Consider the following 57,671-nt stretch of genomic DNA (forward strand, 5'->3'; position numbering starts at 1 on the left):
ACCGCCCGGCGAGTGTCACCTCTGCCGCCACCCCGGGTCGCGGGGGTGTCCCGGGTACCATCGGACCCGACCGGCACAGCGGGGGGACCACCGCGAACCACTGAGGGGGTAGATCGATGCCTGACACGCAACCGACACTGTCGGTGGTCGTCCCGGCATTCAACGAAGCCCGGTCGATCGGCCGATGCCTCGACAAGCTTCTCGCCCAGTCGACGCCGATCGAGGAGATCATCGTCGTCGACAACAACTCGACCGACGAGACGTTCGCCATCGCATCGGCGTACAGCCGGGACCACCCCACCGTCCAGGTGCTCGTCGAACCGCGGCAGGGCGTGCAGCACACCCGCGACCTCGGTGTCGGTACGGCCACCGGAGAACTGGTCGCCCGTATCGACGCCGACACCTACGCCGAGCCCCGCTGGGCCGCCAACATCGTCGACTTCTTCGCGGTGGCCCCCGATGACATCGCCGGCGGCTACGGGATGTCGACGATGCACGACATGCCGCTGCAGCGTCCGTTCACGGCGATGCAGGCGCGTGTGACCAGGCGTGTGGGCAAAGCGCTGGCCCAGGGACAGGTGACCGTGGTCGGCGAGGCGATCGGCGCGAACTGCGTCATGCGCTCCGAGGTGTGGCGACAGGTCGCCGGGAAGACCAGTCCCCGCGACGACATCATGGAAGACGCCGACCTGTCGCTGACGATCCGGGACGCCGGGTGGCGCATCGCCCTCATCCCCGGCATGGACGCGCAGACCTCCGGACGTCGGCTGTACTCGAGCCCGCGCAGCTATTGGAAGTACACCGCCTACAGCCCGCGCACCTACGCGATGCACGGTCGCCGGCGTGCGATGGTGCTCGCGTCGATCGGCATCCAGTTCGCTCGGGTCGCGCAGATCGGGCTGTGGATTCCGTTGTTGTGGTGGGATCCGACCGCGAAGAAGTTCGGTCTGGTCCCCCGGGGCCTGCGCCGCACCGATCGGGAACTCCCGTCGGGGCATCGCTCCGACTCCACGCCGCAGCGCTGAACGTCGTCGGCCGCCACGTGGCGGCCGACGGGTGCGTGTGGTTCCCGGTTCAACCGGTCCACAGTGTGCGATTCTTCGTCTGGACGACCCGACCACCGGGCGGGTCGGGCGACGCGTCCTCGGAGGTCGGCGATGAAGCAGCTACGCGCGCGTGACTCGGCGTATGTGTTCCTCGGCGGATCGCGCGGGGTGTCCTCACGCGTGCTCTCGTGCTGGGTTCTCGCACACGACGACGGTGGCGCGGCGGACCTGCCCGTCGACGCGGTCGTCGACACCATCTGTCGCCGGTTGAGCGTCGACGAACGTTTCACCAGCAGGCTGGTGCGGGTCCCCGGCGACCTCGGGCACCCGTTCTGGATGCACGACCCCACCATCGACATCGCCGACCAGATCGTCGTCGACGATCGCCCGGGTCTCCGCTGGCACGACGCACAGGAGACACTCGCCGACATCGCGGCCACCCCGTTCGACACCGACCGCCCGCTGTGGTCGATGCACCTGATCACCAACGTCGCCGGCCTCCCCTCCCAGCCCGGACTCGCGACCATCCTGTGCGTCTCGTTCCACCACGCGGCCTTCGACGGGATGTCGTGGGAGAAGACGATGCACCGACTTCTCGCCGACACCCCGTCCGCTCCCCCGGAGCACGTCGTCATCGGCCCGCGTGAGGCGTCCACCGCGCGGATCGTCGCGGCGCAGGTCCGGCGGGCACCACGGGAATGGGCGACGTTCCTCGGCAACCTCGGGCGCATGGCGCGCGAGGCGCGCCGGATCGCCCGGGCGCGCCGTCCCGAGCAGTTGCAGTACGAGCGGCACGGCGCGCCGCAAACCCGGTTCAACACCGGCGTGCAGGGCAGGCGGTGGACCGACTACCTCGAGTTCCCGCTGACCGATCTGCAGGCCGTGCGCGATCGGGTCCCCGGTGCGACGGTCAACGACGCGCTGCTGTCGATCATCGGCCGCACGGCGCATCTGTACCTGAGCGAACACGGCGAGGACCCCGACGGCTCACTCGTCGCCCTCGTACCGATGTCGACCCGCGGCGCGCGGGCCGACGACAACGCCAACCAATTCGTGCCCCTGGCAATCGAATTGCACTCCGGGGTGCCCGACATCGACACCCGCCTCGGACTGATCGCGACCAGTTCGTCCGTCGAGAAGTCACGGGCCACGAAGGTCACCCGCAGCGAGTTCTGGAAGGCCGTGAACTCGGCGCCCGCCCTCGCCCTGCGTCTGGTGGCCCAGATCGAACGCATCCCGCGGCCGGGCGGGGCCACGAAGCGGCCGAGCGTGAACACGGTGGTGTCCAACGTCATCAACCACACCCCGGTCAGCTCCATGATGGGCGTGCCGACCGCATCGGGGTTCGCCTACTCGCCGCTGGGCGGCGACTCGACCCTGTCGCACTGCGTCGTCACGGGGTTGGGCAAGGTCATGATCGTGGTGACCTCGGATCAGACCGTCATGCCCGACATGCCGCGATACATGCAGTTGCTGCAGGAGTCGGTCGACGCGCACCAGGCGCTGATCCGGTTGTCCGACGCCGAGTGATCAGGCGGTCGCGTCCAGCGACGCGATCACCTTGGTCTCGGTGATCCACACGGCCAATTCGCCGGGCACCCCGTTGCGTGCACCGAACTCCTCGGCCCGGTCGGCCCCCATGTACCGGGCCCCGGCCGCGGTCGCTATCCGGCGGACGTCGTCGGGGTCTTCACTGACCTCCACCCGTCCCTGCACCTGAACGAAGGCGTACGGGGGTTCCGGGAGGTCGATGCACATGACCACCCGCGGATCGCGCGCCAGCGCACGACCTTTGGCGGTCGTCGCCCCGGTGTTGAACGCGATGCGGTCGCCGTCGAGGACGAACCACACCGGCGCGACCAGGGGGCGGCCGTCGGACGCGGTGTAACCCAGGTGGCCGGTCTTGGTGCCCTCGGTCAGGAAGGCACGCACCTGCGGATCGGACAGCTCACTCATCGTCGGTCACTCCGGTCTCTCGGGGACGGGTTCGGGTCCAGCGTAGTTGCCCACATCAGAGCCGCCCCGCCGACAACCGCGCGGCGATCACCGACGCCGCCATCATCAGGGTGGCGTGGGGCCCGCTCGATCCGGAGCTGGGCAGGATCGATCCGTCGATCACGCGCACGCCGTCGAGACCGGTCACGGCCCCGTTCCAATCGGTGATCCCACCCATCGGCATCGACCCCCAGGCGTGTTGCGAGGTCAGGACGACGTCGTCCACCGTCACGCTGTCGGCGTCGAGGAGCCCCGCGAACCGTCGGCCGGCGAGCATCTCCACCAGTCGATCGGCCCACGATCGCACCAGCGTGATGTCGTCGGGGGCGACGACGCCGAGGTCCACCTGCTGGGCCCCCGCCGCGTCGATGGTGAGCGATCCCGATGCGCGCGGCGCCATCAGCGCGATGCCGATCGCCGCCCCCGTCGGTTCGACGCCCTCGATGTAGCGGGCGAAATCATCGTTGTAGCAGCGGATCTCCAGTCCGTCCTCGGTGTGCAGCACGGTCGGCAGCAGCGGCAACTGCGCCCCGGCATCACCCCGGGGGCGATACCGGATGAGGAGTTCGCGGTGTTCGCCGATCCGCCGCGTCGCCGCCGCCCCCGTCGACCGCGCGATCAGCGCCGCCGACGCCAGGGTGCCCGCGCAGAGGATGGTCTCGTCGGCCGCCACCGTCTCGCCGGTGTCGAGCAGCACCCCGCGGACCAGGGATCCGTCGACGCGCAGACGGTCCGCCCGCGCCCCCGTGCGAACCGTGAGGTTCGACCGTCCTCGCGCCGGCCACAGGTAGGCACGGTCGGCGGGCACCCGCTGCGACCCGCGTGAATTCGATCGCACCCGGTTGACACCCACACGGGGCGTGACGGAGTCGATCTGCTCGTAACCGTCGTCTTTCCAATGCTTTTCGAACGCCGCAGCGATCGGGGTCAGTTCGTCGTCGGTGAACTCGCGCACCGACATGGCACCGCCACCGTCGGCACCACCGTCGATGTCGGTGTACGCCGCAGCGATGGTGTCGAGGTCCCACGAGTCACGATCCCATCCCGCGAAATCGTCGTCGTGCCAGCGCATGAAGTACCCGCCGTTGACCGCCGAGGAGCCGCCCGGGCCGCGCCCCCGGGGCAGGGCCTGGCCACCGACCGCCCGATGGTGGGTCACGCGGCGTGAGGCCGGGCCGACGGGCAGCATCGTCAGATCCAGATCCGCATCGTCGGCCGCCGTCGCCCCCTCCTCGAGGAGGATCACCTCGACGGTGTCGTCCCGGGTCAGCCGCTCGGCCACCACACATCCGCAGCTACCCGCGCCGACCACGACGATCCGACGGGTCGCGGTCACTCCGGTGGTCGCCGGCCCGCCGCCGAGGACGGCAGCTGATGGGATCCCCAGCGTCCGATCACCGGGCGCAGCGCACCGAGGTTGCGGCCGGTGACCGCGCCCTGCCACAGCCCGGTGCCGTAGGCGAGGTCGTCGAGCCTCTTGATGGCCACGAACCGTGTGACACCCAGTCGGACAGGCGCATCGGGGTTGAGCATCTCCGAGCGCATCCATTCGACGACACCCTCGGCCAACGCCACCGCCAGCAGGACCGATCGGAAACGACGTGACACCAGGGCCAGCAGGATCGACAGCGGCCAGTAGTGCCGGCACAGCGCCGATGCCATCTGTAGGAATCCGAACCCCACCGATTGTGCGGTGAGCCGCGCGGCGACGCGGGGTGCGTCGGGGATGTGGGCGATGCGTTGGTGGAGTCGGTGCGCGATGAACCCGATCATCGCGACCATCAACCCGAAGCCCCACCGCGAACGGGTGAGGGCGGCGACCATCGCGATCATCATCGGGGTGTTCATCACCATGGGCGACGCCAACGTCTGGTGCCGATCGGTGAGCAGTGCGGCACCGGTGCCGTAGTACCGACGCCGATCGAGACCTGCGCGCAACGCCACGCGGTGGTCGTGCTCGGCCAGCGCGACGGGGTCGTACCGGATGACCCACCCATCCGAGCGCAGACGCCAACACAGATCGACGTCCTCGGCCACCCGAAGCGACTCGTCGAAGCCGTCGAATGCGCTGCGGCGCATGATCATCGCGGCACTCGGAACGTAGCCGATCCGAGTTCCCGGTGCGACGGGACCTTCACGGCGGCCCATGTCGAGCGAGGAGTGCAGGGCCTCGTAGCGGGCCATCGGGCCGCCGTCCGGTCGCATCGCGGTGATCCGTGGTGCGACCAGCGCGACCTGCTCGTCGGAGAAATGGCCGAGGAGTTTGGGCAGCCAGTCCGACCCCGGCGTGACGTCGGAGTCGAGGAAGGCCACGAAGTCGGTCTGCACCCGGGCGGCACCCAGGTTGCGGGCCGCGGCGGGCCCCGCGCTGATCTCGGTACGGATCACCTCGGCACCATCGGCGGTCACCGGTACCTGGGAACCGTCGTCGACGACGATCACACGCACGCCGTGTAGTGCGGACACCAGCCGGTCGATCCCGGTCTGGTTGTCGCGCACCGGGATCACCACCGTCACATCGGATTCGGTCGGTCCGAACATCGGACGCGGGTGCGCGACGCCGGCGTCGAGCAGCGTCCGCGCCAGAGACGCGGTCGCCGGGCTGCTCACGCAGATCCGCCCGTCGGGGTCGATCATCTTCGTCGCCGCCGCGGACAGCGAGAGCACACGCAGCGGTGAACCACCCACGATGTGTCGTCCGCCGGGGACCACGGTCGCGCGCAGGTCGATCTGCACCTGAAAACCGTTGGGAAGTGCCTGTTTCGGCGTCACCGACTGCTTCTCGTCGGCGTCCGGGGTGGTCTCGTCGACCGACGGTGTGGTGTTCGGCGTCATCGGATCATGCCGTTCGCGTCGGGGGCCCATCGGTTCACCGCGTCGACCAGCCGCACGGTCAGATCGTCGAACAGCTCGCGACCCCGATCGGCCGTCGCGGTCACCGGATCGCCGAGGACACCGGTCGCGCTCACGGCACGCACACCACCGGATCGCATGGCACCCATCAACTCCCCCAGCGGTGCGGTGTTGCCCGAGGAGACCCGTTCGGACCGGACGAGCTGAGGCGAGAGATGCAGCAGCAGAGAGGTTTCCGTCTCACCGGCGTGGGCATCGGCGCCCGCGACACCACACGGGAACCACGTCACGTCGCGCCCCTCGTGGCGCAGAAGGGTCACGGCCGACGACAGGGTGGCCACGTTGCCTCCGTGTCCGTTGACGAACACCACACGCCGGGCCCAGAGGCAGGCACTGCGGCCGAACTCGACGAGAAGGATCCGTAGCGCCTCGTGACCGATCGACAGGGTCCCCGGGAAGCTCTGGTGTTCGCCGCTCGCCCCGTAGTTGAGGGCGGGCGCCACCAGCGCGTGGTCGCCGACGTTGTCCGCCGCACCCTCCGCGACCGCGGTGGCGATGCGGACGTCGGTGTCGAGCGGGAGATGGGGTCCGTGCTGTTCGACCGACCCGAGCGGTACGACCAGAGTGCACCCGCGTTCGTCCAGCTCGGGCCACGTCTGCGCACCGAGCCCACCGGGGCAGGTCATTCGGACAATGGTAGACACCCCGGCCGGATCTGAACACCGGAAGCACGTAATGGATTTCGAGACGTCGGCGTGTCGCGAGGTCAGATGTCGGCGCGGGGCGCGCCCCACCCCACACATGAACCCGCATTCAGTTATGCGATGCTGAGGTTCCGTGCGGCCGCCTGGTGCGGACGCGTTCCCCACTGTCGACGACGAGGTGTGCGATGAGCGAGAGCAACCGTCCCCAGAATGGCCCGCTGAGCAGCGTGCGAGTGATCGAGTTCGCCGGGATCGGCCCAGGACCGCACGCCGCCATGTTGCTCGCCGACCTCGGCGCCGACGTGATCCGCGTGCAGCGCGCGGGCACGCTGCCCACACCGGGCCGCAATGCCGATCAGCTGCTGCGTGGGCGGTCCGCGGTCGTCGAGGCGAACCTGAAGTCGCCCGAGGACAAGGCGGCCGTCCTGCGTCTGATCGAGAAGGCCGATGTGATCGTCGAGGGTTTCCGTCCCGGGGTGATGGAACGGCTGGGTCTCGGACCCGACGATCTGCACGCCGTCAACGAGGGACTGATCTACGGGCGGATGACCGGGTGGGGCCAGGAAGGCCCGTTGGCCGATCGCGCCGGCCACGACATCAACTACATCTCCCTCACCGGTCTCCTGCACGCCGTCGGCCGCGCAGAGGAACGTCCGACCCCGCCGCTCAACCTTGTCGGTGACTTCGGCGGAGGGTCGATGTTCCTCGTCCTCGGTGTCCTCGCGGCGGTCATCGAGCGGCAGCAGTCGGGCAAGGGTCAGGTCGTCGACGCCGCGATGGTCGACGGCGCTTCGGTTCTGGGACAGATGATGTGGGCCTTCCGGGGCACCGGCCTGTGGCAGGACCAGCGCGGCGTCAACCTGCTCGACACCGGTGCGCCCTACTACGAGGTGTACGAGACCTCCGACGGCAAGTACATGGCCGCGGGCGCCATCGAGCCGCAGTTCTACGCCGAGATGATCAAGGGTCTGGGGCTGGCGGACGCGGATCTGCCCGACCAGAACGACATCGCGCGCTGGCCCGAGCTCAAGGCACGGTTCACCGAGACGTTCGCGTCGAGGACACGCGACGAGTGGGCCGCGATCTTCGACGGCACCGACGCGTGCACGACCCCGGTGCTCACCTTCGCCGAGGCCCCCGAACACCCGCACATGGCGGCTCGGCAGAACCTCACCGAGATCGACTCGGTCATGCAAGCCGCTCCGGCGCCGCGCTTCTCGCGCACCAGCACCGAAGAGCCCGCAGGACCGGTCCGCACCGCAACCGACCCCTCGACCATCTGGACCGACTGAGCCCGACCGCTCGCCTGAAGGACCCAATCCGCCGACCGGGTCCGTGCTGACGGACTACTCAGACTTTCGTGCTGCCCTGGTCCATCGAGAACTGTGATGCCGTGACCGTGCGGGCGGCGTCGGAGCACAGGAACATCACCATGGCCGTCACCTCGTCGCGGGTGCTGAAGAACGGGTCGTTGAGGATCGGCGCGAAGTGCGGCTTGTACTTCTCGATGGTGAACGCGTGCTGGGCGGAGGTGTCCTCGAACGCCATGGGTGTGTCGACGGCGTACGGGTGGATGGTGTTGACCCGGATCTTGTACTCGCCAACCTCTTTGGCGACCGTCTGAGCCATCCCGGTGAGGGCGTACTTCGACGCCGTGTACGACGCCTGCAGCGGCATGGCCTTGAGACCCGCCGACGAGCTGACCACGACGATCGACCCACCTCGCCCGCCCGCGATCATCGACGGCAGGACGGCGCGCAATGTCTTCCACGTACCGACGACGTTCACGTCGAGCACGTCGGTGAACTGAGCCTCGGTCAACTCCCAGGACTGGCCCCAGGTGAGGATGCCGGCGTTGGCGATGACGTGGTCGATGCCCCCGAACTGCTCCACGCCGTCGGCGACGAGCTGCTCCTGGAAGGCCAGATCACGCGTGTCGCCCTGTCGCGCAAGGATCTTGCCGCCGACACCCTCGACCTCGCGGATCGTCTCGGCGAGGTCGTCGGCGGTCGCGTGCGGGTAGGTGGTGTGGTCGGCGACCGGCCCGGCGATGTCGAGACCGATGATCGCCGCACCCTCCTCGGCGAACCGGATGGCGTGGTTGCGACCCTGCCCACGGGCGAGCCCGGTGATGTAGACGACCTTGCCGTCGAACTGTCCCATGGCATCAAGTTACACCAAACTGGAACGTGTTCTAGTAAATCCTCCGGCAGTCCATCCGGGGTCAGGCCGTCTGCTCGCCGAACCGTCTCTCGAAGCCGTCGGGGATGATGATGTCGTCGCGAGAGAGTTCGTGGATGCTTTTGCGGCCCAGCCCCATCAGGGCGGAGTCGATGCCGCCGCGCAGGATGTCGAGGACGTTCTCGACGCCGGCCTGTCCGTTGGCCGCGAGACCCCAGAGGTAGGCGCGGCCGATCATGACGGCGTCGGCGCCCAACGCGAGTGCTTTGACGACGTCGCTGCCGCGGCGGATGCCGCCGTCGAGCAGAACTTGCATGTCGGTGCCGACGGCGTCGGCGATCGGCCCCAGCATCCGGATCGTCGCCGGGGTGCCGTCGAGGTTGTTACCACCGTGGTTCGACACCGACAACGCGGTGGCGCCGATGTCCCGGGCACGTTTGGCGTCGTCGAGCCGCGTGATGCCCTTGACCATGAACGGTCCTCCCCACTTCTCCCGCAACCACGCGAGGTCCTCCCACGACGGCGGTGAGGTCTGCATCCACTGGCCGTAGGCACCGAAGAACGTCGGGCCGAGCTCGCCGGGCTCGGCGAGGTTCGGCGCTGTCAGATCGGGGATGATGGGCTTGCCCTTGTTGAACCAGTCCCAGGCGTACTTCGGGCGCATCGCGATCTCGGGCGCAAGCTTCAGCAGCGCCTTGAGATCGACCTTCTCCGGGATCTCCGGTGAACCCCAATCGCGACCCATCGAGAACGACCAGTCAGTCGTCACGATGAGTCCCTTCGCACCCGCGGCCCGGGCCCGCTCGGCACGGGCCAGAATCTCCTCGCGCGAGTTGAGCCAGTAGATCTGGAAGAACGTCTGCGGGTTCGCGGCCGCGACATCCTCGACCGGCTTGGACGCAAAGCTGCTCAACCCCATGGCCGTTCCGCGTGCCGCGGAAGCACGGGCGACCGCGACCTCACCGTCCTTGTCGACGGCCTGGACCCCGGTCGGGGAGATGATCACCGGCATGGAGATGTCCTGGCCCATGATCGATGTCGACAGCTCCCGCTCGGCGTGTGCACCCACGACGTGCGGTGCGAAGCCGATCTCACCGAACGCCTCGACGTTGTCGGTGATGGTGATGCCCTTCTCGCTGCCGGCGACAAGTGCGGAGTACACCGAGCGCGGCAGTCGCTTCTGCGCTCGACGCTGAGCCTCGAGGACAGTCTCGAACCAGGGATTGGCCATGGGAGTTCAACTACTTTCGGTGAGGAGAGATCAGAGGGCGGCGAACCCTGCGAGGGGGTTCTCGTCGCAGTCACGACTCGGCGGTCGAGTCATCAATGTCAGGGGCACGCCGCGGGAGTGGTCCTTGTTGGCCGTGGGCGTCGAGCGTTCGCCGGCAAGCAAAGCTTCGCCGAAACCCTGCACGCATTCGGGGTCGGGGCCGTCGAGGGGCAGTCCGGTGAAGAACTTCGCGGCCATGCAGCCACCGCGGCAGGCATCGAAGTGCGCACACTTGGTGCACGCGCCCGCGTTCTGCGGCTCACGGAGCTCGAGGAAAAGCTCCGACTGCTGCCAGATGGTCTGAAAACCACCGTCGGACAGGATGTTCCCGGCGAGGAAGTTCTCGTGGATCGCGAACGGGCACGCATACACGTCACCGATCGGATCAATCAGGCACACGACACGGCCGGCACCACACAGGTTCAGCCCCGCGAGGCCCGAGCCCGGTGAGCCGTCGCTGTAGGCGGCGAGGTGGAAGAACGAGTCGCCGGTGAGCACCTTGTCGCCACGCTTCACGAGCCAGTCGTAGAGCTCACGCTGCTGGGACGGCAACGGGTGCAGGTCATCCCAGACATCCGCGCCGCGGCCCGAGGGTCGCATCCGCGTGATGCGCAGCGTGGCACCGTACCGGTCGGCGAGATCTTTGAACTCGTCGAGCTGGGATACGTTGTGCCGGGTGACGACCACGGAGATCTTGGCGTCGGCGAAGCCGGCCTCGTGCAGGTTCTCCAACGCGCGGATTGCCATGTCGTAGGAGCCGGGCCCACGTACGGCGTCGTTGACCTCCGCGGTGGCACCGTCAAGGGAGATCTGCACATCCACGTAGTCCGATGCCGCCAACCGCTGCGCCACGGCCTTGTCGATCTTCAACCCGTTGGTGGAGAACTTCACCCCCACCTGGTGGCTCGTGGCGTAGTCGACCAGCTCCCAGAAGTCCGGGCGCACCGTCGGCTCGCCACCACCGATGTTGACGTAGAACACCTGCATCCGCTGCAACTCATCGATGATCGCCTTGCACTGCGCGGTGTCGAGCTCGCGCGGGTCACGCTTACCCGACGACGACAGGCAGTGCACACACGACAGATTGCAGGCGTACGTCAACTCCCACGTCAAACAGATCGGGGCATCGAGCCCCTTCTCGAACTGATCGACGAGGCGACCGACTGGAGCGGAGGCGGGACGGTCGAGCGTGGTGGTCATGCGGACTCCCGGGGCGTGGTGGCCGGCACGATCGTCGCGGACTGGGCGAGCGAGGTGAGGGCCTGGAGGTACAGGGGACGATCGGCGTCGGCGATCGGAGATGCGGCCAGGGCGGACTCGGCACTCGGGTGGTCGGCGAGAGACTTCACGAGGTCGACGACGATCAGGTTCTTGAGGAACGACAGCTTGCGCGTCCCGAAGTGATACAGCAGGGCACCGAACGGTTCCGGGCGCAGGGCCACGCTCGGGTTGAGCACCCACGCGGCCGAAGCGTCGAACACCCTCGGACCATCCGTGGCACCAGTGGTGTCCGACGTCTCGGCCGTGTCGACGCTCATGTCAGTAGACGCCGCACATACCGTCGATCGAGACCTCTTCGACAAGGCTCTCGGTGACCAGCTCGGCAGAATCGCCGACGGGCGCGGTGACGTCGGTGGACGGGGTGGAGGTGTTCTCGGCCATGATTGTCCTCTCGGGTGATGTGGGTCACGTCGGACTATAATGGCACCGAGTGCACAAAAGCTAGACCCGAGCGATCACTCGCACGGATTCGGACGCGGCGAGAGGGGACGGTTGTGGCATCACCACAGCTCGGCCGACGTCCGAGTACGACGAAAACGCAGATCAGCGAGCTGGCGATCGCTCTGTTCACCGAGCGCGGCTTCGACGAGACGAGTGTCGACGAGATCGCGCAGGCCGCGGGGATCGCCCGCCGGACACTGTTCCGCTACTACCCGTCGAAGAACGCAATCCCCTGGGGTGACTTCGACGACCACCTGTCGGCCATGCGCGATCACCTCGCAGGACTCCCTCCGGACGAGACCGTCGCCGACGCCCTGCGCTCGGCCCTCGTCGCGTTCAACGCGGTGTCCGACGACCAGGTCGCCGCACACCGTCGACGGATGACCCTGCTGCTGACCGTGCCTGCGCTGCAGGCGCATTCGATGATCATGTACACCGGCTGGCGCGAGGTGATCGCCGAGTACGTCGCGGTGCGCACCGGCAGCACGGCCGCAGATCACCTACCGCAGACCGCGGGGTGGTTGATGCTCGGCGTCGCCCTGTCCTCCTACGAGCAGTGGCTCGCCGACCCGTCGACAAACCTGACCGCCTTGCTGACCGAGGGCAGCCGTATTCTCGGACAAGGCCTGGAAGCGCTCTAGTGGTCTGCCACCAAACGAGCGGGGTGTGGAACCGCCGCCTCCCACTGGGTACTCTCAAAACTAGAACGTGTTCTTATTCTGCGAAGGGTGTCCGATGTCGCCGATCACGCCGCACAGCGCGCGCAGTGTCGTCCTGACCGTCGCCGAGGTGGTCTCCGAGACCGCCGACGCCACGTCGCTGGTGTTCGAACTCCCCACCTCCGACGGCGCGCCGCCGATGGACTACAAGCCGGGGCAGTTCCTGACCCTGCGGATCCCCAGCGATCAGACCGGCTCGGTGGCCCGCTGCTACTCCCTGGCGTCGTCGCCCTTCACCGACGACAAGCCCAAGGTGACCGTCAAGCGGACCACCGACGGTTACGGCTCCAACTGGCTGTGCGACAACATCTCCGCCGGTGACGAGATCGAGGTGCTGCCGCCGTCGGGCGTCTTCACGCCCCCCGATCTCGACGCCCCGCTGCTGCTGTTGGCCGCGGGCAGCGGCGTGACGCCGATCATGTCCATCCTCAAGGCCGCCCTCGAGAAGGGCTCGGCGCCTGTGGTGTTCTTCTACGCCAACCGCAGCCAGGACGACGTCATCTTCGCCGAGGAACTGCGGACCCTGCACGAGCGATACGACGACCGGCTGACCGTCGTCCACTGGCTCGAGAGCGTCCAGGGCCTTCCCCGCGTGTCTGCGCTGACGGCGTTGTTCCGCCCGTACGCCGCCCATCACGCCTTCATGTGCGGGCCCGGACCGTTCATGGACGCGCTGCACACCGCGTTGGCCGACGCCGGGTTCCCGCACAAGCAGGTGCACGCCGAGGTCTTCACCTCGCTGTCCGGCGACCCGTTCGACGACCCGGACACCGCCGAGCTGACCGAGGAGCAGACCGCCGACGCCGCGTCGGTGTCGGTGGAACTCGACGGCACCGTGCACGAGCTCTCGTGGCCCCGCAGCCAGACCCTCGTCGACATCATGATGGCCGCCGGCCTCGACGTGCCGTACTCGTGCCGCGAGGGCGAATGTGGTTCCTGCGCATGCACGGTGGTCGACGGAACGGTGGAGATGGAGAACGTCGGCGCGCTCGACCAGGAGGACATCGACGACGGCTACATCCTGGGATGCCAGGCCCGCCCGACATCGGACCACCTGACCATCGAGTTCTGAGCCGGCGCGACTTCTCAGCAGGCCCTGCGCTGGCGCAGGGCTCGGAGTTCGGCGCGCGTGGTCACGTCGAGGTGCTCGGTGGCATACGACAGGGCGGTACGACCCATCGCGGGCGCGTTGTCGCCCAGGTAGGCGAGGAGTTCTTCTGCATCGCAGCGTTTCCCGGCCTCCGGCAGCATCCATCCGAACGCCTTCTGGATGAGGTCCCTGCGGTCGGCGATCACGAGCGGCGCCACCTCGTACAGCGCGGCGGCATCACCGCGTTTGAGGAACGCGAAGGTCGCGACGACGCCGACCCGCCGCGTCCACAGCGTGTCGTCGGCCGCCAGTTCGGCGAGCAGCCCGCGCGGACGGTCGATCAGCCATTCACCGAGGATCGGATCGGCGGAGCTGTCCACCAGATCCCAGTTGTTCACCCGACCGCCTCGGACCGCCTCGAGGTAGAGCTCGACCCATCGCTCTCGCCGGTCGTCGGTGGCCGCTCGCTCGAACCCGTCGCGCAGCAGGAACAGTCCGATCAACCGGTGTTCGTGCATCGCGCTGTCGAGCAGCGTGATGACGCCGCTCGGCTCGAGGCCGGTGAACGTCCTCGTGAGCGAACGCAGCTGTGGGACCGGCACACCCACGAACCGATCGCCTTCGGCGTAGTCGCCGGGACCGGTCTTGAAGAACCGTTGCGCACCCTGGGCCCGGACCGGATCGGCGAGTGCGTCGACGGCGGCCGCCACCGCCGCGGGTGTGAGCCGATGATCGCTCACCGCGGGGTCACAGCAGGTCGGCGACCGGCGTGCGCGCGGCGACCGTCGGCCGCATCTTCATCACCGCACCGGCGCGACCGGCGCCGACCACACCGGTCAGGATGCCGTCGCGGCTGAAGTAGGCGAGGAATTTGTCGCCGTCCTCGTCGACGATGTGGACGTCGTCGTCGGCCGCGGGTGCCCCCAGGCACTGGATCTTGAGATCGAACTGGTCGGTCCAGAAGTAGTGGACCACCGGCGTCGAGGATGCCTTGTCGGTGCCCGCGATCGCGTCGGCGACGACCTTGGCCTGCTCGACCACGTGGTTCCAGTGCTCGACCCGCCGACCGAACTCACCGGTCTCGTCGGACCAGTTCGCGACGTCGCCGAGTGCGTAGACCCCGTCGGCGGAGGTCTTTCCCACGGCGTCGCAGGCGATCCCGCCCCCGACCGACCGGTCGGACAGGTCCAGGCCGATGGTCTCGGCCAGCGCAGTGGTGGGGGTCGAGCCGATGCCGAGCACCACGAGGTCCGCGTCGAGCGTGGACCCGTCGTCCAGTCTGATGCCGGTGACAGCACCGTCAGCGGCGGTCAGCTCGGCGACACCCACCCCGGTGCGGACGGTGACGCCGCGATCGGTGTGCAGCTTCTCGACCCGCGCACCGATGGTCGGTCCGAGCGCAGCGTGTAGTGCGCTCGGCGCCGGCTCGACGATGGTGACCGTCGCGCCGAGGATCGACAGGCTCGCCGCCGCCTCACAGCCGATGAACCCGGCGCCGACGACCACGGCCCGGACGCCCTCGCGGGCGGCGGCGCGCAGTTCGAGCGCGTCGTCGTACGTGCGCAAGACGTGCACGCCGTCGATCTCGGCCGCGGCGGAGCCGCCCTGGACAGCACTGTGCGGGAGAAAACGGGGATCGAGACCCGTTGCCAAGACCAGGGTCTCGAACGCCAGGGACTCCCCCGCTCCGACGTCGACGCTCTTGGCGGCGAGGTCGACACCCTGCACGTCGGTGTCGAGGAGCAGGTGGATGTGGTTGTCGGCGTACCACTCCTCCGCCTTGAGAGCCACCAGGTCGCGTTCGCCGCGCAGCACCGCCTTGGACAGCGGCGGGCGGTCGTAGGGGATCTGACTCTCCTTGCCGATCAGTGTGATCGGCTCGGAGTACCCGGCCTGTCGCAGGTTCTCCGCCAGTCGTGCGCCACCGAGCCCGGCACCGACGATCACCACTCCAGCATTCATAGAAGATCCCTCTCGTGTCATCGACACCCGACCGGACGGCTATCCGCCGATCCCGGCGGGATAGATGTCGGCCAGACGCCAGGTGGACCCGACTCTACGCATCACGGCCCACCGCACGATCGGCACCATCGAGGTGGGTGGGGTCGCCGAGTCGACGGTGATCTTCTCGATCGCAAAGACGAGGAGGCGCACCGCATCCGGCACCACCTCGCCGACGCCGACCGCCTGGACCGTGGTCTCGAGCGTCGCCCTGGACTCGACCGCGGAGGGCAGCACCACGTTGGGGCCCTGACTGCGGTAGTCGGCCAGCAGTCGGCCGGTCAGTCGCGGCGCGAGCATCTCCGAGCGTCGTTGTGCCGCCTGCGCGGTGAAGTCGGCGGGTGCGAAGGTGAACAGCGTCCGGAAGGTCGCGGTCGCGGCGGCGGTCACCGCCGGGTCGACGTCGTGGTGGTCGTCGTCGCCGACCCCGACGACAGCGGTCACCGTGGTCGCGACGGTGAGCGCCGCGGCCACAGCGAGCATCCCGACGTCGGCCCGCCCCGGCCGGCGGGGTGACCGGTGGGCGGTCACCGAGTAGAGCAGCGACAGCACCAGCACGACGACGAGCGGCGCGATCGACCACCCGGGCCAGTGCAGCAACGCGGCGACGGAGATCGCGGCGGCGGCGGAGACGATCGCGAGTAGACAGCGCAGAGGGGTCATTGCAGTTGCGCCCGTTCGATCTTCCAGACCCCGTCGGCACGCGTCATGTGCACCAGCAGCACGATGCGCGCATCGCCGGCACCGCCTCCGAGCAGTTGCGGGTTCGTGGCCTCGGCCACCACCAGCACGTCGGCCGACGACCCGGGATCGGGGCCGACGATCCCCGCGGAGATCACCTGGCCCGTTCCCGCGAACGCCTGCGACGCCACCGACGACTCGATGTCGACGCGCGATGCCGTCACCCGTTGGCGGAACTCGCCGGTGCTCACCGCGAGAACGGATTCGACGTACTCGCCCGGGCGGGCCGGGTCGGCGGTGAGTGCGGTGGTGATGCCGTCGCGGGCCGAGCTCAGGACGGCCGCCGCACGATCCGACCCGGCTGCGCCGCCACCGCCGACCGACACCAGGACGATCGTCGCGACGACGAGGGCAGCGGTGACGACCAGACCGACGACGGAGACGACCCGGACCGCCCGACCGACGCGTCGCGCACGGCGCAGGTGGGCCACCTCGGCGGCGGCGTGGGCGGCCGCGTGGACCTCGGTCGCCTCGACGAGCCGTGCGCGCGCCGTGGCCAGTCGGACCGAGGTGGTCGAACCGGTCTGGTCGTCGCTCATCGGATCACGTCCAACGTCGCCACTCTCCACGTACCGTCGACCTTCTCCAGACGGGCGGCGATCACCCGGCCCGACGCGGATTCGTCCGACCCGACCCGTTCGGTCAGGTTGGCCGCGACGACGACATCGGCCGAGTCGGCGGTGACCACGCCGAGCCCTGTTCGCGCGGGAGTGCAGCCCGTGGTCGATCGTGTTCCGTCCGAACCCGCTGCGGCAGAACCCGACCGGAGCCGCGCGCCGAGCTCACCGGTGGCCACCCGCAGGGCGGCCGCGCGGTCGGCATCGGTCCCGGTGCGCAACGTCGTACAGACCAACTCCCCCGAGATCCGGCGGACATCCGCGCGATCGGCCGTCAGCGCACGGTCGGCGCGCAGGTTCGTCACGGCGGTCGAGGCCAGGGCCGCCGAGGCCACCACGACGGCGACGATCACCGCGGCGGCGAGAAGTGGCGGCCCGCCGTTCCGTCTGGACACGACGCCGTATCCGATCGCCGCGATCACGGTCAGCACCATCAGTGATGTCCACCAGCCCGGCCACCCGCGCAGTGCACCGAGTCCGATCACGACCGCGACACCGACCACCGGCGCGCCGATGGCGATCCACGCGTCGAGGATCCGTGCCCGGCGCGTCACGGCAGGAACTCCACGGCGGCGAGTCGTAGCGCCCCGCCGTCCGGTTCGATCTGCACGCGGAGTCGAAACCGCCTGGGCTCGGCGGTGTCCCGAGCCGACGAGTTCGCGGCCACCCGTGTGGTCACCACCGATGTCACGAGCGCGCTGACCGTGTCACCTGTGCGACCGGCGATGGCGACGCCGTCCACGACCCCGGTGGCCACCGTCCCCAGACGTGCGACGAAGGCGCTGTAGGCGCCGGTCGACTGCGCGAACTCGTCGCGGAAGGTGCCGGTCGAGAGTTCGAGGATGCGTTGGGCGCGGTCGGGGTCGCGCGAGTCGGGGGTCAGCAGCAGCCCCACGGTGTCGGTGGCGAACGTGCGGTAGTCGGCGTCGGACCACGTGTCCCGCTGGGCCTGCCGGGCGACGGCGACGGCGGCCACGACGGCGAGGACGACCACCACCGCCACCGCGGCGCCGAACCATCCACGGGCGCCGCCACCGGACCGCGGGTCCTCACCGGTGAGCCGATCGACCTCGTCGCGGGCGCGAGCGAGGTCGCGCCGCGCGGCACGTTCGGCCGCGAACGGGCTCTGCGCCACCGGCCACCTCCACACTCACCCATCGCGCGGTTGCCCGGGAGGGCACCACGGGCGCCATCGTAGATGCCGTGATGGAGATGGTCCGGTTGCGCTGACACCCCGCGCGGCCGGTGGTTTCATTGGGCATTCGCTTCGACGAGGGGACACCCATGTCTGCACGTCCGACCGGCCCGGCGCCACTCAACCCGGCACCGCTGTCCCGGTCGACCCTGCTCCGACGCAAACCGATCCCCACCGGCTGGGCGGTCGAGTCCGACACCGGCCTCAAACGCAACATCACCACGGTGCAGTTGGCGAGTTTCGGCATCGGGTCGACCATCGGCACCGGCATCTTCTTCGTCATGTCGGTCGCCGTGCCCGAGGCGGGTCCGTCGGTGATCATCTCGTTCGTCTTCGCGGGTATCGCCGCCGGGCTGGCGGCCCTCTGTTACGCCGAGATGGCCTCGGCCGTACCGGTCTCGGGCTCGACCTACTCCTACGCCTACGCGACCCTCGGCGAGCTGACCGCGATGGCGGTCGCCGGATGTCTGCTGCTCGAGTACGGGGTGTCGACGGCGGCGGTGTCGGTGGGCTGGAGCGGTTACCTCAACGAGCTGCTCGGGGACCTGAACATCCCGGAGATACCGCATGCGCTGAGCGCCGCCCCGTTCGACTCCGACCCCGGTGTGGTGAACCTCCCCGCCATCATCCTGGTCGCGATGTGCGCGATGCTGCTGATCCGTGGCGCGAGTGAATCCGCGCGAGCGAACACCGTCATGGTGGCCATCAAGCTCGCGGTTCTCACCATGTTCGTGGTCATCGCGTTCACCGCCTTCAACGACGACAACCTCACCCCGTTCTTCACCGACGGCGCACACGGGGTCACCCTGGCGGCGGGCACCATCTTCTTCTCCTTCATCGGTCTCGACACCATCTCCACAGCCGGCGAGGAGGTCAAGGATCCACAACGCACGATGCCCAGGGCACTGCTCGCGGCTCTGGTCATCGTGGTGCTGGTCTATGTACTGGTGGCGTTGGCGGCCGTCGCGGCGCAGCCGACCGAGAACTTCGCGAAGCAGCAGAGTGCCGGTCTGGCCCAGATCCTGACCGACGTCACCGGCGAGACGTGGCCGTCGCTGATCCTGTCGGCGGGCGCGGTCATCTCGATCTTCTCGGTCACCCTGGTGACGCTGTACGGACAGACCCGCATCCTGTTCGCGATGGGTCGCGACGGCATGCTGCCGGAGTTCTTCACCAAGGTGAACCCGCGGACGCTCACCCCGGTCAACAACACCGTCGTCGTGGCGATCGTGGTCGCGATCCTGGCCGGCTTCATCCCGCTGGACTACCTGGCCGACATGGTCTCGGTGGGCACACTGGTCGCGTTCATCGTCGTCAGTCTCGGTGTCATCATCCTGCGCAGGCGGCAACCCGACCTCACGCGTCCCTTCCGCGTCCCGCTCTACCCGGTGACCCCGGTCCTCGCGATCGCCGCATGCGCGTACATCCTCTACGGGCTGCACTGGTACACCTTCGTGTTCTTCGGCATCTGGGTCGGCGCGGTCATCGCGTTCTATCTGCTCTGGGGACGTCACCACTCCGCGTTGAACAAGCCCGGCCCCGACGACGCCGGCCTGGGGACACCGACGACCGAGGCAGCCCCGTGACCGTGGTCGTCGGGTATCGCCCGGGGTTCGGCGGCGAGGAGGCGCTGGAGCTGGGTATCGCCCTCGCCGCGGCGCTGGACCTGCGTCTGGAGATCGTGATCGCTCTCCCCCGGCCCTGGACCACCCCGTCGATGGCCAAGGTCGACGCCGAATTCGCCTCCTACGCGCAACGACTCGGTGACGACTCGGAACAGATCGCGCACGCCGCGCTCGCCCGGCACTCGGTGACCGCACCGGTCGGGATCCACCGCATCACCGAGCGCTCGGTGAGCGTCGCGTTGACCAAGGTCTCGGGTGATCTCGCGGCGCAGTTCCTCGTGATGGGCACCCGTCATCGCACCCGCGGGGGCTTCTCGCTCGGGTCGACGACGAGCCGGATGATCCACTCCAGCGAGATCCCACTCGCTCTGGCACCCCCCGACTACACCGCACCCCCGAACGGACTGACCGGCGTGACGTGCGCCTACTCGGCCACCGCCGACGGCGCGGACGTCGTCGCCGGTGCAACCTCCGTCGCGGCCTCGGCCGGGGTCCGATTGCGGGTGGCCAGCTTCGGGGTGGCGCCCGCGGACATGTATCCGCCCGAGGTCGGGCTCGACGCCGAACGCGGCGTGCTCGCCGCCTGGGTGGACCAGACGAGCGCCGCCCAGTCCGTGCTGCGCACGTCCGGTCTCATCGACCCGTCGGTGTCCACCGTGATCGGGACCGGCGCCGACTACACCGCAGCGCTGGCCGCGATCGATTGGCCCGCGGGCGAGGTCCTGGCCATCGGGACGACACCTCGCAGTCCGGTAAAGCGTGTGTTCCTCGGGTCGACGGCCACCCGGATCCTGGGCGGCGCAACCGTTCCGGTCATCGTCCTCCCGGGCTGAGATACCGTTCCGCGCGTCAGCGACACGGGCTGACGTAGTCGGCGGTGGGCAGGTAACGGGCCCACTCCTCCCGGGTCAGCAGCGCCGTGCCCGACGCACAGACCGACGCCGCGACCCGGTCGGGATCGATCGTCCACGACTGGATGACACCGGCCGCGCCGGTGGCCAGGACCGTGCGGTCGTCGGCACCGAACTGGACGTCGTAGATCCGACCCGGGTACGCCCGCAGCCGCGCGACGGCCGCGGGGTGCCCCCGGCGCGTCACGTCCCACAACCACAGGTCCCCGTCGGCCGCACCGGCCGCGACCAGACGACCGTCACGCGAGAACGCACCGCCGTAGATCGTGCTGCTCGGACCGGTCATCTCGTCGACGACCGCCGGCCGCGTCGGGTCGGAGATGTCGACGACCTTGACCTGCTTGGTCGCGGAGGTGACCACGACCGAGCGCTGGTCGGGACTGAATCGGGCGGCGAGGGCCAGGGTGTCGAACATCTTCTCCCGGAACAGGATGCGCGGTGCCCGCCGGTCACTCAGGTCGAGCAACACGACGTACCCGCGCGGCGTCGTGACGATCGCGCGGGTACCCGCCTCGTCGAGGTTGGTCCATGCGACGCCGTCGCCGATGTCGACGGCCGCGGTCGCGGTGGGGGTGGCCGGGTCGGAGATGTCGACGACCGCGAACCGGTTCGACGACAACGTGCCGGCCACGACCAACTTCGACCGCTCGCTGATGTCCACGGTCTCGGCCAGATCGGGCAGAACCTTGAGCGGCGGACCCGCCAGGACCGGTCGCGCGGGGTCGGAGTAGTCGGCGAGGAACACCTGACCGGTCACCGACCCCGCCACCGCCAGCCGCCCCGAGGCGCCCAACGACAGCGAGGCGAACTTGTCACCGGCCGGCGGCGCCAGCAGCGGGCCGCGCCGGGTGATGTCGGCCCCCTCGTCGATCTGCCACTGCGACAGCGAGCCGTCGGGCGCTGCGTTGCCGCTGATGAAGTCGGTTCCACTCGCGTCGAACGCGAACTGGAACGTGGGATCGACGCCGGCCTGCACGCTCGGATCGCCCGGGCCCCACACCCGCAGATAGCCGTCCTCGGAGAGCGCGGCGACGTCATCGGCGACGAACACCGCCGAGCTCACGACCGCACCGCTCTTGAGCACTCGGTCGGGTTGGTTGCCCCGCAGATCCACCACCCGCGAGGTGTTGTCCGAACTCGCGCCGAGCAGCATTGCACCGTCCGAGCTGAAGTCGACGTCGTTGACGTAGCTCGCGAAGCCGGTCAGGTCACGGGTCAGGACCGGCCGGGCCGGGTCGGCGAGCGAGTACAGCTTGACGTCGCGTGAGTTGATCGCAGCCGCCAGATCACCGGTTGGTGAGAACGTCAGTGCCCGTGCCTCGACGTTGTCCGACCCGGGCAGCGGTATCGACGCGATCCGTTCGATGCGATCGGCGGTCACGCGGTACAGGTCGACACGTTTGCTGCCGCCGCGGGCGGTGGCCAACAGAGAACCGTTGCGCGAGAGAGCGACGGCGGTGCCCTTGCCGGCCACGTCCGCGGGCAGCGCGACCGGTTCCCACCGCGTCGTACCGGGCCTGCCCGTCCCGCCGCCTGCGGTCATCACCTTGCGGAAGGCGAGCGTGCCCGCATTGTCGACCGCTGCGGTCACCAGATCGCCCGCCGGGCCGATCGCCAGGTCACGGATCGTCTCGGAGATGACGGGGGCGTCCTGGATCGGACGGGGCCGGGTGCGATCGCTCAGATCCCAGATCGTCAGCGGCGCCGCGCCGGCGGTGTAGAGGGTCCGCGAATCCGCGCCGAACGCGACCGCGTACAGCGGCAGCTCGCGGTCGGCCCCACCGAACTCGGCGAGCGAGCGCCCGACCCCGCCGGATCCGGATGCGAAGAGTCGGACCCGGTTGTCGGCGTTGACCACGGCGATCATCGACCCGTCCGGCGACCGCGCGATGGATCCGGGCCCCGCCGCGGTGAAGTGACGCACCGGGATCGCCTCCGCGGACGCGTCGAGCACACTCGACCTGGCCTCCATGGTCGGCGAGAGTCGGTACGCCGACATCGCCAACTGCACCGCGAGCGATGGGTCGGTGGCGCGGAGTTCGTCGGCCTGCACGGCGAGCTGCGCGCTCTGCGCGTCCCGACGGAGCTGATCGGTCGCGCGCTCCTGCGACACCGCCTCGGACTGGGCGACGATCGCGACGACGGCCGCGACCAGGGCGACCACCGCGAACACCGTGGCGGCCAGGGCCACCCGACGCAGCTGCCGCACGTGTCGACGCTGCGTGGACTCCCTGCGCTTCTCGCGGTCGACGGCCAGCTCGAGGAAACGCTCCTCGCGCGGACGCAGGCGTGACCCGTTCTCCGGCGCCGCGGCGAACTCGGTGAACGCGGCCAGGCGGCCGCCCAGCGGGAGCAGGTCGGGGCTGCGGTCGCCCTCCTCCCACATCTGCATCGCGGAGTGGAGTCGGCGGTGGATGACGAGGTTCGCGCGGTCCTCGTCGATCCATCCGGCCAGCCGCGGCCACGCCGAGAAGAGCGTCTCGTGGGTGATCTCGGCGTAGGTCTCGGCGACGGTGACCAACCGGGCCCCGGCGAACCGCTCGAGGACCTCCGCGGCCCGCCGCTGACGGACGTCGCGCTTGATGTTCGTGTTGGCCGTGGTGATGAACCCGAGCTCGTCGAGGGCGGCGCGTCGCCGGGTCGCGACCTCGTCGTCGACGTGGCTCATCGACAGCATCTGCCTGCGCGCGACCTGCTTCTCCGCATAGTCGAGCTCGGAGTAGACCTTCTCGGCGGTCTGTTCGACCGCGCCGCGGATCCGTCCGGTGGCGAGGTAGTCCGCGACGAAGAGTCGTCGCTTGTCCGACACCGACCACGTCGAGAGCAGGGCGTGCGAGAGCAACGGCAGCGACCCCGCGTACCCGACGGTGGCGCCCGCCGGCCGCAGATCGGCCAGCAGCAGCTCGACGAGATCGTCGGCGACGTCGAGCCCCGCGGCCCGCGCCGGGCCGACGATGACCTCGCGCAGTCCGACGTCGTCGAGTCCGGGCACGAGGACATGCGCGTTCTGCAGAGCGGTCGCCAGGCGTGGGTTGCCCGCCACCGAGCCGTAGTGGTCGGCGCGGATGGCGAGCACGATCACCAGCTGCTCGACCCGCGCGCCCAGCGACAGCAGCGCGTCGGCGAACGCCATCCGGACCGTGGCCTCGTCGACGAGGGTCCACAGCTCCTCGAGTTGGTCGACGGCGAGGATGACCGGACCGTCCCCCTCAGGCAGTCCCGCGACCGCCTCGGCGACCGCGCCTGCCGGGTCGGCCGACGGGGTCATCAGGGCGTAGCGCCACCCGGCGAACGGCCCTTCCCCGCCGACCTGCGACAGCAGCCCGGCCCGCAGCATCGACGACTTCCCCGCGCCCGACGGACCGACCAGCGTGATGATCGGCGTGCGCTCGTGGCCGGCGACGACGGCGGTCGGCCGCTCGACCTGATCGAGCACCGTGTCGACGAGTCGCTCCACGACGTCCTCGCGTCCGAAGAACCAGTCGGCGTCGTCGACCTGGAACGCCTCGAACCCGCGGTAGGGCGTCGGGGCGACGAGGGACCGGCGGGCGCCGGGCTTGCGGGCGCGGGCGGCCGCGGCCACCCACGCGTCCTGGTCGGCCGGCTCGGTGACCCCGCACACCGCCAGAACCGTCCGGAACACGCTCTCGTTGGCGGCCGTGGGGGCGTGCTTGCCGGTGAACCAGCCCGACAGGGTGCCCGCGATCGCCTGCGCGCGCGACGCCGTCTCACGGATCGACAGACCAGCGTCCTCCCGGATCTCGGTCAGCCCGCGGGCCAGATCCTCACGTGTCCGGACCTCGTCGGGCCTCACCCCACCACCTCTCTGAACTGCACAAACAAACCCGACCGTATGGACCTTCGTATGGACTTGTCAGAAACCGACCTCTCAGCTGGTACTCCGCAGTCTCACCAGAGATTATTGGTCACATCGCACATCTGTGCAGGGAAAAGGGTTCCCGGGAGGAATTTTCATGTCAATCGCTAATCATTTCGCGCTGCCGTCATCGACGACATCGTCTGAACAGATGAACCGGCAGCCGGTCTTGCGGGTGGTGGCCGGGGGGCGGCCCACCCTCTCGGCCCGCGAGGTCGAGGTGCTGCTGGCCTGGCTGGCCGCCGAGTCCAAGGCGCAGGCCGCCGACACACTGTTCATCACCGCGTCGACGGTGAACACCCACCTGACGCGCATCCGCGCGAAGTACACCGCTGCGGGACGCCCGGCACGGTCGAAGGCCAACCTGTTCGCTCGCGCCATCCAGGACGGGTACACCCGGCTCGAGGACTGGTGACCTCGGAGCCGACACCGACGCCGAACTGACGACAACGCCCCCGACCGGACGAACCGGTCGGGGGCGTTGTCGTGTGCGACACGAGACGGGTCAGAGCTTGCCGCTCGGGGTCGGGTTGCCGTTCACCCGCTTGAGGTACTCGGCGCGCGCGGTCGCGTCGTAGCTCATGAACAGCTTGTCCATCCCCGTCATCCGCAGCGACGCCCGCTTCATCGATCGCGGCATGATGCCGGTCGCGTGCACCCAGGACACCGACTTGGGAACGGTGGCGTGCATCTTGTCGCCCTCGATGCTGGCCAGCACCTGCGCGGCCACCTGTGCCGGCGTGACCGTCTGGGTGAACTTGTTGGTCTTGATGCCCGAGATGAGACCGGTCTGGGTGAAGGTCGGGTTGACCGTCTTCACGCGGACCCCGGAATCAGCCAGCTCGGCGTCGGCGGCCTCGGAGAACGCGATCACGCCGGCCTTCGCCCCGTTGTAGATGGTGAGTCCCGGCACGGCGAGCCGTCCCGCGATCGACCCGATGTTGATGACCTGGCCGCCGCCGCGGGCGACCATCCGCTTCGCGGCGAGCTGGGTGCCGATGACGACGCCGAGCAGGTCGATGTCGAAGTTGCGGCGCACGACGTTGATGTCGTAGTTGAGCAGTGGGCCGGTGGGCATGATGCCCGCGTTGTTGATCAGCACGTCGATCGGACCGGCCGATGCCTCGACCTCGTCCAGGAACTTCTCGAACGACGTGGGGTCGGTGACGTCGACCTCGAATCCATCGTGGCCGAGGTCAGCGGTCGCCTTGCCGACGGCGTCGGAGTCGATGTCGCCGATGACGACGGTCGCGCCGCGGTCCTGCAGGGTCTTGGCCGTCTCGAACCCGATGCCGCGGGCGGCGCCGGTGATCGCGATGACCAGTCCGCGCACGTCGGTGGTGGATTTCTTCGTGTTGCGGGGCATGTGGGTACTCCTCTTGGGCGCACGGCGTTCGCCGGGCGATGGTTGGTCGAACGGATGGATTCGGGGTCAGGTCACCGGCGCGGCGGTCACCAGATCATGGGGGCGAGATGCCGTCTCGCGAACTCGCGGACGTACTCCGGTTCCTGTCGTCGCTCGTCGGTGGCCGGCGATTCCAACAGCGAGATCACCAACCGGACGACGATCTCCACCGCCTCGTGCAGCTCCTCGTCGGGGCGGGTGGCCCCGACACTGCGCAGGGCACGAACCGTTCGGGCCGTGACGACGTCGATGAACATCGCCGACACCGACGACGACATGATCGCCTTCATCTCGGCGTCGTCGATGACCAGCCGGTGCATCAGCGGATCCTTCAGGATCATCTGCGCTCCGACCGAGAACGCCTCGGCGATGGCCTCTTTCGGGTCGAGCCCGACGATCGACGCCTCCAGGGTCCGCATACCGTCGAGGTACAGGCTGGTGGCGACGGCGAGGAGCAGCGCCTCCTTGTTCGGAAAACGTCGGTACAGCGTGCTCCGACTGACGCCCGCGCGTTTGGCCACCTCGTCGACCGAGGTGCGCCGCACGCCGACCTCGGTGAACTCGGCGGCGGCGGCGGTGACGATCGCACCCTCCTGATCGGACGGACTGTTGGTGTTCCGCGTCTTGCGCAGCGGTGACGGTTCGCCCACGGACTACAGCCGCCGCAGCGTGACGGGCAGGCCGTCCTTGGGGATCGGCAGCGAGCTGTAGTCCATCGGCAGCTCGTAGTCGGCGGGCACGCTCCAGTCGTAGTTGCGCAGGAGGTGATGCATGATCGTCTTGATCTCCATCTGGCCGAAGTAGAGGCCGATGCACTTGTGCACGCCGCCACCGAACGGGCTCCACGCCATGCGGTGCTTCTTGTCCTCGGCGCGCTCCTTCGAGAAGCGGTCGGGATCGAAGCTCCACGGGTCGGAGTAGACCGACTCGTCATAGTGGTTCCACAGCGCGGTCAGCGTGACCATCGACCCCTTCGGCACGAAGAAGCCCTGGATCTCGGTGTCCTCGACCGCCATTCGCGGGTGCGCGGGCACCGGGGTGCACATGCGCAGCGACTCCTTGAAGATCGCGTCGAGCGCGGGCAGCTTGTTCAGGTCGTCGTAGCTGAGCTCCGGGCCCAGGGCCAGGGACTCCTCACGGGCCTTGGTGAGCCACTCGGGCGACTTGGCCATCCGGTAACACATCTGGGTCATCGAGATGGTCGACGTGTCGTGCGCGGCCATCAGGACGAAGATGAGGTGGTTGACCACGTCCTCGTCGGTGAAGGTCTGGCCCTCCTCGCTCTCCGCGCGGCACAGGACCGAGAACAGGTCGTCGGTCGCCGTGGCCCGCTTGGCCGGGATGTGCGAGTAGAAGAACTCCTCGAGGATCTTGCGGGAGCGGATGCCCTTCCACCAGCGGGTGCCGGGGACGGGCTTGCGGATCACGGCGACGCCGGCCTGCACGGTCTCCAGGAACGCCTTGTTGATGCGGTCGGCCTCGTCCTTGGGCAGCTCGAGACCCAGGAACACCTCCAGCGCGACGTCGAGGGTGAGTGCCTTGAACTCCTTGAACAGCAGGACCTCCCCGGTCGGGAAATCCTGCATGCGCTTGGCGATCATCGGCTGCATCAGGTCCATGTAGGACTTGAGCGCGGCCGTGCTGAACCCCTGCTGGAGGATCAGTCGGTGGCTGCGGTGCTCGTCGAAGTCGAGCAGCATCACGCCGCGGTTGAAGAACGGTCCGATGAGGTAGCTCCAGGCCGGGCCGTTGGCGAAGGCCTTCTTCTTGTTCATCAGGACTTCCTCGGCGGCGGGCGCGCCGGAGGCGACGACCCACTTCTTGCCGAAGGCGCTCATACCCGAGATGCGGCCGAACTCCTCCTCGCGCTTGCGCTGGAATCCGAACGGGTCCTTGCGCATCCCGAGGACCGAACTGATCCCGCTCTTCTTCGAGAACTGGACTTCTTTGAGATCGCTGTCGGCCGGGATCTGTGAGTACGCGGTTGTCATGGCTGTGCACCTCCATTGGAACAGATACCGATAATCGTATCTTTGAGGAGCGTCGCTGTCTACCAGGTCACACTTTCGACGAGGCCGCAGGATGTCCGGCGGCCAACATTCCGTGCACGCGGGCGAGGCGATCGAGCCACCACGCCCGCCGATCGTCGGAGGCGAGCGGGGCGCGCCCGTCCGGCGTGACGGCCCCGGTGAGCAGCGCCCCGTCGACGACCGGGATGGGCGGCGCCACGTCGGCGACGAACAGGTTGCCGGTCCCGAGGCCGCAGTCGAGCGGGGGCGTCGCGAGCGCGGCCGCGGTGGCCACTCCCGCGGAGATCCCGACCGCGGTGTCCAGCGCGCTCGAGATCACCACCCGCAGATCGATCTGTTCGGCCAGGGCCAACACGCGACGCATCCCGCCCAGTGGCGCCACCTTGAGCACCGCGACGTCGGCGGCACCGGCACGCACCACGCGCAGCGGGTCCTCGGCACGCCGGATGCTCTCGTCGGCGGCGATCGGGGTGCTCACCGCGGCACGTACCGCGGCCAGTTCCTCGATGGTCGCGCACGGCTGTTCGGCGTACTCCAACTCCCCCAGCGCCGTCAGCGCCCGGATGGCCTGATCGACCGACCACTTCCCGTTGGCGTCGACGCGGACCGTGGGGACGACCGCCCGCACGGCGTCGATCCGGGCGACCTCGTCGTCGAGCGAGTCACCGGGTTCGGCGACCTTCACCTTCGCCGTTCGCGCACCCGGATACCGCGCGAGGATCTCCGCCACGGCGTCGGCGGGGACGGCGGGAACGGTCGCGTTGACCGCCACGCGATCGCGCAGCGCGGGCGGCGGGCCGGCGAACGCGGCCTCGATGCCGGCGGCCAGCCACCACGCGGCCTCGGCGTCGTCGTACTCGACGAACGCGCCGAACTCGCCCCATCCGTGCGGCCCACGGAAGATCATGGTCTCGCGAACGGTGATGCCGCGGAAGCGTTCACGCATCGGGAGCGCGACGACGACCGCGGTGTCCACGAGTGCACCGAGCGATGGGATCTGCACGGTCCGGCCTCCTGTCATCGGTTGACGCGAGCGTAGCGTTTGAGACGAATGTTAGAGTTCGTCTCAACTGTGGCCTGTACCCGAGGTCTCCACCGCCGAGCTGTCGCGATCACCAGCGAAGGGACGACCTCCGATGACCCAGGACGTCGAGCACGCCTCACCTCCCGACTTCGACGCGCGGATCCGTGAGGCGACCCCCGTACTCAGCGACACCGACACCACCTCACCCGCACGGTCACAGTTGGGTCCGGAGACGCTGACGTGGAAGTTCTACGGGGACATGCGCGGACTGCTCGGGTTCCAACGCCTGGCCGGGACCGAGAACTGCATCGAGCAGCTCGGCCAGGGCGTGCTGGACCACTCGGTCATCTTCGGCGACTTCCTCGGTCGGGCCCGCCGCACCGGGCCGCCGATCATGCGGACGGTGTACCACCGCGATGCCGCGGAGTGGGGTCGCACGGTGCGCGACTTCCACCGTGACATCAAGGGCACGATCAGCGACGGCTCGCGGTACCACGCGTTGAACCCGGAGTTGTTCTACTGGGCGCATGCGACTTTCGTCGATCAGGTGCTCTATGTGACCGACACCTTCATCCGCCGTCTCAGCCATGCCGAGAAGTCGCAGATCTTCGAGGAGAGCAAGATCTGGTACGCGCTGTACGGGATCAGCGCCCGCGATCAGCCGCAGACCTACGACGAGTTCTGCTCGTACTGGGAGTCGATGCTCGAGCGGTTCGTCCCGCACAAGACGATCGTCTACGCGACGGGATACATCCGGAAGGGCGTGCCCGGACCGCGTCGAGTGCCCGCGCCGGTCTGGCGGGTCGTCTCGGCTCCGCTGAACGCGTTCATCCGGACCGTGGTGGTCGGGACGCTGCCGCAGCAGATGCGCGACGTCTGCGACCTCGAGTGGAACGACCGGTTGCAGCGACGGTTCGACCGGTTCGCCGCGTTCATGCGGCTCATCAACCCACTGGTGAACCGGCTGCCGCTCAAGGCGCTCTACACACCGTGGGCGTACGAGGCGTGGCGCGACGCCGGAGTCGATCCACGGCGGCTGCACAACAAGGTCGATCGCTGACCGTTCGACGAACGCGCGCTCTGCGTTCACACGCGCGCCCAGGTTGGCGCGCGTCGGAACGTTCGACGCGCGTTCTTCTAGGCCGAGGTTCGGTACGCTCGGCCCTGCGACTGGCGTAGGTGGTCGACCACCGGGAAGCGCAGCTCGAAGCATCGTCCGCCTGGGTGCTTCATCTCTCGAGATGAAGGACGCACCCATGACAGCGCAGATCTTGGACGGCAGTTCCGTCGCCACGCAGATGCTCGCCTCCCTCCGATCGGCCATCGCTGACTCGGTCCTGCATCCAACGCTTGCAACGGTTCTCGTCGGTGACGATCCGGCGTCGCACACCTACGTAGGTATGAAGACCCGGCGCGCTGCCTCGGTCGGTATCGCGACGCGCGCAGTCACGGTCCCCGCGTCGGCGTCGACGGACGAAGTGGTCCAGGTGGTCGCAGCGCTCGACGCCGACCCCTACGTGCACGGAATCCTCGTGCAACACCCACTCCCGGCACAGGTCGACGAACGACGCGTCTTCGACACCATCGCCGATCGTAAAGACGTCGACGGCGTCACCAGCGCGTCCTTCGCATCGATGTCGTTGAACACCGGCGGCTTTCGAGGCTGCACGCCGGGCGGGATCCTCACCTTGCTCGACCATTTCGAGATCCCGCTGACCGGCCGGCGCGCGGTTGTCGTCGGACGTAGTCCGATCCTCGGTCTCCCGATGGGAATGCTCATGCTGGCACGTGACGCCACAGTCACCTATTGCCATTCCCGCACCTCCGACCTGGCACACCAGATCCGCGACGCCGAGGTCGTGATCGCAGCGGCGGGCTCACCACAACTCGTGAAGGCCGACTGGGTGGCGCGCGACGCGGTTGTCGTCGACGCGGGGTACCACCCCGGAGGGATCGGCGACGTCGAACCGGGCGCGGCAGAACGTGCCGGCTGGATCACCCCGGTGCCCGGAGGCGTCGGGCCGATGACCATTGCGACGCTCCTCACGCACACCGCTCGAGCCGCGGGGGTGGACGTCACGCCCGCAACAGACGCGACATCTCGAGTTCGGTCAGATGCGGGTGTGCCGGGTTCGTCGTCGAACGACCGGTGACCGCGAAAGCGTTGCGCTCGTAGAACCGTCGGGCACGGACATTGGTGGTGGCGACGTGCAGCAGCATTCGCGAGGCCTGGGGCGTCGCCCAATCCGACATGCTCGTGAGAAGCATCCGGGCGACGCCGGTCCGGCGGTGTCGCGGCAGGACGTAGACGCCGTACAACCAGGCATCGTCGCCGCTGACGCCCCCACGCATGGTGCCGGCCCAGGATCCGTCGTCGGCGACGGCGACAAGGCCCAGCGCCCGCTCGCCCTGCATCCGCGACAACCGGTCACGCCAGTCCCGTTCGGTGCAGGATCGCGCGTGGTCCAGGCTCTCGCCGAACGCCTGAGGGGTGTCGGCGAGGCCGGCAAGCCGTAGGTCGCTGTACTGCGCCCAGTCGTCGGAGCGCAGTCGGTGGATCCGCATGGGACGTGACGCTAGATTCCAGCCCGGCTGACGTCGATCGATTTATCGACGCCCTCTACTGCTGACGGAACACGGCCAGTTCGTCGGCCCGCGGATCGACCACGACGGCGTCGGCGCCGAGCGACGCGTCGCCGAACGTGCGCACCGGGCGATTCGTTCCGACGCGGTCCCACCCGGGATCTCCGGTCGTCGCGAACCGGACCCACGTCGAGTGCATCTCGTCGGCCAGTTCCTGGGGCGGCGTGGGGCCGGTCAGCTGCGACGACCCGTTCAGGGTGTCGAAGACGAACGCCAACTCCAGCGCGTGGCAGGCCCGCAGGTCGCGGACCGGGGTCGGCCACGCGAACTCGTACTGCCAGGCCGGCTGGTCCCGGGTCGCGATCGCGTCGACGAGATCGGCTGTGCCGGAGCGGAACGAGTAGTCGGTGAACATGGCACACATGACGTCACCGGGCGACTCGTCGGGCCGGTTGCGTGAGTAGGTGGCGACCGCGTCGGCGCCGACGCCGAGTCGACCGACGATGCCGGGCAGCATCTCGGCGGTGACGACGGCGGCGAGACCGGTCGGGACGAGGAAGAATCGCATCTCTTCCCGCGTCGTGCCCGCGAGCACCTCGACGCCGCGACCGGCGCCGGCCCGGATGGCGTCGATCGGGAGGGCGGGCAGGATGTCGCCGTCGATGGTCGGGAACATGCTCATCACCCCGAGCCCGCGGGCGATGGTGCTCGCGCCCCACCGGCTCGGGTTCGGATCGCCGACGAGGGCCAGGCCGAGCGCGTCCTGCGCCCGCTGGAGTTCTGCCGTGGGCAGGTCGGCGACACCGACGACGGTGGGCGGCAGGCCCAGTGTCTCGGTGAACTCGCTCGCGACGAGTCGGGCGTCACCCAGGTCAGACGCCGACACCGCGTTGCCGCTCTGCACGATCGCCCGGCGGAACAGACCCTCCGCACGGGGCGAGGCGAGCAGCGCGGCGATGCTCATCGCGCCCGCCGATTCGCCGAACACGGTGACCTGGTCGGGATCGCCACCGAAGTCGGCGACGTTGTCGCGCACCCATTCCAGTGCCGCGATCTGATCGCGCAGCCCGCGGTTGTCGGGCGCGCCGGCCAAACTCAGGAACCCGAGTGCGCCGAGGCGGTAGTTGATGCCGACGACCACGACACCGTCGCGGGCGAAGGCGGCGCCGTCATAGGTGGGCAGCCGGTGGGTACCCCGGGTGAACGCTCCGCCATGGATCCACACCATGACGGGGAGTCGGCCGGTACCCGGTTCCGGCGTCCACACCGAGAGGTTCAGCGACTCGTCGCCGTCGACGATCACGCTCGGGAGCAGCTCGGAGCTGGGCGCCGGGTAGGGCCCCTGTGGCGGGGTCGGACCGTGCTCGGTCGCCGGCCGTTCACCCTCCCAGGGCTCGACCGCGCTCGGTGCCGCGAACCGGGCGGCACCGACGAGCGGCCCGGCGTACGGGATGCCGAGGAAGGCGTGCACCACCGAGTCGCCGACGCTGACCCGTCGTCCGCGGACCACACCTGCTCTGGTCGTCACCCGGACTCCGGTCATCGATTCGTCCGCACTCACCGCGTCGTCATTGCTCACCACCTCACCATGCCATGCGAGAGTGACCCGGTGATCGTCGAACATGCGCTGCTGCAGGTGACACCGGGCCGGGGTGAGGAGTTCCGCGCGGCGTTCGCGGAGGCGAAGTCCATCATCGCCGGTATGCCCGGTTTCTCGAATCTGCGTCTGTCGCGGGGCATCGAGAGCCCGGACACCTACCTGCTGCTGGTCGAGTGGCAGACGGTGGCCGACCACACCGAGGGCTTCCGCGGGTCACCGGGGTACCAGCGATGGCGCGCACTGCTCCACCACTTCTACGAGCCGTTCCCCGTCGTCGAGCATTTCGACCCGGTCGACGGGGTGTGAGCCATCAGGCCGAGGGCAGGTACTCCGCGCGCAGTTGCTTCTTGAGCAGCTTGCCCGCCTCGGTCCGCGGCAACTGCGCGACGAAGTCGACGCTGCGGGGACACTTGAACGTGGCGATGTGCGACCGGCAGTGCGCGATGAGTACAGCCGCGAGATCGTCTGTGGCCGAATCGGGATCGACGAGCTGGATCACCGCGCGGACCTCTTCGCCGAGGTCGTCGTGGGGCACGCCGATCACCGCGGCATCGAGGACGGCGGGGTGCTCGATGAGGACGTTCTCGGCTTCCTGCGGGTAGATGTTCACGCCACCGGAGATGATGAGGAACGACGACCGATCGGTCAGGTACAGGTATCCGTCGGCATCGAGACGACCGACGTCACCGACACTGCGCCACCCGTCGGAATTGGTGGTCTCCTGCTCCTTGGTCTGGTCACCGAGGTAGGAGAACGGCGGCGAGTTCTCCGCCCAGATCGCCCCGACCTCGCCCACCGGCAGTTCGACACCCTCGTCGTCGCAGATGTGCAGGGTGCCTATCAGCGACTTGCCGACCGAGCCCGGGTGGGCGAGCCAGTCGTCGGCGCCGATGAAGGTGAACCCGGCCAACTCCGACGACGACCAGTACTCGAAGACGATGGGGCCCCACCAGTCGATCATCGCGCGCTTCACCTCGATCGGGCACGGGGCCGCGGCGTGGACGACACCGGCGAGACTGGACACGTCGAACGACAGTCGTTGCTGCTCGGGAAGTTTCAGCATGCGGACGAACATCGTCGGGACGAACTGACCCGTCTGGACCTTGTACGTCTCGATCGCACGCAACGCCTCGACCGGGTCGAACCGTTCCATGACCACGACCGTGCCGCCGAGGCGCAACGCTCCCATGGACCAGCCGATGGGTGCCGAGTGGTAGAGCGGCGCCGGCGACAGGTAGACCGTTCCCTCCTGCGCGCCGATTCCCCGGAGGAACAGCACGAGGGGGTCGGCCTCCGCCGGTACCGGGTCATCGGCGAGCGGGCGTCGGATTCCCTTGGGACGCCCGGTGGTCCCGGAGGAGTACTGCAGCAGGTCACCTTCGCCGGTGGCCGTCGGGATGGTGGTGTCGGCCGACGCCAGCTCGGTGTCGTAGTCGCGGTACCCGTCGATCGCGCCGAACTGCGCGAGGCGATGTGTCACCGTGGGGACGAGGTCGTCGGTCAGCTGGGACGATGCGTCGAGGTTCGCGCTGGCGACGAGTACCTGTGCGGCACAGTCGTTCACGATGTAGGCGATCTCGTGCGCGGTGAGGTGACGATTCACCGGGGTGAAGTAGAACCCGCCGAGACGGCAGGCCCAGAACACCTCGTGGAAGCGGTGCGAGTTCTCCGACAGCATCGCGACGACGTCGCCGCGCTGCAGCCCGTAGGACGTGAACAGGTTGGCCAGTCGCACCGCGCGGTCGGCGAGCTCGGCGTAGGTGGTCGTGACACCAGAACCGGCCATGACGACGGCGACACGATCCGGATCCGACGCCGCCCAGGTCACGGGGTTGTTGGTCCAGCCGCCGAGCGGGGTTTCGGGGGTGGCAGCGTCAGGTGCGGATTCGTCGGCCATCGGTGTCGGGGCTCCTTTGCCACAGTCGAGTCGTTGGAACAAATGTCAATATATGTCCCAACTGCTCAGTAGTCCAGAGCGATCGCTCGGTTGTCTATGCGGTGGTCACCCCGAAACGCTTCTCGAAGCCGTCGGGGATGATGATGTCGTCGCGAGAGAGTTCGTGGATGCTTTTGCGGCCCAATCCCATCAGGGCGGAGTCGATGCCGCCGCGCAGGATGTCGAGGACGTTCTCGACGCCGGCCTGTCCGTTCGCGGCGAGTCCCCAGAGGTAGGCACGGCCGATCATGACGGCGTCGGCGCCGAGGGCGAGGGCTTTGACGACGTCGCTGCCGCGGCGGATGCCGCCGTCGAGCAGGACCTGCATGTCGGTGCCGACGGCGTCGGCGATCGGACCGAGCATCCGGATCGTGGCCGGGGTGCCGTCGAGGTTGTTGCCGCCGTGGTTCGACACCGACAGCGCGGTGGCCCCGATGTCCCGGGCACGTTTGGCGTCGTCGAGGCGCGTGATGCCCTTGACCATGAACGGTCCTCCCCACTGTTCGCGGAGCCAGGCGAGGTCCTCCCAGGACGGTGGCGCGGTCTGCATCCACTGCCCGTAGGCCCCGAAGAACGTCGGCCCGGTCTGTCCCTTGTCGACGACGTTGGGGGCCGTGAGGTCGGGGATGATGGGCTTGCCCTTGTTGAACCAGTCCCACGCGTAGCGCGGCTTGACCGCGATCTCCGGGGCCAGCTTGAGCAGCGCCTTGAGGTCGACCTTCTCCGGGATCTCCGGGCTGCCCCAATCGCGACCCATCGAGAACGACCAGTCGGTCGTCACGATGAGTCCCTTCGCACCCGCAGCTCGAGCACGCTCGGCACGTTTGAGGATGTCCTCGCGGGAGTTGAGCCAGTAGATCTGGAAGAACGTCTGCGGGTTCGCGGCCGCGACATCCTCGACCGGCTTGGACGCAAAGCTGCTCAACCCCATGGCCGTTCCGCGTGCCGCGGAAGCACGGGCGACCGCGACCTCACCGTCCTTGTCGACGGCCTGGACCCCGGTCGGCGAGATCATCACCGGAAGCGAGATCTCCTGGCCCATGATCGACGTCGACAGCTCCCGCTCGGCATGCGCGCCCACGACGTGCGGTGCGAAGCCGATCTCACCGAACGCCTCGACGTTGTCCTGCAGCGTGATGCCTTTCTCGCTGCCGGCGACAAGTGCGGAGTACACAGATCTGGGCAGGCGTTTCTTCGCCCGACGCTGCGCTTCGAGGACAGTCTCGAACCAGGGGTTGGCCATGGGGGTTCAACTACTTTCGTGAGGGATCAGATGTCGACGCGGCGGGCGTCAGACGGGGGCGAACCCTGCGAGGGGGTTCTCGTCGCAGTCACGCGACGGGGGCCGTGTCATCAAGGTCAGGGGCACGCCGCGGGAGTGGTCCTTGTTGGCCGTCGGTGCGGTGCGCTCGCCGGCGAGCAAAGCCTCGCCGAAACCCTGCACGCATTCGGGGTCGGGACCCGCCAGTGGCAGTCCGGTGAAGAACTTCGCCGCCATGCAGCCACCGCGGCAGGCATCGAAGTGCGCACACTTGGTGCACGCGCCCGCGTTCTGCGGCTCACGGAGCTCGAGGAACAGCTCCGACTGCTGCCAGATGGTCTGAAAACCGCCGTCGGACTGGATGTTCCCGGCGAGGAAGTTCTCGTGGATCGCGAACGGGCACGCATACACGTCACCGATCGGATCGATCAGACACACGACGCGGCCCGCGCCACACAGGTTGAGGCCGGGGAGCCCACCCGAACCCGGCTCCGCGAACGCCGCGAGGTGGAAGAACGAGTCACCGGTCAGCACACCCTCACCGTTCGCGACGAGCCAGTCGTAGAGCTCGCGCTGTTGTCCTGGCAGTGGATGCAGGTCATCCCACACATCCGCGCCGCGTCCCGACGGACGCAGACGCGTGATGCGCAGCGTCGCACCGAAGTTGTCGGCCAGCGCCTTGAACTCGTCGAGTTGGGACACGTTGTGACGGGTCACCACCACTGAGATCTTCGCGTCGGCAAACCCCGCATCCGCAAGGTTCTGCAACGCTTTGATCGCCATGTCGAACGAACCCGGCCCGCGCACAGCGTCGTTGACCTCCGCGGTGGCACCGTCGAGGGAGATCTGCACATCCACGTAGTCCGACGCCGCCAACCGCTGGGCGACCGCTTTGTCGATCTTCAACCCGTTGGTGGAGAACTTCACCCCCACCTGATGGCTCGTGGCGTAATCGACCAGCTCCCAGAAGTCCGGACGCACCGTCGGCTCACCACCACCGATGTTCACATAGAACACCTGCATCCGCTGCAACTCATCGATGATCGCCTTGCACTGCGCGGTGTCGAGCTCGCGCGGGTCACGCTTACCCGACGACGACAGGCAGTGCACACACGACAGATTGCAGGCGTACGTCAACTCCCACGTCAAACAGATCGGGGCATCGAGCCCCTTCTCGAACTGATCGACGAGACGGCCCACCGCCGGCGGCGGAGACGAGGCGGGACGGTCGAGCGTGGTGGTCATGCGGACTCCTACGGTGCCGGGGTGGGGACGATGGTCTCCGAGCGCGCCAGCGACCGCAGCGCGTCGAGATACATCGGTTGGTCGGCCGCGCCGATGCCGGAGGCGTCCAACGCGGCGTGTGCGCTGGGGTGGTCGGCGAGGGAGCGGACCAGATCGACGACGATCAGGTTCTTGAGGAACGACAGCTTGCGCGTCCCGAAGTGATACAGCAGGGCACCGAACGGTTCCGGGCGCAGGGCCACGCTCGGGTTGAGCACCCACGCGGCCGAAGCGTCGAACACCCTCGGACCATCCGTGGCACCAGTGGTGTCCGACGTCTCGGCCGTGTCGACGCTCATGTCAGTAGACGCCGCACATACCGTCGATCGAGACCTCTTCGACAAGGCTCTCGGTGACCAGCTCGGCAGAATCGCCGACGGGCGCGGTGACGTCGGTGGACGGGGTGGAGGTGTTCTCGGCCATGATGGTCCTCTCGATCGGGCTGTGATGTGCGCTCAGACTAGGAGCGTTCGATCGGCCTGCGGGTCCGTCCGGGCACCGAACCCACCGTTCGGAACGCCGACCCACCCGATCGGGTAGGTGACCCACCCGCCACCAGGCCGCGATCGACCATCGAGCCGGTCGGACTCCGTCCGGACCCGCGCACTCGACGGGACGGTGAACCTACCGTCGGTAGAACGGCTGGAGCGCAACAGCTCAGGCTCTTCACAGAAGTGAGACGGACGTGACGCTCACCGCACCCCCGGTCGCTCGTCGGCTCGACTCCTTCGCCCCGACACCGCCCGGCGTCTGGGACCGTGGCGCCGTCCACGTTCGTCGCGACCGCGGCCGGCGCACCGGATCGATCGACGCGCGACGCCACGGGGACGACATCCTGCTGCGGCACAACCTGACCGGAGCCCATCTGTCAGACAGCCTGGTCGGCCGCACCACATCGGCGATCGCGGATGCGGGCGGCGGACGGGCCGAGTTCGAGGTCGCGATGGTGGGGTTGGTCCGGACCACCATCGACGATCCGGGCGAGGCCTGGACGGCGTTCTACCGCAACTCGCTGGACGAGTTGCTCAGCGGCGCCGCCCCGTTCGCCCCCATCCACGAACGCGCCATCGCGACCGTGGTCGGATCGGTGCTCGACCTCGGCTCGTGCTTCGGCTTCTTCCCCCTGCGCATGGCGGCCGCCGATCCGACCCGAAGGGTGGTCGCCACCGATCTGCACGCTGACACCATGGCTCTGCTCGACGCCGTCGCCCCGCGTCTGGGCGTCACGATCGAGACCGTCCCGTGCGACGCCGCGTCGCTCCCGTTCCCGGACAGGTCGTTCGACACCGTCACCGCGCTGCATCTGCTCGAGCACGTGGACCGCGCGACGGGGCGCCGCGTGCTCGCCGAGGCGTGTCGCGTCGCCCGGCAGCGGGTCATCGTCGCGGTCCCCTACGAGACCGAACCCGCCGCCTGCCACGGACACGTGCGGTGCTTCGACCGCTCCGAGCTGCACTGTGCCGGTCTCGAACTCGGCCACGACTTCCTCGTCACCGACCACCACGGCGGGTGGCTCACGATCGACGTGGGGTGAGCCGACGGCTCAGATCAGGCCGGCCTTGCTGGCCTCGTAGACCGCCTCGGCGCGTCGTCGGACGCCCAGCTTCCGCATGATGTTGCTGACGTGGAATTTCGCGGTGGTCGCGGAGATGAACAGCGACGAGCCGATCTGCGCGTTGGACAGTCCGGTCGCGAGGAGTTTGAGCACCTCGAGCTCCCGATCACTGAGCCGGTTGTCGGCGGTGGCCCCGCTGGTCAGCGACCGCACCATGGCCGACGCGCTGCGGGAGTCGAAGGCCGATTCACCGCGGGAGACGGCACGGATCGCCCGGACCAGCTCGGTCGTGTCCACGTCCTTGACGACGTAACCGCGCGCACCCGCGTGCACCGCCTCGACCACGAGGCGTTCGTCGAGCGACGTCGTCAGCACCAGCAGACCCATCAGCGGGTGCGACCGGGACAGCTCGGCGCACAGCGCGAGCCCTTCGAAATCCGAACCGGCGGAGAGCTTCAGGTCGATCAGCACGACGTCTGGGACGAGGTGCCCGGCCACGACGACCGCCTCTTCCTTGGTGGCGGCCTCGCCGACGATGGTCAGGTCGGGTTCGCGTTCGAGGACCGACCGCAACCCCTCACGCAGGATGGCGTGGTCGTCGACCAGCGCGATGGTCGTCACGACGCGTCCTCGCCGTCGTGGACCTCGGGCCGTGCGGCCGTCAGCGGGATGGTGGCGACGACCCGGACGCCACCGAGACGCGAACGCCGGACCCGGAACTCGCCGCCGGCGTCGGCGACCCGATCGGCCATGTTGACCAGTCCCCGATGCATGCCGCCGAGGTCACCGCGACGCGCGACGCCGAGTACCGACCGCAACGCGCCGGGCTCACCGCACCCGTCGTCGTCGACGGCGAGGCTCACCTGATGGGTGTCGTAGCGGAGCTGGATGCGGGCGCGGGTCGCCTCGGCGTGCACCGCGGTGTTGAACAGCGCCTCCCCCGCGACCCGCAGCAGGGTGTGGTCGAGGTCGCCGGGCAGCTCGACCGGGGTACCCCCGACATCGACGGTCACGGTCAGCTCACCGGGCATGTGCACCACGCCGAGCTGGGCCAACATGTCCGGTAGCGACGACTTGTGGTGGTCGGCAGAGTGTTCGAGAGCGTAGATGGCCGACCGCAACTGGTCGACGGCCCGGCGCGTCAGTTCCTTGGCGAGGTCGAGTCGTTCACGGCGCTCGTCGGCGGGGATGTCGTTGCGGCACACCTCGATCTGCATGCCCGCCGACAGCACGGCCTGCGTCACGCTGTCGTGCAGCTCACGGGCGATCCGGTGCCGCTCCTCGTCGAGGACCCGATTGCGTTGCGCGGCTCCGAGTTCGCGTTGGGTGGCCTCGAGCTCGGCGTTGCGCGACTCGAGATCGGCGGCGGTGCGTCGTGCGTGCTCGAGCACCGCCGAGTTCTGCAACGCGACCGCCGTCTGCGACGCCAGGATGCTGACGACCGCGGCGTCGGTGGCGTCGATCGGACGACGCGTCCACGCGGCGAGCGCCCCGACATGCCCACCGCCGAGGGCCAGTGGGACACAGACGAAACGGTTCTCGGCGACGACCTCGTCGGCGATGCGGGCCCGACGGATGTTGTCCAGCAGGTCGACGACGTCGTCGGGCAGCGGCGGCCCCTCGACATCGCCGACGAGATACGGGGTGCCGTCGGGGCCGAGGACGAGACACCGCGGACCGGCGTCGACGAACGTGCCGTCGGCGAGTGCGAACACCGCCCACTGGGCGTCGAGGTGCACCCGGGCGGCCTCGACCACCTCGCAGATGAGACGTTCGGGTCCGTCGGACGTGCGCACCAGCGCGCCGGCGATCAGCCCGAGCGACGAGAGTGTCCGCTCCAACCGCGCCGTCGCCCCGCGGTACTGCGGGTAGAACGTGGACTTACCGGTGCGCAGCCCGGTCAGCCGCGTGAGGTCGCTCTGGTCGGCCATCGCCGCCACGAGCTCGGAGACGTCGGCCATCTCAGAGAGCGACCCGGAAGAGTGCCTCGGCGTCGGTGAGCGAGACCGGTCGCGGGTTCGTCGCCATGCACGCGTCACGTAGGGCGGACGCGGCCAGGCGTGGGATGTCGGCCTCGCGCACCCCGAGCTGTCCGAGGTGGCGGGGCACCCCGACGCGGCGGGCCAGCGCCTCGACCGCGTCGGCGACGGCGAGCGCCGCCTCGTCGGCCGGTCCGCGCGCCTCGTCGAGTCCCAGACCCAGCGCGATGGTCACGAACGGCGCCGGGTCCGCGGCTGCGTTGAAGCGGATCACGTGCGGGAGCAGGACCCCGTTGATCACGCCGTGCGGCAGGTCGAGCAGGCCGCCGACCTGGTGGCTCAACGCGTGCGCGGCGCCGAGTATGGCGTTGGTGAACGCCAGCCCGGCGTCGAGACTCGCCTGCGCCATCACCGAACGCGCACCGACGGCCAGCGGGTCGGTGATGCATGCCCCCAACGACCCCATGACGGTGTTCACCGCGCGCAGGGCGTGGTGGTCGGTGAGCGGGTTATGCGCGCGGGAGACGAACGCCTCGATGCCGTGCGTCAACGCATCGAGACCGGTTGCGGCACTGAGCCACTCCGGCATCGTGGTGAGCAGTCGCGGGTCGATGACGGTGATGTCGGGCACCAGGGCCCGACCGAGGATGGTGACCTTGGTGTCGCGGGTGGTGTCGGTGACGATGCAGAACTGCGACACGTCCGCACCGGTACCCGCGGTGGTCGGCACCATGACCAGCGGCGGGATGGGGCCGAGGACACGATCCACCCCCTCGTAGTCGAGGATCCGTCCACCGACACCGGCGAGGATCGCGATGCCCTTGGCGGCGTCCATCACCGATCCGCCACCCAGCGCGACCAGCACGTCACACCCGGCCGCCTGGTACACCTCGTGGCCCGCGGCGATCTCGTGGTCCTTCGGGTTGGGCGTCAGCGCGCTCCACACCGTGGGCTCGAGCCCGCAGGCGCGCAGGTGCGCCTCGACCTCGCTCATCCACCCGGCCTCGATCAGACCCGGATCGGTCACCAACAGCGGGCGCATACCCCCGAGTCGGACGGCCGCGTGCGCGGCCTCGACCGTCGAGTCGACGCCGAAGACGATCTCCGGGGCGTGGAACTTGACCACCCGCCCCTGATCGGCGAAGGCACTCGAGACACCGGTCGCCGCCTGTGCATGCACAGCAGCCACCCCGGAACCCATGTGACCCAGCTTACAACCGCGCGACCTCAAACCACCTGTCCGTTCGGGCAGGTGAGGCCTCACCGGCCCGAGGGCGAGCGGGCGCCGACCACCCCGGCGTCCAGGGCGTCGAAGCGGTCGTCGACCTTCGCCACCTTGTAGTAGATCAGGGCCCCGATCCACACCACGAAGAACGTCCCCACGACGAACTGTCCGACGCGTTCGAGGTTGATCGCCGCGACGACGTCCCAGATCCCGCCGGCCAGACCGAACTCGTCGCCGAGCAGCGACAGTAGCTGCAAGGTGCCGATGACGAACGCCAGGAAGACCGACAACCCGGTCATCGTGATGTTGTAGTAGATCTTGCGGACCGGGGTGACGAACGCCCACCCGTAGGCCTTCGACATGAACACCCCGTCGATGGTGTCCATCGTGGTCATCCCCGCGGCGAAGAGCACCGGCAGCGCGATGATCGCCAGCGGGGGCAGTCCCCCGGCGATGGCCGTGGTGCCCGCGACCGCGAGCAATCCGACCTGGGTGGCGGTGTCGAAGCCGAGTCCGAACAGCAGTCCGAGCGGATACATCTGCCACGAGTGGTTGATCAGCTTGTCGTAGCGTCCGCGGAACAGCCGATTCATCAGGCCGCGCTTGGCCAGCAGTTCGTCGAGGGAGTCGTCGGAGAACTCACCGCGCTTGGCTCGCCGCCAGACCTTCACGATGCCGTAGAGCACCATGATGTTCAGCGCGGCGATCAGGTAGAGGAACGTGCCCGACACCAGGGTGCCGACGATCCCGCCCGGCCCGGAGAACGCCTCCTGGAACGCGGTGGCCTTCGCGGCGACGATCGCGATCGCGCCGACGAACACCAGGACCACCGTCGAGTGGCCGAGGGAGAAGAACAACCCGACGGCCAGGGGCCGCTTGCCCTTCTGCAGCAGGAAGCGCGTGGTGTCGTCGATGGCGGCGATGTGGTCGGCGTCGAAGGCGTGGCGCATGCCCAGTGTGTAGGCCAGCAGGCCCGCGCCGGCGTAGACCAGGGTCCCGTCGGAACCGGTGAGGTTGTGGATGCGCGGGATCGAGTTGTAGTGGGCGAACAGGCCCCACCCGATCAGGTGCAGCACCACGAGGAACCCGACGATCATCGCCAACCGCGGGATCTCGTCGCGGGTGAAGCGGCTCATCGGCACCGCCGGATCGTCCTTCTCGGCAACGGTCGTGGTCATCGTCCTACCTGTTCTTCCGCCAGCGCGTCGGCCGTGCTGGTGAGTCCGGTGAGGTCGCGTACGACGCGAACTCGTTGACAGTATTCGGCGTATTGCGGGAGATCGCAGGACCCGAGCCCCCACGAGTACCTCGGCTCAGGTGTGAGCCAGATCGTCTCGCGGGCGCGACGGGTGATCTCGGCGAAGGCCTCGACGTTCGGGTCGAGCCCGTTGCTGCGTCCGTCGGCCAGCACCAGCACCGTCGTCCGCCGGCTGACGGCGTTGCCGTGCTCCTCCAGGAACTGCCCGAACGCGGCGCCGTGATCGGAGTTCGCGTCGACGTCGATGACGTCGCCACCGAACACCAACCCGAGCGCCTTCTCCACGGAGTGGTCGCTGAACAGGTCGGTCACCTCGGCGAGCTCGGAGACGAAGACGAAGGTGCGCACCTGACTCACCAGGTCCTGCAGGCCGTGGACCAGATGGAGGGTGAAGCGTGCGGTGGCGCGGACCGACAGACTCACGTCGGCGAGCAGCACCAACCGCGGCTTGTCCTCGCTGCGCGCCACGGTCACCGGTCGGAACGGCACGCCGTCGTAGCGCATGTTGTGCCGCATGGTGCGCGACGAGTCGACCCGTCCACGGGCCCCGGCCTTCCGCCGATGGGTCAGCGCACCGTGCAGGCTCTGGGTGAGTCGGCGCAGGACCTCCTCGAGTTCGGCTCGCTCGTGCTCACCGACATGGTCGACGGTGGCGACGGCCTTCTCCTCGTGTCCCTCGATGATCCGATTGTCCAGCGCCAACAGCGATTCGAGATGCTTCTTGAGCGCGGCGGGCAGGTTCTCCAGCACCCCGGCCAGTCGCCTGCGCAGATCCGCGGCGTCGTCGGTGACGTCGGTCTGGGCGTCGTCGGCAACGTCGTCGAGCCACCCGAACAGCGCGTCCTGCTGCGCGATGGAGAGGTCGGCGTCGACACGGGTCCCGCTGGAGGTGGAGATGTCTCCGGGGGCCGACGCCCCGCGCAGGTGGTCGGTCTCGATCTGGACCCGGTTGCCCTCCCCCAGCACCGACACCGCGTCCTGGGAGAACACGATCTCGTCGGTCATCGAGGCCAGGTCGATCTTGTTGGCCTCCTGATGCAGGTTGTACTGCGTCGCGAGGTCATCGGGATCGAAGTACTCGCGGATGTCCGACGGCGCACCGTGTTCGTGTCCCTGCTGCGGCAGCTGGCCCGGTTCCTCCGACAGTGTGAACTGCTCGAGCGTCCCCTCGTCGGACAGGTCGTCGTGGCTGTGGGTGTGCCCGTGGTCGTCGGCGTCCGGCTGGACCCGGACGAGCGCGAAGAAGAGGTCGAAGACGTCGTCGAAGATCGCGTCGCCGTCGATGTCCTTGACCAACGCGTTGCGAAGCGCCTCCTTGAGCACCGACCGGTTCGTGAGCACCCCGGGCAGCGCGGCGGCGTTCATCGCGTCGATGGTCTCCGGGGTGGAGATCCGCAGCCCACGCAGACGCAGCAGTCGGACGAAGCGGTGCAGGCTCTGCTCCACTGATCAGTCCTTGTTCGTCGACGGCGACTTCTTGGGACCGAATCCACGCGCGAAGGACGATTTCCTGGGCGACGACGTCGACGGCGCGGGCTCGGCGCCGGTGCTGGCCCCGTAGTAGTTGTCGCTGTGCCTTCCGGGGGTGTCCTTGGCCGCGCGCACCGCCTGCCCCGAGGGGCCGGCGTCGTCGTGATCGTGATCGTGGTCGTGCCCCGGACCGTGCTCGTGCGCCCCGTGGCCGTGATCGTGGCCGTGACTGTGGCCGTGGGCGTGCTCGTCGATGACCGCATTCGGATCGATGAGCCGCGGGATGACGGCCGTGGCCTTGGTGACGTCCTTGTCGTACTTCACCACCACCGAGACGGTGTCGTTGAGCAGTTTCGGGGTCAGCTCGGTGGCGCCGAGGACGGCCAGGGTCCGGGCCCAGTCGACGGTCTCGGAGATGCTCGGCGACTTGCGCAGATCGAGATCGCGCAGTCCGCGGACGACGTCGACGAGTTGCGCGGCGAGCGACTGCGCGAGCCCGGTGTCCTTCGAGACGACGATCTCGAGCTCGCGCTCGGCCGTCGGATACCCCAGGAAGCTGTGCAGGCAACGGCGTTTGAGCGCCGCGGACAGGTCGCGGGTGTTGTTCGACGTCAGCACCACGTAGGGCCGGATCTTCGCGACGAACGTACCGATCTCGGGCACCGACACCTGGTTCTCACCGAGCAGCTCGAGCAGCACCGCCTCGAGGGCCTCGTCGGCCCGGTCCACCTCGTCGATGAGCAACACGACCGGTTCCGGGGAGCGGATGGCCTCCAGCAGCGGTCGCGGGGCCAGGAACCGCTCGGAGAAGAACACGCTCTCCTGCGCCGAGATCCGGTCCACCGCCTCACCGAGGGTGTCGGCGTCGGCGACGAGCTGACCGATCTTCTCCTTGAGCACCTGGGTGTAGAGCAACTGCTTGCCGTAGTCCCACTCGTACAGCGCCTTGGTCTCGTCCTGGCCCTCGTAGCACTGCAGGCGCAGCAACCGTCGCCCGGTGACCTGCGCCAGCGCCTTGGCCAGTTCCGTCTTGCCCACACCGGCCGGCCCCTCGAGCAGGACCGGCTTGTCGAGTCGGGTCTGCAGGAAGACCGTGGTCGCGAGTCGCTCGTCGATGATGTACCCGGTCTCGCCGAACCGTGCGGTGACGTCCTCCACGGAGTCGAAATCGTGCACGGGCAGGGACTCGAGATCGGTGCTGGGAGCGGGCTTCTCGTCGACGGGGGCGACGTTGTCAGGCGACACGGATCGGCCTTCCTCGGTGGTGTGTGCGTGGGGGTGGAGCCGGCGCCCCGCCTGCTCGGGCGGGGCGCCGGAGTACGGGACTGCTCAGCCGATCAGGTCGTCGAGGTCGCCGACCATCGAGTGCTCGACCACCGGGAACACGGTCTCGAAGGTGCACTCCTTGAGGTTGCCCGGCGTGCACGCGTCCCCGAGGACGTGATTGGTGATGCGGGCGACGTCCTTCTCGTCGCCGGCGATCGTCTTGGCGTTCTCGTAGTACTTGGTCGGTCCGGTGCCGAGCCGGTTCTTGCTGTAGCTGTCGGCGTGGACGTCGACGAAGCGCTCCGGGATGCCCACATCACGCAGCAACTGGATCGCCGCCTCGAGGGCCGCGTGGGACGCGCGCTGATCGGACATGCCGTGGGTGTCGATGCCCATGGCGACGGCGATGTCGGCGAACTTGCGGTAGTCCGCGGTCATGTTGAACGCCCACACCCGGGGCAGCGCGATGGCGTTGTTCAGGCCGTGATGGGTGTCGTAGAAGGCACTGATCGCGTGGCTGATCGAGTGGATGATGCCGAGGCCACCGGAGTTGAAGGCCTGGGCGGCGATGTACTGCGCGTACATCATCCCCTCGCGCCCGGGCAGGTCCTCACCGTTCCAGGTGGCCGCGCGCAGGTTCTCCACGGTCATCTTGATGGCGTGCAGCGCGTTGCCCTTCGACGGTTCGAAGTTCAGCCGCGAGACGTAGGGCTCGCTGGCGTGGGCGAGCACGTCGAACCCGCACTGTGCGGTGTAGTCGGTGGGGCACGTGTAGTAGAGCACCGGGTCGTCGATGGCCAGGGTGGTCACGCTGGCGTCGTCGAACGCCACGTACTTGTGCGGGTTGTCCGGGTCGGTGGTGGTGTCGGTGATGACGTAGGCCCACGACGTCTCCGAACCCGTTCCGGCCGTGGTGGACACGGCGATGTGCGGCGGGTTCTTGGGGTTCTCGCTCTTGTTGAACCCCTCGAACTCGTTGACGTTGCGACCGTCGTGGGCCACCGCGATCCGGGCGCCCTTGCACGCGTCGTGGCTCGAGCCGCCGCCGATGGAGACGAAGCTGTCGCACTTGGCCTCGGAGTACATCGAGACCGCGTCCATGACGTTGTAGTCCTTGGGGTTGGACTCGACCTTGTCGTAGACCACCACCTCGAGACCGTGGTAGCGCATCGACTCGACGATGTTGTGCACGGTGTCGGTGCCGCGCAGGCCCGACGTCATGACGAGGGTCTTCTTGAAGCCGAGCTTGAGGGCCTCGGGCCCGATCATCTCGTGGGCTCCGGGACCCATCATCGCGCGGGGGAAGGGGTGGAACTCTTTGATGGGGAACGGCTTGAGTAGGTCGTCGACCTGCATGACTTGTCCTTTGCACGACGGGCCCGCGAGTGACGCGGTTGACTCGACCGACGTTAAGGACCGTGACGCGCGCCATAGGACGTTCCGACGCCGAACTGTCGGCTCCGCAGCCGAGAACTGCCCGATCGGACAGCGACACCCCTGTCCTGACCGCGGCCGCGGTCCCGTCCGACCCGTCACACGCGAGAACGCCCGACCCCTGGTGGGATCGGGCGTTCTCGGTGGTGCGTTCCCGCGCTACGCGCGGGAGGGTGTCACTTGGTGATCTTGGTGACGCGGCCGGCACCGACGGTGCGGCCACCCTCACGGATCGCGAAGCGCAGGCCCTCGTCCATGGCGACCGGCTGGATCAGCTTGACGCTCATCTCGGTGTTGTCACCGGGCATGACCATCTCGGTGCCCTCGGGCAGGGTCACGACGCCCGTCACGTCAGTCGTACGGAAGTAGAACTGGGGACGGTAGTTGTTGAAGAACGGGGTGTGGCGACCGCCCTCGTCCTTCGACAGGATGTACGCCTGGCCCTCGAACTCGGTGTGCGGGGTCGTGGTGCCGGGCTTGATGACGACCTGGCCGCGCTCGACGTCCTCACGCTTGAGTCCACGCAGCAGCAGACCGGCGTTGTCGCCCGCCTCTGCCGAGTCGAGCAGCTTGTGGAACATCTCGATACCGGTGACGGTCGACTTGGTCGACTTCTCCTTGATGCCCACGATCTCGACATCCTCGTTCACGTTGACCGAACCGCGCTCGACACGACCGGTGACGACGGTGCCACGACCGGTGATCGTGAAGACGTCCTCGACGGGCATGAGGAAGGGCTTCTCTGTCTCGCGGACGGGGTCCGGAACCGAGTCGTCGACGGCCTGCATGAGCTCGGCGATGGCCTCGCCCCACTTCTCGTCACCCTCGAGGGCCTTGAGAGCGGAGACCTTGACGACCGGCGCATCCTCGTCGAAGTCCTGGGCGGCCAGCAGTTCGCGGACCTCCATCTCGACGAGCTCGATGATCTCCTCGTCGTCGACCATGTCGGCCTTGTTCAGTGCGACGAGGATGTACGGCACGCCGACCTGGCGGGCGAGCAGCACGTGCTCACGCGTCTGGGGCATCGGGCCGTCGGTGGCGGCGACGACGAGAATCGCACCGTCCATCTGGGCCGCACCGGTGATCATGTTCTTGATGTAGTCGGCGTGACCGGGGGCGTCGACGTGCGCGTAGTGACGCTTCTCGGTCTGGTACTCGACGTGGGAGATGTTGATCGTGATACCACGAGCCTTCTCCTCCGGCGCCTTGTCGATCTGGTCGAACGCGAACGCGGCGTTGAGGTCCGGGTACTTGTCGTGCAGAACCTTGGTGATGGCCGCGGTCAGCGTGGTCTTGCCGTGGTCGACGTGACCGATCGTGCCGATGTTGACGTGCGGCTTGTTCCGCTCGAACTTCGCCTTACCCACTTGATGTCCTCCTGGACTGTTGTTGCGCCTGAGACCTTCTCAGAGGCAAGAAGTTTGTACTAGCTGTCTGTGCGCCGCGGCGGTTGCCCCGGCACGGTGGCGAATTACTCGCCCGTCGCCTTCGCGATGATTTCCTTCGCCACGTTCGCCGGAACCTCAGCGTACGAGTCGAACACCATGGAGTAGTTCGCCCGGCCCTGAGTCCTCGACCGGAGGTCTCCGATGTAGCCGAACATCTCCGACAGCGGGACCTGCGCCTTGACGATACGGGCACCGCTGCGCTCCTCCATGGCCTGGATCTGGCCACGGCGTGAGTTGAGGTCACCGATCACATCGCCCATGTAGTCCTCGGGCGTGATGACCTCGACGGCCATCAACGGTTCGAGGATGACGGGGCCGGCCATGCGGGCGGCCTCCTTCAGTGCCTGCGAACCGGCGATCTTGAACGCCATCTCCGAGGAGTCGACGTCGTGGTACTGGCCGTCGAGAAGCGAGAACTTCAGGTTGACCAGCGGGTAGCCGGCGAGCACGCCGTACTGCATGGCGTCCTGCGCACCGGCATCCACCGACGGGATGTACTCACGCGGGACACGACCACCGGAGACCGCGTTGACGAACTCGTAGGTCGCGCCGTCCTCGGCGTCGACCAACGGCTCGAGCTTGACGACGACCTTCGCGAACTGGCCCGATCCACCCGTCTGCTTCTTGTGGGTGAAGTCGTGCTTCTCGACCGTCTTGCGGATGGTCTCGCGGTAGGCCACCTGCGGCTTGCCAACGTTGGCCTCGACCTTGAACTCCCGCTTCATGCGGTCGACCAGGATGTCGAGGTGCAGCTCGCCCATACCGCCGATGACGGTCTGGCCGGTGTCCTCGTCCAGCTTCACCGAGAAGGTCGGATCCTCTTCGGCGAGCTTCTGGATCGCGGTGCCCAGCTTCTCCTGGTCGGACTTGGTCTTGGGCTCGATCGAGACCTGGATGACCGGGTCCGGGAAGGTCATCGACTCGAGGATGACCTGGTTCTGCGGATCGCAGAGGGTGTCACCCGTCGTCGTGTCCTTGAGACCGATCACCGCGTAGATGTGACCCGCCGACGCGGTCGCGATCGCGTTCTCCTTGTTGGAGTGCATCTGGAAGAGCTTGCCCAGACGCTCCTTCTTGCCCTTGGTCGAGTTGATGACCTGGGCACCGGAGTCGACCTTGCCCGAGTACACCCGGACGTAGGTCAGCTTGCCGAAGAAGGGGTGCGTCGCGATCTTGAACGCCAGCGCCGAGAACGGCTCGTCCGAGGACGGCTTGCGGGTGAGGATCTTCTCCTCGTCGCCGGGCGCGTGGCCCTGCACCGACTCGACGTCCAGCGGGGACGGGAGGTAGTCGATCACGGCGTCGAGCATGGGCTGCACACCCTTGTTCTTGAACGCCGAACCGCACAGCACCGGGTAGATCTCGGAGTTCACCGTCATCTTGCGGATGGCGGCCTTGACCTCGTCGATCGTCAGCGGCTCGCCGCCGAAATGCTTCTCCAGCAGGGCCTCGTCGGACTCGGCGACGGTCTCGAGGAGCTCCTCGCGGTACTGCTCAGCGCTCTCGAGCAGCTCCTCGGGGATGTCGATGGTCTCGTAGGACTCACCGAGCTTGGTCTCGCCGCGCCAGACCTTGGCCTTCATCTCGACCAGGTCGACGATGCCCTCGAAGCCGCCTTCGGAGCCGATCGGCAGCTGGATCACCAACGGCTTGGCGCCGAGGCGGTCCTTGATGGTCTGCACGGTGTAGTAGAAATCCGCACCGAGCTTGTCCATCTTGTTGACGAAGCAGATACGCGGCACGTCGTACTTGTCGGCCTGTCGCCAGACCTGCTCCGACTGCGGCTCGACACCCTCTTTGCCGTCGAACACCGCGACCGCGCCGTCGAGCACGCGCAGCGACCGCTCGACCTCGACGGTGAAGTCGACGTGACCGGGGGTGTCGATGATGTTGATCTGGTTGTCGTTCCAGAAGCAGGTGGTGGCAGCAGAGGTGATCGTGATGCCACGCTCCTGCTCCTGCTCCATCCAGTCCATGGTGGCTGCGCCGTCGTGGACCTCACCGATCTTGTAGGAGATACCGGTGTAGAAGAGGATGCGCTCGGTGGTGGTGGTCTTGCCGGCATCGATGTGGGCCATGATGCCGATGTTGCGGACCTTGTTGAGGTCGGTCAGCACGTCCTGTGCCACTTATCTGCCTCGCTTTTTCGCGTAGAGATCTTCGGGGTTGATGGACGGCCCGACGGTGACCCGGATGGATCACCGTCAGACCGCAGCTGTCACCAGCGGTAGTGCGCGAACGCCCGGTTGGCCTCAGCCATCTTGTGGGTGTCCTCACGGCGCTTGACTGCGGCACCGAGACCGTTGCTGGCATCGAGCAGTTCGTTGGCCAGGCGCTCGACCATCGTCTTCTCGCGACGCTGCCGGCTGAACGTGACCAGCCAGCGGAGGGCGAGGGTGTTGGCGCGGTTGGGCTTGACCTCGATGGGCACCTGGTAGGTGGCACCACCGACGCGGCGGCTCTTGACCTCGAGGGCGGGCTTGACGTTGTCGAGCGCGCGCTTGAGCGTGATGACCGGATCGGTGCCGGTCTTCTCGCGAGCCTGCTCGAGCGCCTGGTAGACGATGCGCTCGGCGGTCGACTTCTTGCCGTCCAGGAGGATCTTGTTCACCAGCTGGGTGACCAGCGGCGAGCTGTAGACCGGGTCGTTGACGAGGGGGCGCTTCGGGGCGGGTCCTTTACGTGGCATCAGCCCTTCTCCTTCTTCGCGCCGTACTTGCTGCGTCCCTGCTTGCGGGCCTTGACGCCCTGGGTGTCGAGCGAACCGCGGATGACCTTGTAACGCACACCCGGGAGGTCCTTCACACGACCACCGCGGACGAGCACCATCGAGTGCTCCTGCAGGTTGTGGCCTTCACCGGGGATGTAGGCGGTCACCTCGACCGAGCTGGTGAGGCGCACGCGGGCGACCTTACGCAGAGCGGAGTTCGGCTTCTTGGGGGTTGTCGTGTACACGCGAGTGCACACACCGCGGCGCTGCGGGCTGCCCTTGAGCGCTGCCGTCTTCTGCTTGGCAGGCTTGTCGTGGCGGCCCTTGCGGACCAGCTGGTTGATAGTTGGCACTGAAAGTCAATCCTCTGTGTTGGCGTTCGTGATGTGTCTCTGTGGTTGGTGCTCCGGACAGACATTCGGATCGATGAGATCCGAGGTCTCCACAGATCGCCCCATCAGGCCCGAAAGCGCTGATCAGTCGTTGTTTCGCTCCCCCACTACCGGGCGTGTCGGACACGCTGGCGAGTGGGTTGGCACCTCAGTTCGTCGCATACGCTCGAAGCCGGGAATCCCGACGGCGAATGTGGGCATACGAACTCGCCCGGCAGTTGCCAGGCACCAGCGGTCAACTGTACCGACAGCGCCAGGTGAGGTCAAAAATCGCACGGGACGTCAGCCGGTGTTCAGATGAACGCCATGCCGGGGTCATCGATTCCCGACGTCCCGGGGTGATCGGCATCGACTAGTTAGTGCCACTAATGTCGTTGTCGTGGATCTCCTCTTCTCCTCACTCGCGGCCTACGGCCACACCTTCCCGCTGATCCCGCTGGCGCGTGCCGCGCAGCAGGCCGGCCATCGCGTCCACTGGGCGACCGGCGACGGGATGCACCGCGTCCTGGGCGAACTCGGCTTCGAGACCGCGACCGCGGGTACCTCGATCGCCGACGCCTTCGAGCAGGTGGTCGCGGCCGACGGATCGGTGTCGTCCACGGCGGAGCTCAAGGCGAACACCGAGGGGCACCGGGACCTGATCGACCGGGCGTTCGGCGAGATCATCCCGCGGTCGTTCGCGACCGACCTCGCGCCGATCCTCGACCGGGTCCGGCCGGACGCGGTCATCGCCGAGGCGGGCAACTTCGGAGCCGTCGAGGCTGCGGGTGCCGCCGGGATCCCGGTCGTCGTCCACGGCATCGGACGGGGGTTCGGGTTCGGCCGCGACATCGCCGACGCACCCCTGCTCGACATCTTCCCCGCATCGCTCCAGGAGCCCGCCGTGGTGCGCCGCGCCGGTCGCATCCCGTTGCGTCCGACCGCCTTCGCCCCCGACGGCCCGCTGCCCGCCGTCGTCACCGACGACTCCGATCTCCGTCCCCTCGTCTACGTGACGCTGGGTACCGAGTTCGGCGACGCACGGATCCTCGCCGCCGCGGTCACCTCGATCGCGTCGCTGGGCGTGCGCGTGTTGTTGGCCCTCGGGCCGTCGGTCTCGCGTGAGGCGCTCGGTGTCGTCCCCGAGGCGGTACACGTGGCCGACTGGGTTCCGCAGGCGGCCGTGCTCCCGCACGCCTCGGCGATCGTCCACCACGGCGGCGCGGGGACCACGCTGGCCGCGCTCGCCGCCGGCCTGCCACAACTCGTGCTCCCCCAGGGTGCCGACCAGTTCCGCAACGCCGACGCCGTGGTCTCCGGGGGCCTCGGTCGAGCGCTGCTCGGCGCCCAGACCACGCCGCTCGGCATCCGGTCGGCGGTCGAGGAGCTGCTCGACCCGGCCGCGTTGATCACCCGCGCCTGCGCGGTGATGGTCGACGAGATCGAGGCCATGCCCTCGCCGCAGGCGGTCGTGGCCGACCTTCCCGCCCTGCTCACACGACACACCGACGCCGCCTCGGCCTAGCGCCCGGCGAACCGCGTCTCCGCGCCGAACTCACGAATCCGCGTCGTGCCCGGCGCGGATTCGTGAGTTGGGCGCGGGTTCTGTTCCGATGGCACCGAATCGGTCCCCGCTGCGTCCGAGTGAGGTGAATTCATTCCCCATCGATCGTCATGGCCTCGTCCACCGCAGCAACGCAGTCCAGAGCGGGCACACCGACGCACAGCTCGCCAGGGCCGTCGCCGCAGGCGAACTCACCCGCGTCATGCGCGGCGTCTTCACCCACCGCTCAGATCGGACGCCCGAACAAGCCCACCGATTGATGGGCATCGCCACCGGGTCACCAGACGGTTCGGTTGTGGTGAGTCATCAGAGCGCGGCGACGCTGCACCGACTCGAGATGCTCCGACCTCAGCTCCGGCGCGTCCATCTCACCGTCGGAAACGGCGTGAAAGCGCATCGGACCGCGGTCCGACACGAGCACGAAGCACACCTGGCGGATCACGAGGTCACGACCATCGACGGCGTGCTGGTCACGTCGCTCGAGCGCACGGCTGTCGACGTCGCCCGCACGACCAGCATGGGTTTTGCGGGGGCCCTTGCTGTTCTGGACTCGGCGTTGCGGCTGGGTGCCGATCGGAGCGTGATGGCGTCGATGATGCTGACCGCGCGCCGTGGGGTCGCCCAGGCCCGGCGGGCGTTACACCACGCCGACGGCAACGCCGAGAACCCCGGCGAATCGTGGAGCCGAGCGCAGATGATCAACGCGGGTCTGCCGCCGGCACGCCTACAACACAGATTTCGTTCGTCGACAGGCGAACTGCTCGCACGAACCGATTTCGATTGGGCGGGGCTCCTGGTCGGCGAGTTCGACGGGATGGTCAAGTACCAGAAGCTTCTCCGGCCCGGGGAGACACCATTCGACGCGATGCGACGCGAGAAGGAACGCGAGGACGCGTTGCGGCGCGCGGGGATCATGGTGATCCGATGGACCTGGACAGATCTGGAGCGTGGCCGCGTTGTGCCCATGGTTCGCGATTGGCTCCTCAGGTTCCGACTCGTTACAGCCTGAACCCGCGCTCAACTCACGAACCCGCATCATGCGCGGCGCGGATTCGTGAGTTGGGCGCGGACGCGTACCCGCGCCGCGGATGTCCGAATGAGGTGTAGAACGTGGGTGTGGCCCACGACACAGTTGTCCGGACACCGAGCCCCGGCGACTCACCCGCGCCTCGCGACGAGATCGCCCGATCCTGGGAGCGGTCGCGGAGCAGCGGACTGCGCCCGACCGACTCCCTCGAGCAGTTCTCCGTGTCCGATGTCGACCGCCGCAGCCGCCTGCTCGCCGCCGCCGAACCCGTCCTCGACCGCATGGAGTCGATGCTGGCGCGCACCCGCTACTGCGTCCTGCTCTCCGATCGCGACGCGCGGCTGGTCGACCTGCGCTTCGGCTCGCACCAGGTACGTGACGCGGTCACCGCGACCGGCACCGTCCTGGGACGGCCGTTCAGCGAGGAGACCTCGGGAACCAACTCGATCGCGACGGTGCACGAACTGCGTGTCCCGGTCGCCGTCCGCGGCGACGAGCACTACATCGACGCGATGAAGGGGTTCAGCTGCTACGGCCACCCGTTGATCCATCCGGTGACCCGCCGTATCGAGGGCGTTCTCGACATCACGTACCTCGTCGACGAGGACAACCCGCTGCTGCAGCCACTGCTCGTGCAGTCGGCCACCGACATCCAGAGCCGACTCCTCGAGGAGACCCGCTGGAGCGAGCAGTTGTTGTTCGCCGCGTTCCAACGCAGCAACGCCGCGCGCCGGGGTGCCCCGGTGATCGCGATGGCCGACGAGATCCTGCTCGAGAACACCAGCGCGTCGGCGCTGATCTGCGCGGAGGACCACGCCGCCCTGCGCGCGCAGATCGAGGGCTCGACGCGCCGCGACGGCACCATCGAGTCGATGTCGCTGCGCGGCGGGCAACCCGTGCGCATCCGTTGGGAGCGTCCGGTGTCCGGGGCCGGGGTCGTCGTGGAGATCGACATGGTCGACGCCCCCACGGTCATCGATGCGATGGCCCGACGTCCCAGCGCGCGCACGGCGGCGGTGATCGGCGAGCCGGGCTCGGGTCGGACCACCGCGCTGACCGAGTGGGCCGGCGCGTGCCCCGTCGACCGATTCGATGCCGCGGACCTCGCCGTCGGCGACCCGACCGGGTGGCTGACCGGCATCGTCTCCCGGCTCGACGACGGCGACGCCACGGTCGTCGTCGAGAACGTGCACCTGCTCGCCGAACTCATGGCCTGCGCGCTCACCGCCGCGATCGCGACAGGGGTCGCGCGGGTGGGGATCTCGTCGAACCCACTCGGCGACACCGCCTTCGAACGCAGGCGTCTGGTGACGGGGTGCCGGGAGCAGACCACGATGACGCCGCTGCGGCTGCGGCGCCACGAGATCCCGTCGATTGCCCGGACGATGCTGGCCCGACACGGCCACGACCTGCACTTCACACCCGCGGCGATCACCGCGCTGGTCGGCTATGACTGGCCGGGGAACCTCGCCGAGTTGTCCGACGAGATCGACGACCTCGTCGGACAACGATCCGCAGGGGCGATCACCGACCGGGACCTGATCCGGCCGACGCGACCGACCCCCACGGACTGCGACCGCAACCCCATCGACACCGCGCTGCACGAGGCGATCACCAACGAGCTGCACCGGCACGGTGGCAACAAGAAGGCCACCGCCGACCACCTCGGGATCAGCCGGACCACGCTCTACAAGCGGATGCGCGACCTGCACATCCCCGGCTGAGCGAGAACGTCCAGAATCTGAACACCCATCCACAGTGACGGCTATCACAGTGGACAGATGACTGTTACCACCGACAAACCAGCGCACACCGACACGTTGTTCATCGACGGCGGGTGGGCGACGCCCCATTCGTCGTCACGGATCGAGGTCCGTTCGGCCAGCACCGAGGAGATCATCGGTTCCGTCCCGGAGGCCGACGAGGCCGACGTCGACGATGCGGTCGCGGCCGCGAACCGCGCGTTCGCCGACACCGACGGGTGGAGTCACTGGGATCCGTCGCGCCGCGCCGACGCTCTCGACCGGCTCGCCGACGAGTACGAGAAGCGCGCCGAGGACCTCGCGCAGGCCGTCTCGTCGCAGAACGGCATGCCGATCTCCATCGCACGCCAACTCGAGGGCGGGTTCCCGATCGCGCTGATGCGCTACTACGCCGGGCTCGCGCGGACGAACTCGTTCGAGGAGACCAACCCGCATATGCTCGGCGGCACCACCACGGTGACACGCGAGCCGATCGGCGTGGTCGGCGCGATCGTCCCGTGGAACTTCCCCCTGACGCTGGCGGCGTTCAAGTACGCACCGGCGCTCGCCGCCGGCTGCACCCTGGTCATCAAGCCGTCACCCGAGACCGTTCTCGATTCGGTCATCTTCGCCGAAGCCGTTGTCGCAGCCGGGATCCCGGCCGGAGTCATCAACATCGTCCCCGGGGGCCGCGAGGTCGGCGCCTACCTCGTCGGCCATCCCGGCATCGACAAGGTCGCCTTCACCGGATCGACCGCCGCCGGCCGCACCATCGCCGAACAGTGCGGCCGACTGCTCCGCCCGGTCACCCTGGAACTCGGCGGCAAGTCCGCGACGATCATCCTCGACGACGCGAACCTCGACCTCGCCACGATCGGCGAGAACCTCTTCGGCGCGACGTTCCTCAACAACGGCCAGACCTGCTTCCTCGGTACCCGCGTGCTCGCACCAC

General features: G+C 68.4%; 54 protein-coding genes and 1 riboswitch (1 of these 55 running past the window's edge). Of the genes, 16 read left to right on the forward strand and 38 right to left on the reverse strand.

The features are described 5' to 3' along the window. Positions 1–116 precede the first annotated feature (116 nt). Positions 117–1,025 carry a glycosyltransferase family 2 protein gene (locus LX13_RS17445; RefSeq protein ID WP_253662531.1) on the forward strand — a complete coding sequence of 303 codons (909 nt, stop codon included), beginning with the start codon at positions 117–119 and terminating at the stop codon, positions 1,023–1,025. A 132-nt stretch (positions 1,026–1,157) separates the two neighbouring features. Then, positions 1,158–2,576 (forward strand): wax ester/triacylglycerol synthase domain-containing protein, encoded by a 1,419-nt coding sequence (locus LX13_RS17450; RefSeq protein WP_253662532.1) that lies wholly within the window; start codon positions 1,158–1,160, stop codon positions 2,574–2,576. Here the strand turns inward: LX13_RS17450 and LX13_RS17455 are convergent, their stop codons facing one another. Genes LX13_RS17455 through mftE form a run of 4 tightly spaced genes read right to left on the reverse strand, consistent with a single transcriptional unit; the run spans position 2,577 to position 6,580 of the window. After that, the gene (locus tag LX13_RS17455) at positions 2,577–3,002 is read right to left on the reverse strand and encodes a PPOX class F420-dependent oxidoreductase (RefSeq protein ID WP_253662533.1); all 426 of its coding nucleotides are present in this window, start codon (positions 3,000–3,002) and stop codon (positions 2,577–2,579) included. Between the two features lie 55 nt (positions 3,003–3,057). Beyond that, entirely contained in the window at positions 3,058–4,377 is a 1,320-nt protein-coding gene (gene mftG, locus LX13_RS17460; protein ID WP_253662534.1) for a mycofactocin system GMC family oxidoreductase MftG, read from the reverse strand. Further along, a complete protein-coding gene (mftF, locus tag LX13_RS17465; RefSeq protein WP_253662535.1) occupies positions 4,374–5,876 on the reverse strand; it encodes a mycofactocin biosynthesis glycosyltransferase MftF in 1,503 nt (500 codons plus the stop codon). The genes mftG and mftF overlap by 4 nt, the downstream gene beginning before the upstream one ends. Next, positions 5,873–6,580: a mycofactocin biosynthesis peptidyl-dipeptidase MftE gene (gene mftE, locus LX13_RS17470; RefSeq protein ID WP_253662536.1), complete on the reverse strand. Its 708-nt coding sequence runs from the start codon at positions 6,578–6,580 to the stop codon at positions 5,873–5,875. The genes mftF and mftE overlap by 4 nt, the downstream gene beginning before the upstream one ends. A 203-nt stretch (positions 6,581–6,783) precedes the next feature. Here mftE and LX13_RS17475 point away from each other — a divergent pair, with 203 nt between their 5' ends. Beyond that, positions 6,784–7,890, forward strand: coding sequence for a CaiB/BaiF CoA transferase family protein (locus LX13_RS17475; RefSeq protein WP_253662537.1), 1,107 nt, complete (start codon positions 6,784–6,786; stop codon positions 7,888–7,890). 58 nt (positions 7,891–7,948) lie between these two features. Here the strand turns inward: LX13_RS17475 and LX13_RS17480 are convergent, their stop codons facing one another. From LX13_RS17480 to mftA (LX13_RS17500), 5 genes are all read right to left on the reverse strand, one after another. Continuing rightward, a complete protein-coding gene (locus LX13_RS17480) occupies positions 7,949–8,761 on the reverse strand; it encodes a mycofactocin-coupled SDR family oxidoreductase (RefSeq protein ID WP_253662538.1) in 813 nt (270 codons plus the stop codon). Positions 8,762–8,822: 61 nt separating this feature from the next. Further along, complete coding sequence (gene mftD / locus LX13_RS17485; RefSeq protein ID WP_253662539.1) at positions 8,823–10,010, reverse strand: pre-mycofactocin synthase MftD; 1,188 nt, start codon at positions 10,008–10,010, stop codon at positions 8,823–8,825. A gap of 30 nt (positions 10,011–10,040) precedes the next feature. Then, the gene (gene mftC / locus LX13_RS17490; protein WP_253662540.1) at positions 10,041–11,249 is read right to left on the reverse strand and encodes a mycofactocin radical SAM maturase; all 1,209 of its coding nucleotides are present in this window, start codon (positions 11,247–11,249) and stop codon (positions 10,041–10,043) included. Next, on the reverse strand, positions 11,246–11,587 hold the full coding sequence (gene mftB / locus LX13_RS17495; RefSeq protein ID WP_253662541.1) for a mycofactocin biosynthesis chaperone MftB: 342 nt from the start codon (positions 11,585–11,587) through the stop codon (positions 11,246–11,248). The genes mftC (LX13_RS17490) and mftB (LX13_RS17495) overlap by 4 nt, the downstream gene beginning before the upstream one ends. A 1-nt stretch (position 11,588) precedes the next feature. Then, complete coding sequence (gene mftA / locus LX13_RS17500) at positions 11,589–11,711, reverse strand: mycofactocin precursor MftA (RefSeq protein ID WP_253662542.1); 123 nt, start codon at positions 11,709–11,711, stop codon at positions 11,589–11,591. A 113-nt stretch (positions 11,712–11,824) separates the two neighbouring features. Here mftA (LX13_RS17500) and mftR point away from each other — a divergent pair, with 113 nt between their 5' ends. Together mftR and LX13_RS17510 are read left to right on the forward strand one after the other, a co-directional pair. Next, positions 11,825–12,412, forward strand: coding sequence for a mycofactocin system transcriptional regulator MftR (gene mftR / locus LX13_RS17505; protein ID WP_253662543.1), 588 nt, complete (start codon positions 11,825–11,827; stop codon positions 12,410–12,412). Between the two features lie 94 nt (positions 12,413–12,506). Next, entirely contained in the window at positions 12,507–13,562 is a 1,056-nt protein-coding gene (locus LX13_RS17510; protein ID WP_253662544.1) for a ferredoxin--NADP reductase, read from the forward strand. 14 nt (positions 13,563–13,576) lie between these two features. Here the strand turns inward: LX13_RS17510 and LX13_RS17515 are convergent, their stop codons facing one another. From LX13_RS17515 to LX13_RS17540, 6 genes are read right to left on the reverse strand one after another with little or no spacing between them, the layout of a single operon-like run. Beyond that, a complete protein-coding gene (locus LX13_RS17515; protein WP_253662814.1) occupies positions 13,577–14,290 on the reverse strand; it encodes a DNA alkylation repair protein in 714 nt (237 codons plus the stop codon). Between the two features lie 37 nt (positions 14,291–14,327). Next, entirely contained in the window at positions 14,328–15,542 is a 1,215-nt protein-coding gene (locus tag LX13_RS17520) for an NAD(P)/FAD-dependent oxidoreductase (RefSeq protein ID WP_253662545.1), read from the reverse strand. Positions 15,543–15,581: 39 nt separating this feature from the next. Continuing rightward, positions 15,582–16,244 carry a hypothetical protein gene (locus tag LX13_RS17525; RefSeq protein WP_253662546.1) on the reverse strand — a complete coding sequence of 221 codons (663 nt, stop codon included), beginning with the start codon at positions 16,242–16,244 and terminating at the stop codon, positions 15,582–15,584. Next, a complete protein-coding gene (locus tag LX13_RS17530; RefSeq protein WP_253662547.1) occupies positions 16,241–16,861 on the reverse strand; it encodes an Rv1363c family protein in 621 nt (206 codons plus the stop codon). Before LX13_RS17530 ends, LX13_RS17525 begins: the two co-directional genes overlap by 4 nt. Next, positions 16,858–17,493 (reverse strand): hypothetical protein, encoded by a 636-nt coding sequence (locus LX13_RS17535; protein ID WP_253662548.1) that lies wholly within the window; start codon positions 17,491–17,493, stop codon positions 16,858–16,860. The genes LX13_RS17530 and LX13_RS17535 overlap by 4 nt, the downstream gene beginning before the upstream one ends. Next, complete coding sequence (locus LX13_RS17540) at positions 17,490–18,074, reverse strand: Rv1363c family protein (RefSeq protein WP_253662549.1); 585 nt, start codon at positions 18,072–18,074, stop codon at positions 17,490–17,492. Before LX13_RS17540 ends, LX13_RS17535 begins: the two co-directional genes overlap by 4 nt. Positions 18,075–18,223: 149 nt before the next feature. Between LX13_RS17540 and LX13_RS17545 the strand changes: the two genes are divergently transcribed. Both LX13_RS17545 and LX13_RS17550 read left to right on the forward strand, forming a co-directional pair. After that, entirely contained in the window at positions 18,224–19,720 is a 1,497-nt protein-coding gene (locus LX13_RS17545; RefSeq protein ID WP_253662550.1) for an amino acid permease, read from the forward strand. Next, positions 19,717–20,592: a universal stress protein gene (locus LX13_RS17550; protein WP_253662551.1), complete on the forward strand. Its 876-nt coding sequence runs from the start codon at positions 19,717–19,719 to the stop codon at positions 20,590–20,592. Before LX13_RS17545 ends, LX13_RS17550 begins: the two co-directional genes overlap by 4 nt. 16 nt (positions 20,593–20,608) lie before the next feature. Here LX13_RS17550 and LX13_RS17555 read toward each other — a convergent pair whose 3' ends face one another. Next, positions 20,609–24,484 (reverse strand): nSTAND1 domain-containing NTPase, encoded by a 3,876-nt coding sequence (locus tag LX13_RS17555; RefSeq protein WP_253662552.1) that lies wholly within the window; start codon positions 24,482–24,484, stop codon positions 20,609–20,611. A 214-nt stretch (positions 24,485–24,698) separates the two neighbouring features. On the opposite strand from LX13_RS17555, the gene LX13_RS17560 reads away from it, so the two are divergent. Further along, positions 24,699–24,962: a LuxR C-terminal-related transcriptional regulator gene (locus LX13_RS17560; RefSeq protein ID WP_253662553.1), complete on the forward strand. Its 264-nt coding sequence runs from the start codon at positions 24,699–24,701 to the stop codon at positions 24,960–24,962. 90 nt (positions 24,963–25,052) lie between these two features. Here the strand turns inward: LX13_RS17560 and LX13_RS17565 are convergent, their stop codons facing one another. The 4 genes from LX13_RS17565 to LX13_RS17580 form a co-directional block, all read right to left on the reverse strand. Further along, positions 25,053–25,913, reverse strand: coding sequence for an SDR family oxidoreductase (locus LX13_RS17565; RefSeq protein WP_253662554.1), 861 nt, complete (start codon positions 25,911–25,913; stop codon positions 25,053–25,055). Between the two features lie 86 nt (positions 25,914–25,999). Next, the gene (locus LX13_RS17570) at positions 26,000–26,602 is read right to left on the reverse strand and encodes a TetR/AcrR family transcriptional regulator (RefSeq protein ID WP_253662555.1); all 603 of its coding nucleotides are present in this window, start codon (positions 26,600–26,602) and stop codon (positions 26,000–26,002) included. A gap of 3 nt (positions 26,603–26,605) precedes the next feature. Further along, positions 26,606–27,943, reverse strand: coding sequence for a cytochrome P450 (locus tag LX13_RS17575; protein ID WP_253662556.1), 1,338 nt, complete (start codon positions 27,941–27,943; stop codon positions 26,606–26,608). Between the two features lie 67 nt (positions 27,944–28,010). Then, positions 28,011–29,003, reverse strand: a complete 993-nt coding sequence (locus LX13_RS17580; protein ID WP_253662557.1) for an o-succinylbenzoate synthase — start codon at positions 29,001–29,003, stop codon at positions 28,011–28,013. 115 nt (positions 29,004–29,118) lie between these two features. Here LX13_RS17580 and LX13_RS17585 point away from each other — a divergent pair, with 115 nt between their 5' ends. Continuing rightward, positions 29,119–30,066, forward strand: coding sequence for an oxygenase MpaB family protein (locus LX13_RS17585; protein ID WP_253662558.1), 948 nt, complete (start codon positions 29,119–29,121; stop codon positions 30,064–30,066). Positions 30,067–30,162: 96 nt separating this feature from the next. Further along, positions 30,163–30,239: riboswitch (ZMP/ZTP riboswitch) on the forward strand. Positions 30,240–30,262: 23 nt separating this feature from the next. After that, entirely contained in the window at positions 30,263–31,159 is an 897-nt protein-coding gene (locus LX13_RS17590; RefSeq protein ID WP_253662559.1) for a bifunctional 5,10-methylenetetrahydrofolate dehydrogenase/5,10-methenyltetrahydrofolate cyclohydrolase, read from the forward strand. Here LX13_RS17590 and LX13_RS17595 read toward each other — a convergent pair. Then, on the reverse strand, positions 31,083–31,571 hold the full coding sequence (locus LX13_RS17595) for a GNAT family N-acetyltransferase (protein WP_253662560.1): 489 nt from the start codon (positions 31,569–31,571) through the stop codon (positions 31,083–31,085). The two genes, LX13_RS17590 and LX13_RS17595, sit on opposite strands and share 77 nt — an antisense overlap. 55 nt (positions 31,572–31,626) lie before the next feature. After that, positions 31,627–33,132 (reverse strand): carboxylesterase/lipase family protein, encoded by a 1,506-nt coding sequence (locus LX13_RS17600; protein ID WP_253662815.1) that lies wholly within the window; start codon positions 33,130–33,132, stop codon positions 31,627–31,629. 66 nt (positions 33,133–33,198) lie between these two features. On the opposite strand from LX13_RS17600, the gene LX13_RS17605 reads away from it, so the two are divergent. Further along, positions 33,199–33,495 (forward strand): antibiotic biosynthesis monooxygenase family protein, encoded by a 297-nt coding sequence (locus tag LX13_RS17605; RefSeq protein WP_253662561.1) that lies wholly within the window; start codon positions 33,199–33,201, stop codon positions 33,493–33,495. Positions 33,496–33,499: 4 nt separating this feature from the next. On the opposite strand, the gene LX13_RS17610 is transcribed toward LX13_RS17605, so the two are convergent. The 5 genes from LX13_RS17610 to mftA (LX13_RS17630) form a co-directional block, all read right to left on the reverse strand. Next, positions 33,500–35,086 carry an acyl-CoA synthetase gene (locus LX13_RS17610; RefSeq protein WP_301301295.1) on the reverse strand — a complete coding sequence of 529 codons (1,587 nt, stop codon included), beginning with the start codon at positions 35,084–35,086 and terminating at the stop codon, positions 33,500–33,502. Between the two features lie 94 nt (positions 35,087–35,180). Next, positions 35,181–36,368 carry a pre-mycofactocin synthase MftD gene (mftD, locus tag LX13_RS17615; RefSeq protein WP_253662562.1) on the reverse strand — a complete coding sequence of 396 codons (1,188 nt, stop codon included), beginning with the start codon at positions 36,366–36,368 and terminating at the stop codon, positions 35,181–35,183. Positions 36,369–36,416: 48 nt separating this feature from the next. Next, on the reverse strand, positions 36,417–37,631 hold the full coding sequence (gene mftC / locus LX13_RS17620) for a mycofactocin radical SAM maturase (RefSeq protein WP_253662563.1): 1,215 nt from the start codon (positions 37,629–37,631) through the stop codon (positions 36,417–36,419). Positions 37,632–37,639: 8 nt separating this feature from the next. Beyond that, complete coding sequence (gene mftB, locus LX13_RS17625) at positions 37,640–37,969, reverse strand: mycofactocin biosynthesis chaperone MftB (RefSeq protein ID WP_253662564.1); 330 nt, start codon at positions 37,967–37,969, stop codon at positions 37,640–37,642. A gap of 1 nt (position 37,970) precedes the next feature. Continuing rightward, positions 37,971–38,093, reverse strand: a complete 123-nt coding sequence (gene mftA / locus LX13_RS17630; RefSeq protein WP_253662542.1) for a mycofactocin precursor MftA — start codon at positions 38,091–38,093, stop codon at positions 37,971–37,973. Positions 38,094–38,355: 262 nt separating this feature from the next. Here mftA (LX13_RS17630) and mftM point away from each other — a divergent pair, with 262 nt between their 5' ends. After that, on the forward strand, positions 38,356–39,204 hold the full coding sequence (gene mftM / locus LX13_RS17635; protein ID WP_253662565.1) for a mycofactocin oligosaccharide methyltransferase MftM: 849 nt from the start codon (positions 38,356–38,358) through the stop codon (positions 39,202–39,204). Between the two features lie 9 nt (positions 39,205–39,213). Here mftM and LX13_RS17640 read toward each other — a convergent pair whose 3' ends face one another. The 11 genes from LX13_RS17640 to rpsL all read right to left on the reverse strand — a co-directional run bounded on the left by LX13_RS17640 (position 39,214) and on the right by rpsL (position 52,368). Next, complete coding sequence (locus tag LX13_RS17640; RefSeq protein WP_253662566.1) at positions 39,214–39,846, reverse strand: MadR family response regulator transcription factor; 633 nt, start codon at positions 39,844–39,846, stop codon at positions 39,214–39,216. After that, positions 39,843–41,186 (reverse strand): MadS family sensor histidine kinase, encoded by a 1,344-nt coding sequence (locus tag LX13_RS17645; protein ID WP_301301296.1) that lies wholly within the window; start codon positions 41,184–41,186, stop codon positions 39,843–39,845. The genes LX13_RS17640 and LX13_RS17645 overlap by 4 nt, the downstream gene beginning before the upstream one ends. A gap of 1 nt (position 41,187) precedes the next feature. After that, entirely contained in the window at positions 41,188–42,405 is a 1,218-nt protein-coding gene (locus LX13_RS17650; protein ID WP_253662567.1) for an iron-containing alcohol dehydrogenase, read from the reverse strand. A gap of 59 nt (positions 42,406–42,464) precedes the next feature. After that, complete coding sequence (gene nicT, locus LX13_RS17655; protein ID WP_253662568.1) at positions 42,465–43,607, reverse strand: Nickel transporter NicT; 1,143 nt, start codon at positions 43,605–43,607, stop codon at positions 42,465–42,467. Further along, complete coding sequence (locus LX13_RS17660; RefSeq protein ID WP_253662569.1) at positions 43,604–45,133, reverse strand: VWA domain-containing protein; 1,530 nt, start codon at positions 45,131–45,133, stop codon at positions 43,604–43,606. The genes nicT and LX13_RS17660 overlap by 4 nt, the downstream gene beginning before the upstream one ends. 3 nt (positions 45,134–45,136) lie before the next feature. Beyond that, positions 45,137–46,402: an AAA family ATPase gene (locus LX13_RS17665; RefSeq protein ID WP_372499935.1), complete on the reverse strand. Its 1,266-nt coding sequence runs from the start codon at positions 46,400–46,402 to the stop codon at positions 45,137–45,139. 84 nt (positions 46,403–46,486) lie between these two features. Next, a complete protein-coding gene (gene mdo / locus LX13_RS17670) occupies positions 46,487–47,779 on the reverse strand; it encodes an NDMA-dependent methanol dehydrogenase (RefSeq protein WP_253662570.1) in 1,293 nt (430 codons plus the stop codon). A gap of 254 nt (positions 47,780–48,033) precedes the next feature. Then, the gene (tuf, locus tag LX13_RS17675) at positions 48,034–49,224 is read right to left on the reverse strand and encodes an elongation factor Tu (RefSeq protein ID WP_188489245.1); all 1,191 of its coding nucleotides are present in this window, start codon (positions 49,222–49,224) and stop codon (positions 48,034–48,036) included. A 104-nt stretch (positions 49,225–49,328) separates the two neighbouring features. Continuing rightward, complete coding sequence (fusA, locus tag LX13_RS17680; RefSeq protein ID WP_253662571.1) at positions 49,329–51,434, reverse strand: elongation factor G; 2,106 nt, start codon at positions 51,432–51,434, stop codon at positions 49,329–49,331. Between the two features lie 89 nt (positions 51,435–51,523). Beyond that, positions 51,524–51,994, reverse strand: a complete 471-nt coding sequence (gene rpsG / locus LX13_RS17685) for a 30S ribosomal protein S7 (RefSeq protein WP_188489241.1) — start codon at positions 51,992–51,994, stop codon at positions 51,524–51,526. After that, positions 51,994–52,368, reverse strand: a complete 375-nt coding sequence (rpsL, locus tag LX13_RS17690; protein ID WP_023956148.1) for a 30S ribosomal protein S12 — start codon at positions 52,366–52,368, stop codon at positions 51,994–51,996. The genes rpsG and rpsL overlap by 1 nt, the downstream gene beginning before the upstream one ends. Before the next feature lie 418 nt (positions 52,369–52,786). Here rpsL and LX13_RS17695 point away from each other — a divergent pair, with 418 nt between their 5' ends. The 4 genes from LX13_RS17695 to LX13_RS17710 form a co-directional block, all read left to right on the forward strand. Further along, positions 52,787–53,911: a glycosyltransferase gene (locus LX13_RS17695; RefSeq protein WP_253662572.1), complete on the forward strand. Its 1,125-nt coding sequence runs from the start codon at positions 52,787–52,789 to the stop codon at positions 53,909–53,911. 124 nt (positions 53,912–54,035) lie between these two features. Further along, the gene (locus LX13_RS17700) at positions 54,036–54,959 is read left to right on the forward strand and encodes a type IV toxin-antitoxin system AbiEi family antitoxin domain-containing protein (protein ID WP_253662573.1); all 924 of its coding nucleotides are present in this window, start codon (positions 54,036–54,038) and stop codon (positions 54,957–54,959) included. A 101-nt stretch (positions 54,960–55,060) separates the two neighbouring features. Next, complete coding sequence (locus tag LX13_RS17705) at positions 55,061–56,701, forward strand: sigma-54-dependent Fis family transcriptional regulator (protein ID WP_253662574.1); 1,641 nt, start codon at positions 55,061–55,063, stop codon at positions 56,699–56,701. A gap of 57 nt (positions 56,702–56,758) precedes the next feature. Further along, positions 56,759–57,671: the 5' portion of an aldehyde dehydrogenase gene (locus LX13_RS17710; protein WP_253662575.1), read on the forward strand. The gene runs 551 nt beyond the window's last position; only the first 913 of its 1,464 coding nucleotides appear in the window; it begins with the start codon at positions 56,759–56,761; its stop codon lies off the right edge, out of view.

This window comes from Williamsia maris (assembly GCF_024171815.1).
Classification (GTDB): domain Bacteria; phylum Actinomycetota; class Actinomycetes; order Mycobacteriales; family Mycobacteriaceae; genus Williamsia_A; species Williamsia_A maris.

Bases quoted from the DNA above. Each gene is read 5' to 3' on its own strand.
- LX13_RS17520 (WP_253662545.1), bottom strand. From the start codon at position 15,542: ATGAATGCTGGAGTGGTGATCGTCGGTGCCGGGCTCGGTGGCGCACGA.
- LX13_RS17525 (WP_253662546.1), bottom strand. From the start codon at position 16,244: ATGACCCCTCTGCGCTGTCTACTCGCGATCGTCTCCGCCGCCGCCGCG.
- LX13_RS17450 (WP_253662532.1), top strand. From the start codon at position 1,158: ATGAAGCAGCTACGCGCGCGTGACTCGGCGTATGTGTTCCTCGGCGGA.
- LX13_RS17480 (WP_253662538.1), bottom strand. From the start codon at position 8,761: ATGGGACAGTTCGACGGCAAGGTCGTCTACATCACCGGGCTCGCCCGT.
- mftA (WP_253662542.1), bottom strand. From the start codon at position 38,093: ATGGCCGAGAACACCTCCACCCCGTCCACCGACGTCACCGCGCCCGTC.
- LX13_RS17530 (WP_253662547.1), bottom strand. From the start codon at position 16,861: ATGAGCGACGACCAGACCGGTTCGACCACCTCGGTCCGACTGGCCACG.
- LX13_RS17455 (WP_253662533.1), bottom strand. From the start codon at position 3,002: ATGAGTGAGCTGTCCGATCCGCAGGTGCGTGCCTTCCTGACCGAGGGC.
- mdo (WP_253662570.1), bottom strand. From the start codon at position 47,779: ATGCAGGTCGACGACCTACTCAAGCCGTTCCCCATCAAAGAGTTCCAC.
- mftE (WP_253662536.1), bottom strand. From the start codon at position 6,580: ATGACCTGCCCCGGTGGGCTCGGTGCGCAGACGTGGCCCGAGCTGGAC.
- LX13_RS17590 (WP_253662559.1), top strand. From the start codon at position 30,263: ATGACAGCGCAGATCTTGGACGGCAGTTCCGTCGCCACGCAGATGCTC.
- mftB (WP_253662564.1), bottom strand. From the start codon at position 37,969: ATGAGCGTCGACACGGCCGAGACGTCGGACACCACTGGTGCCACGGAT.
- LX13_RS17585 (WP_253662558.1), top strand. From the start codon at position 29,119: ATGACCCAGGACGTCGAGCACGCCTCACCTCCCGACTTCGACGCGCGG.
- LX13_RS17575 (WP_253662556.1), bottom strand. From the start codon at position 27,943: ATGACAACCGCGTACTCACAGATCCCGGCCGACAGCGATCTCAAAGAA.
- LX13_RS17565 (WP_253662554.1), bottom strand. From the start codon at position 25,913: ATGCCCCGCAACACGAAGAAATCCACCACCGACGTGCGCGGACTGGTC.
- LX13_RS17445 (WP_253662531.1), top strand. From the start codon at position 117: ATGCCTGACACGCAACCGACACTGTCGGTGGTCGTCCCGGCATTCAAC.
- LX13_RS17580 (WP_253662557.1), bottom strand. From the start codon at position 29,003: ATGACAGGAGGCCGGACCGTGCAGATCCCATCGCTCGGTGCACTCGTG.
- LX13_RS17510 (WP_253662544.1), top strand. From the start codon at position 12,507: ATGTCGCCGATCACGCCGCACAGCGCGCGCAGTGTCGTCCTGACCGTC.
- LX13_RS17475 (WP_253662537.1), top strand. From the start codon at position 6,784: ATGAGCGAGAGCAACCGTCCCCAGAATGGCCCGCTGAGCAGCGTGCGA.
- mftB (WP_253662541.1), bottom strand. From the start codon at position 11,587: ATGAGCGTCGACACGGCCGAGACGTCGGACACCACTGGTGCCACGGAT.
- LX13_RS17610 (WP_301301295.1), bottom strand. From the start codon at position 35,086: ATGGCCGACGAATCCGCACCTGACGCTGCCACCCCCGAAACCCCGCTC.
- mftF (WP_253662535.1), bottom strand. From the start codon at position 5,876: ATGACGCCGAACACCACACCGTCGGTCGACGAGACCACCCCGGACGCC.
- LX13_RS17600 (WP_253662815.1), bottom strand. From the start codon at position 33,132: ATGACCGGAGTCCGGGTGACGACCAGAGCAGGTGTGGTCCGCGGACGA.
- LX13_RS17650 (WP_253662567.1), bottom strand. From the start codon at position 42,405: ATGGGTTCCGGGGTGGCTGCTGTGCATGCACAGGCGGCGACCGGTGTC.
- LX13_RS17560 (WP_253662553.1), top strand. From the start codon at position 24,699: ATGAACCGGCAGCCGGTCTTGCGGGTGGTGGCCGGGGGGCGGCCCACC.
- mftD (WP_253662539.1), bottom strand. From the start codon at position 10,010: ATGGCCAATCCCTGGTTCGAGACTGTCCTCGAGGCTCAGCGTCGAGCG.
- nicT (WP_253662568.1), bottom strand. From the start codon at position 43,607: ATGACCACGACCGTTGCCGAGAAGGACGATCCGGCGGTGCCGATGAGC.
- LX13_RS17595 (WP_253662560.1), bottom strand. From the start codon at position 31,571: ATGCGGATCCACCGACTGCGCTCCGACGACTGGGCGCAGTACAGCGAC.
- rpsG (WP_188489241.1), bottom strand. From the start codon at position 51,994: ATGCCACGTAAAGGACCCGCCCCGAAGCGCCCCCTCGTCAACGACCCG.
- LX13_RS17545 (WP_253662550.1), top strand. From the start codon at position 18,224: ATGTCTGCACGTCCGACCGGCCCGGCGCCACTCAACCCGGCACCGCTG.
- mftC (WP_253662540.1), bottom strand. From the start codon at position 11,249: ATGACCACCACGCTCGACCGTCCCGCCTCCGCTCCAGTCGGTCGCCTC.
- mftD (WP_253662562.1), bottom strand. From the start codon at position 36,368: ATGGCCAACCCCTGGTTCGAGACTGTCCTCGAAGCGCAGCGTCGGGCG.
- LX13_RS17645 (WP_301301296.1), bottom strand. From the start codon at position 41,186: ATGGCCGACGTCTCCGAGCTCGTGGCGGCGATGGCCGACCAGAGCGAC.
- mftC (WP_253662563.1), bottom strand. From the start codon at position 37,631: ATGACCACCACGCTCGACCGTCCCGCCTCGTCTCCGCCGCCGGCGGTG.
- mftA (WP_253662542.1), bottom strand. From the start codon at position 11,711: ATGGCCGAGAACACCTCCACCCCGTCCACCGACGTCACCGCGCCCGTC.